This window comes from Actinocorallia sp. B10E7 (assembly GCF_039871655.1).
In the GTDB taxonomy this organism is placed as follows: Bacteria; Actinomycetota; Actinomycetes; order Streptosporangiales; family Streptosporangiaceae; genus Actinocorallia.
On sequence record NZ_JBDPLZ010000003.1, the window covers coordinates 167687 to 221943 of the forward strand.

Consider the following 54257-nt stretch of genomic DNA (forward strand, 5'->3'; position numbering starts at 1 on the left):
TCCATGCCGGTGATCCAGACCGGTGTTCCCGGCAGCTCCCGGACCCTGTCCCCGGCGACGAGGATGAGCGCGGCGGCTCCGTCCCCCGGAGCCGCGATGTCGTGGGCGCGCAGCGGGTCGCACCAGTAGTCGGCCTTCAGCAGGGCCGCTGCGGACGTCCCGGGCAGGGCGCGGGCGGCGGACGCGGCGAAGTCGGCCTCGGTGGCCTTCCCGGAGTCCAGCAGCGCCCGGGCCTGGAGCCCCGCGAGGGACACGGGGTCGGCGCCGAGCGGAGCCATCGTGTAGGGGTCGGTCTGCAGGGCGAAGACCTCACGGGTGCGGCCCGCCGACGCCCGTCCGGAGCCGACGACCAGCGCGGTGTCGACGTCCCCGCACTGCAGGCGCAGCCACGCCTCGAACAGGGCCCACGCCCCGTCCATCTCCAAGTGGCTCTCGTAGACCGGAGGCCAGGCTCCGACGCCTTCGAGGTTCATGACGAACGAGAACGGCGTGCCGCCCAGGTAGTCGCAGCTCCCCGCGATGGTGAACCCGATCTCCTCCCGCCGCAGGCCGGTGGTCTCCAGGAGTTCGTTGACGCAGGTCATCACCAGGGCGGCCTCGGGTCCCTCGAAGGATTCGTGGACCGGGGTCAGCGAGGTCGCGACCACGGCGACCGGCCGGAAGTTCGGGCTCAAAACGCGTGCTCCTCGAGTGCGCGGGTGTCTGCGTCGGGTTCTCCGGTGGGCTCCCAGCGTTCGATCACGCCCTCCCAGCCGCCCGTCGAGCGGTTGTCGAAAGCGCCGATGTCGCGTTCGGCCGCGGGCTTCCAGACGGCTTGAAGCCGCAGCCCGACCCGGAACTCCGAGAGGGGGATGGTGCGGATGTCCACGCCGGTGATGGGGGAGTCGCTGCCGTCGAGCAGGATCGACGCCCTGATGTAGGGCTCGGTCTCCTTCTGTCCGTGGTACCGCACCGGGGTGATCTCGGTGAACGAGCTGACGGTGCCGCGGTCGGCGACGGCGACGTCGTGCTCCTCGGTCATGAGGGTGCGTTCGAGGTGGTCGTAGCCGCGCCCCGGTACGTGGACCTTGCCGGTGACGGGGGAGCGCTGGCCGGTGATGACGCCTTCGAGCAGGCCGTTCAGGAAACGCACCCGGTGGGGATGGTAGGGCTCGACGTAGGTGAGGGAGATGGGCAGCTCGGTCAGGGTGACGGGGTCTCCTCCCTCGACGGGCGGGGCGGGCCGAACGCCGTCCTCCTCGGGCACGAACCAGAAGTCGGTGACGGTCCCGCTCCTCTGTTCACGGAAGCGCGCGGTCACCCGCATGCCGGTGGACATCCGCTCGGGGCTTCCGGCGTCCACGGCGTGAAGGAAGCCGCTCGTCGCTCCGTCCGGGACGACCAAGGCGAAGGCGAAGGGGTGCTGGAAGGGGTGTGCCTCGGTCGGTTCGCGCACCCACGTCCAGGAGGAGACGGCCCCGCCGGGGCCGACCTCCACCGGGTCGAGATCGGCGGGCATCCCGGTGTCGGGGTCGTATTCCAGGGGCGGGCAGAGGACCCGCTCGCCGATCCTGCCGCCGAGCAGGAGTCCGTCCCTGACGCCGGTGAGGAAGCCGCCCATGACGGGGCCCGTCGTCCGGGTGTAGGGGTACTCGAGCGTGGTGCGCATCGGCGGGAGGCCGGTGCCGGACTGGGGCATGACCTGCTCCTCGGGGAAGAGTGGTTCCCGAATAAAATATCATATACATTATTGCATTCCTGTTCGAGGTCGAGTTCGACCTTGAGCCGCAGATCTTTCGGCGCGTAGGGTTCGCGGAGATCGAAGATGCGATCGAGCCCGGTCCCCCCGGAGGAGACGAGATGTACGACTTGGCCATCGTCGGCGGCATGGTGATCGACGGGACCGGTGCCCCCGCCCGTCGCGCCGACATCGGGATCAAGGACGGCGTCATCGTCGCCGTGGCCGGGAGGCTCGCCGGACCGGCCGCCGAGACGGTCGAAGCCGAGGGGATGATCGTCACCCCCGGTTTCGTCGACATCCATTCCCACTACGACGGCCAGGTCACCTGGGACACCGCGCTCGACCCGTCCGCCTCGCACGGGGTGACCACGGTCGTGTCCGGCAACTGCGGGGTCGGGTTCGCGCCCGTGCGGCCCGGCGGCGAGGAGTGGCTGATCGAGCTGATGGAGGGCGTGGAGGACATCCCCGGCTCCGCGCTCGCCGAGGGCATCGAGTGGAAGTGGGAGAGCTTCCCCGAGTACCTCGACGCGATCGACGGGAGGTGCCTGGCCCTCGACTTCGCCGTCCAGATCGCGCACGGCCCGCTGCGCGCCTACGTCATGGGCGAGCGGGGCGCGCGCAACGAGGAGGCCGCCCCCGAGGACATCGAGGCGATGGCGGCGCTGGTGGAGGAGGCGGTCCGCGCGGGCGCGCTCGGCTTCTCCACCTCACGCACCCTCAGCCACCGCGCCATCGACGGCACGCCCGTGCCAGGCACCTTCGCCACCGAGGACGAGCTCTTCGCGCTCGGCCGCGCCGCCGCCGCCGGCGGCCGAGCCGTCTTCGAGCTGGCCCCGCTGGGCGCCACCGGCGAGGACATCATCGCCCCGCACCGCGAGATGGACTGGATGAAGCGCCTGTCCGCCGAGACCGGCCTCCCGGTGAGCTTCTCCCTGCTGCAGATCGACGCGGCGCCGGAGCTGTGGAAGGAGATGCTGGAGCAGTCCAAGGCGGCGTACGCCGAGGGCGCCCGCCTCTACCCGCAGGTCGCCGGCCGACCCTTCGGCATGATCGTCGGCTTCACCGGGCGGCACGCCTTCACGCTCCGCCCCACCTGGGAGGAACTGGCCGCCCGCCACAGCGGCGAGGAGCTGCTGGCGGAGCTGGCCCGTCCCGAGGTCCGGGCGAAGATCCTCGCCGAGACCGACCGCGACCCCCGCCCCGGCGACATGAACGACATGATCGCCCTGGGTCAGCAGTTCCTGACGGACCGCATCTACCCGCTGGGCTCCGTCCCCGACTACGAGCCGGCCCCCGACCGCTCGGTGGCCGCGCTGGCCGCCGCCGAGGGCGTCGACCCCATGGCGAAGCTCTACGACCTCATGCTCGAGGACGGCGGCCACGCCATGCTGATGGTCCCCATCTTCGGCTACAGCGACAACGACCACGAGGCGCTCCGCGAGATGCTCCTCCACCCCGCCGCCGTCATAGGCCTGGCGGACGGCGGAGCCCACGTCGCCATGGTCTGCGACGCCTCCATGCCCACCTACCTCCTCACCCACTGGGCCCGCGACCGGCGGCGCGGCGAGAGGCTCCCGCTGGAGTACCTCATCCGCAAGCAGACCCGCGACACCGCCCACCTCTACGGACTCACCGACCGCGGCGAGATCGCCGAGGGCAAGAAGGCGGACCTCAACGTCATCGACTTCGACAACCTGTTCCTGGACGTCCCGCGCATGGTCCACGACCTGCCCGCAGGAGGCGGCCGCCTCCTCCAGGACGCCCGAGGCTACGCCGCCACCGTCGTCAGCGGCGTCGTCACCCGCAGGAACGACAAGGACACCGGCGCCCGTCCAGGCCGCCTGGTGCGGGGAGCCCGCTGACCGGGCGAAGTCGACGCGTTCGCCACGCGCCCTGGTCCAGGCGGAGAATAGACCGGTTGAAGGGGGCGTTCACATGGCAGAATCGCGGGTTGCTTCCGGCCGGGTAAACGGCTCTGACCTGCACTTGGAGTTGGCCGCAGTGGGCAGCCACAGGGGCGCGCTCAAACAGGCGTTGCGGGAGGCGGTGCGCGATGGCCGCCTCGCGCCGGGCACCAGGCTGCCGCCGTACCGGGCGCTCGCCGTCGACCTGGGATTGGCCCGCAACACCGTGGCCGACGCGTACGCCGAGCTGGTCGCGGAGGGCTGGCTGACCGCTCGGCAGGGATCAGGCACCCGGGTCGCAGAACGGATCATGCCGACCAGGACCACCCGTATCCCCGAGAAGGCCCCGAGGCGTCCGGCCGACCCCGCGCACAACCTGGCGCAAGGGCAACCCGATGCCTCCTCGTTCCCGCGCACCGCCTGGCTCGCCAGCGCCCGGCGCGCGCTCACCGCGGCACCGAACGAGGCCTTCGGTCCGGGCGATCCGCAGGGCCGCGTCGAGCTGCGCGAAGCGCTCGCCGGATATCTCGCCCGGGTACGCGGGGTCAGGACCTCTCCCGACCAGATCGTCGTGTGCTCCGGGGTCGCCCATGCGCTGCGGCTGCTGTTCGGCGAGCACGTGCTGCGCGGCCCGCTCGCCGTCGAGGCCTACGGGCTGCCCTTCCACCGCGGGCTGCTGGAGGCGGCGGGCGTCCGCACCACGCCGCTCGGCATCGACCGGGACGGCACCCGCGTCGAGGACCTGGCGTCGGCGGCGCCGCGGCCGCGGGCGGTGCTGCTCACCCCGGCCCACCAGTTCCCGACCGGAGGCCCGCTGCTCCCCTCCCGCCGGACCGCGGCCGTCGACTGGGCCCGTGCCCACGGCGGCCTGGTCATCGAGGACGACTATGACGGCGAGTTCCGCTACGACCGCGAGCCGGTCGGCGCCGTCCAGGGCCTCGACCCGGAGCACGTGGTGTACCTCGGCTCGGTCAGCAAGAGCCTGTCGCCCGCCGTGCGCCTGGGTTGGATGGTGCTGCCAGAGCGACTGGTCGACCCGGTGCTCGCGGCGAAGGGCCTGCGCGAGGGCTGGACCGGCGTCCCGGACCAGCTGACCCTCGCCGACCTGATCGAGTCGGGCTCTTACGACAAGCACATCCGCCGGACGCGGCACCGCTACCGCGAGCGCCGCAACCGCCTCGTCGCCGGCCTGGCCGAGCAGGCCCCCCACCTCGAGGTGACGGGCATCGCCGCCGGCCTGCACGCCGTCCTGCGGTTGCCCCCCGGAACCGAAGCGGCGACCGTCGAGGCCGCGAACCGGGAGGGCATCGCCCTCGACGGCCTGGCCGCCTTCCGGCATCCCGCCGCCTCCACCCCGCACACCGACGGCCTGGTCATCGGCTACGCGGCACCGCCCGACCACGCCTACACCGCCGCCCTCGAGGCTTTGCTCCGCGTTCTCCCGCCGCCCTCGGAACCCTGAAACGCGATACCGCCCCCGGCGGAGGCGGTATCGTGTTCGGTTCGGGCTAGACGTGTACGGCGGTCCGCGTGCGGACCGGGACGGCGGGTTCCGGCCCGCGCAGCCGCAGCGCGACCAGCGCGGTGGCCGCGATCCCGGCCGCGGCCAGGTAGACCGCGATCCTCGGCCCGTCGTCGGTGGAGTTGGCGACGGCGACCAGGATCGCGAGCCCGATCGCCCCGCCCACCTGCTGGCTGGTCGAGGCGATCCCCGAGGCGATCCCCTGATCAGGCGCCGCGACCCCGATCGCGGCCGCGCCGAACATCAGCGTGTATCCGGCGCCCTGCCCGAGGCCCAGCACGACCAGGCCGGGCACGAGGGCGGCGTAGGGGATGTCCGTCGTCATGGTCATTCCCACGATCGCCGCGCCGGCGCCGCCCACGAGCAGCGACCCGATCATGATCGGGCGTATCCCGTACCGGGTGGCGAGGCGTCCGGCGGTCTGCGAGCCCACCGCGATCGCGACCATCGGCACCAGGAACGCCAGCCCTGTGGTCAGCGCGTCGTACCCCCGCACCTCCTGGAAGTAGACGGTGAGGAAGTACAGCAGCGTTCCGAATGTCGCCATGTAGAAGAAGGTGACGAGCGTGCCGGTGGCCAGGTTCCGGTTGCCGAACAGCCGCAGCGGCAGCAGCGGATCGGCGCTGCGGCGCTCCACCGCGACGAAGACGACGAGCAGGGCGGCGCCCGTCGCGGCGGTGATGAGGACGACCGGCGATCCCCAGCCGGATTCGGGGCCCTGGACGAGGGTGAACACAGCGGCGGTGATGCCGACGGTGGAGGTGACCGCGCCGGTCAGGTCGAACCGCCGGGCACCGGGGCGCGGCGTGTCCGGCGCGATCAGCCGGAAGGCCAGCAGCGCCGCGACACCTGCCAACGGCACGTTGACGAAGAAGACCGACTCCCATCCGAACGCCTCGGTCAGCACGCCGCCCAGGAGGGATCCGAGGATCATGCCGCTGCCGCCGGCGGTCCCCCAGACCGCGAACGCGCGGTTGCGCTCCCTGCCCTCGGCGAAGCAGCTGGACACCAGGGTGAGCGTCGCCGGGAAGAGGAACGCCCCGCCCATGCCCTGCACCGCGCGGGCCGCGACGAGCGTCCCCGGCTCGGCGGCGAGCCCGCCGAGCAGCGACGACCCGGCGTACAGGGCGAGCCCGACCGAGAACATCCGGCGGGGTCCGACCAGATCGCAGGCCCGCCCGCCGAGCAGCAGGAACCCGCCGAAGGCGACCGCGTAGGCGCTGACCACCCACTGCAGGTTCTGCGCGGAGAACCCGAGTCCCGCCCCGATGTCCGGGAGCGCGACGTAGACGATGTTGTAGTCGATCGAGATGATCAGTTGGGCGAAGGCGAGCAGTCCGAGGGTGAGACCAGGACGCCGGGAGAACGCCGCCGATGTGGCAGAGGACATGACGAGACCGCTTTCGTGAGGATCGGGGAGGGCGGTCAGCGCTCGGCGAGCGCCTGCTGCCAGACGTCGCTGGTGAAGTAGTGGTTGTCGTACTTCTCGGAGCTGTCACGGATGTCCTGCACGGTGGCCTCGCCCCGGTAGACCCGCTCGAGAAGCCGGTAGTAGTCGAAGCGCTCCATGCCGGGGGTGAAGACGACCAGCATGTCCGCCGCCCGGCCCGGCGCCGGCGCGAAGGCGTGCGGGACGTTCGGAGGAACCGTCAGGAAATCGCCCTCGCCGAGGGTCACGACCTCCTCTCCGACCAGGAACCGCATCGCACCGTCGAGGACGAAGAACATCTCGCTCGCCTTGGTGTGGAAGTGCGCGGGCGCCCCCGGAGACCCCTTCTCCAGCGTCGCCCGGTTGGCCGTGAGCGCGCCTCCGGTGGCACCGGCGTCCGCCAGCAGCGTGATCAGGCTGGTCGCCCCGTCCTGGACGAGCGAAGCCTGCTCCGCCCGCACCAGAACCGACCCCTGAACCTGCTGTGCCTTGTTGTCCATCTCGACTCCCAGTTGCCGTCACGACGGTTTCCCGCCGTGCTCCGTCCTGCCGACAACGAAGAATCTAGAGACTCGAATGACCTCACATATGGTTCATTTCCGTACCTCTTTGGTGGGTCAATCCGGTGCGCCGCCCTTTCGTCTCAGCCGAGTGCTCCGGAGGCGCGGAGCTCGGCGAGGTCCGCCGCGTCGAGGCCGAGGTCCGCCAGCACCGCCTCGGTGTCGGAGCCGAGGACCGGGGCGGTGCGGACGCCGCGGTCGGCGCCGCCGGTGTCGATGGGGGAGGCGGGGACGCGGAGCTTGCCGAGGCCGGGCTGGTCGACCTCATGGAGGAGCGGGTGGTCCTGCTGGAGAAGCTCACGGAAGGTGCGGTAGGGGGACCAGAGGACGGAGGTTCCGGCCAGGGCCTCGGTGGCCTCGGCGAGGGTGCGGGCGGCGAACCAGGGTTCGAAGAGGGCGGCGAGGGACTCGCGGTGGCGGTAGCGGTCGCCCTCGGTGGTGAAGTCGGCGCGGGTGAGGCGTTCCAGGTCGGCCACCTCGGTGGAGGTGCCGGTGAGGGCCACCAGGTCGGTGAAGTGGCGGTTGGTCAACGTGACCAGCATGAGGCGGCCGTCTTTGGTCTGGAAGTCGCGGGCGAAGCTGCCGTAGAGGTGGTTGCCGATCCGGGGGCGGTCGACGCCGTTCAGCTCGGCCTCGCCCAGGAAGCCGAGGTTGCCCGCGGTGGCGAGGGCCACGTCGGAGAGGGGGACGCGGATGCGGCTGCCCTCGCCCGTGCGGGATCGGTGGCGTTCGGCCGCGAGGATGGCGACGGCCGCGTACAGGCCGCAGGCGATGTCCCAGGCGGGGAGCACGTGGTTGATCGGCTCGGTGGCGTCCGCCGGGCCGGTGACGAGAGGGAAGCCCGTCTCGGCGTTCACGGTGTAGTCGACGGCGGGGCGGCCGTCGGCGTGGCCGGTGATCTGGACGTGGATGAGGCCGGGGATCTCGGCGGCCAGGTCGTCGTAGCGGGGGCGGGGGGCGTTGGTCAGGACGATGCCGGACCGGCGGGCGAGCCTGGCGATCAGCTCGCGGCCCTCGGGGGCGCGCTGGTCGATCGTCACGGAGCGTTTGCCCTTGTTCAGGCCCGCCCAGTAGATGGACGTGCCGTTCTCGTGCAGGGGCCAGCGGCCGGTGTCGGCGGCGCCGCCGGGCGGGTCGACGCGGATGACCTCGGCGCCGAGCTGGGCGAGGGTCATGCCGCCGAGGGGGGCGGCGACGAAGCTGGAGATCTCCAGCACACGCAGTCCGGTGAGCATCTTCGTTCCTCCTGAAGCCGGCCTTGATCCTGCCATGGGCCCGGGGAGAAGGGGAGCGCGACCGGTCCCGAACAGGGGCGCCCAGGGACGGGGACTCCTCTCTCGACAATGGCCGGAACGGCGGGAATTCGCGGAGATGCTTCCCCGTGGCACCAGGGGAAAGGTCCTTGAATCTTCGGCCGTGTGACCTTTACCACGCCGAGGGGTCGCCGTTTCGGTAAGTGGGGTTAATTACCCGTTAATTCTTTGATTATGTCGGACTCCGGCGATCTCTCGAAGGGGGAGGGTCCTGACCTGCTGGGATGAGGGCGATCGGAGGAGGGTCTCGTGAGGCCCGGCATTGTGATCTCCGCGACTATCGCGAATAAAAATAGCCAATATGGGCATAGTAGACGAAAATGTCTACCGGCTGAGGATCATGTTGGAGAAACTCGAATCCGTGGCGGTCGGGGTCGAAGAGGAATTCCACACCGTCGACCTCGCCACCCGGAAACTGGTGCCCAGGGCCGATCGTCTTCTGCAGAATCTGCCGGAGAACCGTTTCTCCGGCGAGCTCCAGCGCTCCGTCGTGGAGACCAACAGCAGACCGTTCGTCCGCCTGTCCGACCTGCTGGAGGACCTCGCGGCGCTGCGCCGCGCGGTGGTCTCCGAGGCCGAGTCCTTCGGGCTGGGCGTCGTGGCCGCCGGAACCGTCCCCATCGTGGACATCGACGCGTTGAAGGTCACCCCGGACCCCCGCTACGAGACCATGCTGGAGGAGTACCAGCTGCTCGCCCGCGAACAGCTGATCTGCGGCGCCCAGGTGCACGTGGAGGTGGAGGACCGCGACCTGGCGGTCCAGATCGGGCACCGGGTCTCCCCGTGGATGCCCGTCCTGCTGGCCCTGTCGGCCAGCTCCCCGTTCTGGCTCGGATCCGACTCCGGCTACGCCAGCTACCGCACACTGCTGTGGAACCGTTGGCCCACCACCGGGCCCGCGCCCGCGGTGGGCTCCGCCGCGGAGTACGACGCGCTCGTCGCGCAGCTGATCGGGACCGGCGTCATCACCGACCCCGGAATGATCTACTACGACGTCAGGGCCTCCGACCACGTGCCCACCGTGGAGCTGCGCATCCCCGACGCGTGCCCGCGGGTGGAGGACGTTACCCTGCTGGCCGGCCTGTTCCGCGCCCTGGTCGTCACCGAGCTGGACGCCATCGCCGCGGGCCGCCCGCCGGTGCCGACCGCCCGCCCCGAACTCGTGCGCACCCTCACCTGGAGGGCGGCGCGGGCCGGGCTGGAGGGAGAGCTCGTCGACCCGCTCGAAGGCCGGGCCAAGCCCGCCCGCCAGGTCGTCCGGGAGACGCTCGACGCCCTGCGCCCGGCGCTGGAGAGCACCGGGGACTGGGACCTGACCTGCGAGCTGGCCGAGAGCTCACTGCGGCGCGGCACCTCGGCCGCCCGGCAGCGCAGCGCCTTCGCCACGGGCGGGCTGGAGGCCGTCGTCGACCAGCTGGTCTCCGAGACCAGGGCCAACACCGACTGGTGGCCCGAGGCCCGCTGCTCCCAGATCGTCTCCATGACGGGGGACTACGACACCTCGGCCGACGAGGCGATCGTCTTCGACGGGACCGCGCGGGGCCCGTACGGGCTCGTCGTGACGGCGCTCGACCGGCTCGGCGCCGAGGGGCTCGCCGAGCGGAACCGCCAGAAGGAGGAGGTGCAGCAGGACCTCGGCATGTACTTCGAGGAAGGGCGGCTCTTCCCGGTCGACCTGATCCCGCGCATCGTCGCCAGTGAGGACTGGGAGTTCCTCCAGGCCGGTCTCAGCCAGCGGGCCAGGGCGCTGGAGAGGTTCCTGCACGACGCCTACGGGCCCGGTGGGATCGTCGAGGACGGGGTGATCCCCAAGGAGCTGGTCACGGGTGCTCCCGGATACCGGGAGGAGGGAAGGTTCGTGCCCCGGGACGCGATCCGGTGCGCCGTCTCCGGGACCGACCTGGTCCGGGACGGAGCGGGCCACTGGTTCGTGCTCGAGGACAACCTGCGGGTGCCGTCCGGCCTCGGTTACGCGATGGCCAACCGGTGGTTGTCGGCCCGGGTCGTCCCCGAACTCGTCCGGGCGGTGGCCACGCCCGCGCCGCGGCGGGCCATGTCCGTCCTGCGCGGCGCCCTCACCCAGGCCTCGCGGGAGCTGGCGCTGATCACGTCCGGTCCGTCCGATCCCGCCTACTACGAGCACGGGCTGCTGGCCAGGGAGCTGGACGTCCCGCTCGTGGAGCCCGGCGACCTGCGGATCAGCGACGGGGAGCTGTTCACCGGGGATCGGCGGATCAAGGTGCTCTACCGGCGGATCGACGAGGAGGACCTGTGGGAGGCGGTCCCCGCACTGCGGGACCTCGTGGCCTCCGGGGCGGTCCTGCTGGCCAACGCGCCCGGCAACGGGCTGGGCGACGACAAGTCGATCTACGCCTACGTCCCGCAGATGATCTCCTACTACCTGGGCGAGCATCCGGTCCTCGACAACGTGCCGACCTACCTGTGCCGCGAGCCGGCCGACCTGGAGCAGGTGCTGGACAGGCTGCCGGAACTGGTCGTGAAACCCGTCGACGGGTACGGCGGGCAGGGTGTCGTCATCGGCCCCGACGCCTCGCCGCAGGAGCTGGAGGCCGCCAGGGCCGAGATCCTCGCCGCGCCCGACCAGTGGATCGGCCAGGAGACCGTCGCGGTCTCCACCCACCCGACCTTCGCCGACGGGCGCCTGGAGCCCCGGGTGGTCGACCTCAGGGCGTTCGTCTGCCTGGGCGCCGAGCCCGACGTGGTGCCGATGGCCCTCACCCGGGTCGCCGCCCACGGCAGCCGGATCGTGAACTCCTCGCGCGGCGGCGGCTCCAAGGACACCTGGCTTCTCTAGGACATCCGGTTTCTTCAGGAAAGGACTTCTTCTTCATGTGTGGCTTCTGCGGCGAGTTCCGGTTCGACGGAGCTTCCGCCGACGTGACGGCCGTGGCCAGGATGAACACCACCCTGGAGTCCCGCGGGCCGGACGGTCAGGGCGTCTGGTCGTCGGGCGCCCTGGCCCTCGGCCACCGGCGGCTGCGGATCATCGACCTCTCGGACCGGGGGGCCCAGCCGATGACCGACCCGGAACTGGGGCTGACCGCCGTCTTCAACGGTTGCATCTACAACTACAAGGAGCTCCGGGAGGAGCTCCAAGCCGCCGGGTACCGGTTCTTCTCCACCTCCGACACCGAGGTGATCCTCAAGGGCTACCACCACTGGGGCCGCGACTGCGTGAGCCGCTTCAACGGCATGTTCGCCTTCGCCGTCCACGAGCGGGACTCCGGCGTTCTGGTCCTGGGGCGCGACCGGCTCGGCGTCAAGCCCCTGTACGTCAGCGCCGGGCCCGGCCGGCTCCGCTTCGCCTCGACGCTTCCGGCGCTGCTGGCAGGGGGAGGGGTGGACACCTCGCTGGACCTGGTGGCGCTGCACCACTACATGACCTTCCACTCGGTGGTCCCGGCACCCCGCACGATCCTCAAGGGGGTCTCGAAGCTGCCTCCGGCGACCGTGCGGACCGTCCGGCCCGACGGGAGCTCCGAGGACCACGTTTACTGGCGCCCGTCCTTCACCCGGGATGAGCCCAAGGACCCGGAGGAGTGGCCTCAGGCGATCCTGGAGAGCCTCCGGGCCGCCGTGGACATCCGGATGGTCGCGGACGTCCCGGTCGGCGTGCTGCTGTCCGGCGGACTGGACTCCAGCCTGATCGTCGGGCTGCTGGCCGAGGCGGGACAGCAGGGGCTGGAGACCTTCAGCATCGGCTTCCACTCGGCCGGGGGGGAGTCGGGCGACGAGTACGCCTACTCCGACCTGGTGGCCCGGCACTTCGGCACCAGGCACCACAAGATCCACATCGGGGACGACCGGCTGCTCCCCGCCCTGCACGGCGCGATCGGCGCGATGAGCGAGCCGATGGTCAGCCATGACTGCGTGGCCTTCCACCTGCTGTCCCAGGAGGTCTCCAGGCACGTCAAGGTCGTCCAGTCGGGCCAGGGCGCGGACGAGGTGCTCGGCGGCTACAGCTGGTACCCGCCGCTGGCGGGCGTCGCGCGCGAGAAGGCCGCCGCGGTCTACGCCGAGGAGTTCTTCGACCGCCCGCACGCCGAGCTGGCCGGGCAGCTGAGCCCCGCCTACCTGGACCGGGACCACAGCACGGAGTTCGTCGAGGCCCACTTCGCGCAGCCGGGCGCGGCCGAGGCCCTGGACGCGGCGCTGCGCCTGGACACCACGGTCATGCTGGTCGAAGACCCGGTGAAACGGGTCGACAACATGACCATGGCGTTCGGTCTGGAGGCCAGGACCCCCTTCCTGGACTACCGCCTGGTCGAACTGGCCGCCTCCTGCCCGCCCGAGCTCAAGATCGCCCAAGGAGGTAAAGGAGTGCTCAAGGACGCGGCGAGAGGGATCGTCCCGGACGCCGTGATCGACCGCACCAAGGGCTACTTCCCCGTCCCGGCGATCAGGCACCTCTCCGGGCCGTACCTGGACCTCGTCCAGGAGGCGCTGACCGCTCCGGAGGCCAAGGCCAGGGGGCTCTTCCGGCCCGAGTACACCGACCGGCTGCTGGCCGACCCGTCCGGAAACCGCACCACGCTGGGGGCCAGCGCCCTGTGGCAGCTCGCACTTTTGGAACTGTGGCTGCAGAAGCACGGGATTTAGCTTTTATGCTGCATACGGGCCTGCAGGTAAACAGACAGTAGGGGGGTCGTATGTGTCGTCACTTCGCCTGGCTCGGAGCTGACCGATCGGTCAAGGAGCTCGTCCTGGACCCGCCCTACGGTCTGCCCAAGCAGGCGGCCCGGCCGCGCTGGCAGCACATCGACCTGATCAACCAGGACGGTTTCGGCGTCGGCTGGTTCCCCGCCCCCGGTACGGCCACCACCTACCGCCGCGTCGGCCCGATCGAGGCCGACCCCGACTTCCCGACGCTGGCCTCCGCGGTCGTCTCCGACTGCATGATCGGAGCGGCCCGGGGGGCCAGCCCCGGCATGCCCATCGAGGAGAAGGCGACGGCGCCGTTCACCAACGGCACCGCGCTGATGTCGCTGAACGGGCACCTCAACGTGGGGCTCACCGCCTCCCTCCTGGAGCCCGGCCGCGTCCCCGAGTCCACCTGCGACGCCGCCCACCTGGCGGCCCTGCTGTGGCAGCGCCTGGACGCGGGCGCCCAGCTGACGGCCGCCGTGCCCGAGCTGGTGAGCGACATCGCCGCCCTCGACCAGAACGCCTGCCTGAACCTCCTGGCGACGGACGGCCTCACCCTGGTCGCCACGACCTGGGGTGAGACGCTCTGCTACCGCAGCGACGAGCAGGGCACCCTGCTGGCCAGTGAGCCGTTCGACGACGAGGACGACTGGATCAAGGTCCCCGACCGCCACCTCGTGATCGCCGACCCGCTCGGCGTCACCGTGATGCCCCTGCGGATCACCCTCCCGCACCAGGAGACCGGTTCCGAACAGCCCTCCTCGGTCCCCGACCCGATCTGACCTCCGCCGCGCACGGCCGGGAAGCAGACCCCGGCCGTGCCCTCTCCGGAAGATCCATGAGATCTTGAAGTGAACACGGAGAGGAGTCGACATGCCACTCAGAGGCGAGTACGAGCCGAGCCCGTACGACGCGGTCGCCGAGCAGGTGGAGCAGTACGAGCGGACGGGCGGTGAAGAGGGCGGCACCATGCAGGGCAAGCCCGTCATCATCCTGACCACCAAGGGCGCGAAGTCCGGCAAGATCAGAAAGACGCCGCTGATGCGGGTCACCGACGGCACCCGCTACGCCGTCGTCGCCTCCAAGGGCGGGGCGCCCAAGCACCCCGTCTGGTACCACAACATCGTCGCCGATCCGCACGTCACGCTGCAGGACGGTCCCGTCGTCCGCGACTGCGTCGCCCACCGCGCCGAGGGCGACGAACTCGACCGCTGGTGGGCCCTGGCCGTGGAGGCCTGGCCCGACTACGCGGAGTACCAGAAGAAGACCGACCGCGACATCCCGGTCTTCGTCCTGGAGCCGTCTCCCTGACCACCGCCTCGGCGAACGGCGCACGGAGGCCCCGGCGAACCGCCGGGGCCTCCGTGCGTTCGTAAGCCAGTGTTAGACGGGGCTTCAACCGGTGTCGTGATCTTCGTTCACCGGTCGCCGTAACTTCCGGTCAACCGATCAGGAGGTTACGTCATGGTCCATTTCAAAGGTGTGCTCGCCGCCGGACTCGCGCTCACCGCGCTGTCGGCGACCGCGGTGGGGCTGTCCGCGCCCGACGCGGCCGAAGCGGGACAGCGCACCGAGCCGCTGGTGATCGCACACCGCGGCGCGAGCGAGTACCGGCCCGAGCACACGATCAGCGCCTACCGGCTGGCGATCGAGACGGGCGCTGACTACATCGAGCCGGACCTCGTGCTCACCAAGGACGGCGTGCTGGTCGACCGGCACGAGAACGCGCTCAGCACCACCACCGACGTGGCCTCGCACCCGGAGTTCGCCGACCGGAAGCAGACCAAGACCATCGACGGCGCGAAGGCGACGGACTGGTTCACCGAGGACTTCACCTTCGCCGAGCTGCGGACGCTGCGCGCCAAGGAGCGCATCCCCGACCTGCGGCCCGACAACACCGCCTTCGACGGCCAGGACGTCATCCCGTCATTCGACGAGGTCGTGGAGCTCGCGCAGAAGCACGGCGTCGGCGTCTACCCCGAGATGAAGCACCCGACCTACTTCGAGTCGATCGGCCTGCCGTTCGACAAGCCGGTGCTCTCCGCGCTCGACAAGCACGGCTTGACCAAGCGGACCTCGAAGGTCTTCCTCCAGTCCTTCGAGCCGACGATCCTGCAGAAGCTGCGCCCGCGCACCAGGGTGAAGCTCGTGCAGCTCATCAGCGCGAGCGGCAAGCCCTACGACTGGACGGCGGCGGGCGACTCCCGCTCCTACGACACGATGGTCTCCCGTCCCGGCCTGAAGTGGCTCTCGACCTTCGTCGACGGCATCGGCCCCGAGACCCGCCGCATCATCCCCCTGGACGCCGCCGGGAAGACCACCGCCCCGACCACCCTGGTCAAGGACGCCCACCGCGCCGGCCTGGCCGTCCACCCCTGGACGTTCCGCCCCGAGAACACCTTCCTCCCGGCCGACTTCCGCCGCGGAAACCCGGCTTCCCCCGCCTACAAGCAGACCCAGGGCGACGCCGCCGGCTGGCTGAACCTCCTCCTGGACCAGGGCATCGACGGCATCTTCTCCGACGACCCGGCCCTGGCCACGGCCGTCCGCGAAGCCCGCGACTGACTCATCCACGACCGCCGTCCCCGCAGCGGAAGCGGGGACGGCGATCACATCACCGTCGGAAGCGCTCGAACAAGAACACGGCCAGGGGGATCCCGGCCAGCGCGGAGAGCACGGAGACGATGGGCGGGGCGGCAGTGTCGTCGGACAGAAGACGGAACCCGGTGGCGGCGAGCCAGCCGAGGGAGGCTCCCACGCAGCCGGCGAAGAAGAGGTCGAGCCTGGCCCAGCGGTCGGGCCGGGGGGCGCGGCGGCGCCAGTGCAGGACCGCGGGGGGCAGGAAGAGCGCCAGGGTGCCCAGCAGGGTGATCACGGGGGCGAAGAGGGGGCCGGGCAGGTCCACGTCGTATTCGAAGCTCTGGATGCCGGCGAGGACCATCAGCAGCGAGCCCAGCAGGCTGGTCTGGAACAGGAGCAGGTTCTCGCGGCGCTCGGCCAGCCTCCCGGCGACCACTCCCGAGCTGATCCGTCCGATCTCGGTGGCCTTGGTCATGGCGGAGGAGAGGAAGACCTGCTCGGCCTCCAGTTGCTCCAGGGTCCACTGAGCCAGCTCGGAGTCATGGCGCAGGGGGCCGCCGGAGTCGCCGGAGGCGAGCGGACCCAGCACCGCGACCATGTTGCGGCGGGCGGTCTTGACGGCGTGGGTCATGCCCCGGATGTCGGCCAGGCGGGCGATGACGCCGCCCTCGCGCATCTGGAGCCGTCCCAGGGTGCTCTCGGCGGCGAGAAGCCGGTCCACCGGGAGCTGCTCCTGGTCCAGCACGCGGGCCAGGTAGCGGCAGCCGGAGTCGATCTCGTGGATCGACTCCCGGACCCCCCGCAGGTTCTCGGTCAGGATGCGGTACTGGTAGCGGAGCTGGGCCGCGTGGCGGAGGTAACCGGTGAAGACGGGTAGGCCGGGCCGGGGGCCGGACCAGAGCCAGTGCAGCAGTTCCACTTCGGCGGCTTCGGGCGCTATCACCAGCACCCGGCGGGTGCCGGAGAGACCGGAGGCGGGAAGCTCCCACCCGAGGATGTCCTCTCTCGGGCGGAGCCAGGAGGAGCTCCACCCGTCGGCGCCCGGGGAGAGGCCCAGCTCGTCGGCGAGTTCCGCGCCGAGCGCGGTGGCGCCGGGCGCGGACGAAGCCCTGAGCCGGTCCCAGTCGTCGGCCGGTACCAGGCCGAGGAGGACGGTGGCGAGGCCGAACACGCCGGTGAGCGGGCCCGCTTCTGGTGGAGGGGATCCGGCGGGGGACTCCCAGCGTTCGGCGAGCGCCGTCCAGACCGTGGCAGGTCCGGACAGCCCCCGCAGGACGCTCACGCCGACCGTGTCGTCCAGCCGGTAGGCGAACGCCTGGTTCCAGCCGGGGTCGTCGGGCGCGCCGCGGGCGGCCAGGATCTTCATGCCCGGGTGAGGAAAGCCGGTCTCGGGAGGCGGCAGCTCCAGCGGCCAGGCGTCCTGGAGCCGGCGGTCGAAGCCGAGGTCCGCGACCCGCCGCCAGGTCCGCTCCAGCGCCTGCCGGACGGGGGAATCAGGGGTGAGCGCGTGCCCGGGGGCGGCCGAGAAGAAAGCGTGGTGCAGCAGCGCCGGTCTATGGAGCAACACTGTCGGCGGTTCCGCTCTGCTCCGAGTCTCCGATCGCGTGGATGATCCGGTTGAGCAACTCCCGGGTGGAGTCGGGAAGGGGATGGGAGCCGTCCCCCTCCATCTCGGGGTAGAGACGGGCGCCCGGATCCCGGTCCTGCGGAGGGGGCGTACTCCGACGCGCGGGGTCGAAACCGGTGAGGAAACGGGTCGCCGCCTCGGCCGCGCGCACGTCCTCGCCCCGTACGGCCTCGGCCAAGTGGGCGAGGCCCCGGTCCACCTCGGTCCAGTCGGGCAGCCGCCAGGTCGGCAGCGCCTGCAGCAGGGGGACCAGACCCATCGGCATGTCCACGGCTTCTCCTACAGGTAGAGGCTGATCGGCATGAACTCGACCATCGACGCGAAGTCCAGCGGTCGGCGCGCGATCTCGCGGTATTCGGTGTGCAGCGTCTCGACCACGTCGAACCCGGCTCCGCCCGCGTCGAGCGCGGTCCGGCTGGCCCGCAGCAGGACCCGCACGGTGTCGGCGATGGCCTGGTCCCGCACGCTCCACAGCGGGACGCCGACGGCTCCGGCTCCCGAGGCCGTCAGCGAGCGGAGGAATCCGACGACGTCGCCGCCGCCGGTCTGCTCGCCCTGCCCGGCCAGGCAGGCGCCGAGCACGGTCAGCCTGTTGCGCGGCAGCCGCAGCCGCAGCGCCAGGTCGTACTGGGTGAGGCGGTCGCCGCCGAACTCCAGCGAGGGGCCGATCTGGCCGCAGGAGCGGTCATAGGTGCCGTGCCCGGCGTAGACGAAGAACTCGGGTTTGACGGCGCTCACCGCGGCCAGCGCTCCCCAGTCCGGATCGAGCCGTCTCACTCCCGGCTCCAGCCCGTCCGGCACATCGCCCACGATCAGCGTTCGCTCGGCCGGCCAGCCGGTGCCGACCACCTCCCGGCCCGAGACGCCGTCGCGGGCGACGATGACCGCCGCGAGGTCGTCGTCGGGCTCTACGGGCTGCCGCTTCAGCAGATGACGGCCTCGGGTGACGAACGCGGTCGTGCTCACCGAATGCGACAGCGGCACCCTGGCGGCCAGCGGCGTCCCCATTCCCGCGTCTCCCGGCGGGACGGCGATGTGCAGCGGGACCGTGAAGATGTCGTCCGTCGGGATCATCACCAGATGCCCGGGAAGGCCGTCGGCCGTGATGCCGTCCCACACAGGAGCGACGAGCAACTCCCAGATCCGCTCACACTCCGGACGGGACGGGGCCCGCTCGACGGGCAGATCCTCGGCGAGCGCACGCAGTCCGTCCGCGCCGCAGAGGTCCGGAACGCAGTCGAGCCGGCCGCCCCGGATGACGAACGCGCCGATCCGGACGGCACCGGCTGGACCATGGGCGAAATACCGGACGATGCAGGTGTCAGGGTGGTTGACGGTGTACATGCGGACCCGGTGGGCGATTTCCGGGTCGTGGGGCGCGGTCTCCAGTGGCCTGCGCAGGAACTGGTCCTCGAACTCGCGCTGCCGCCGTTCCATGGCCCTGACGAATTCCGCGCCGCCCACGCTCTCCCGAAGCGCGGCGCGGCGGGTCCCGTCGCCCCCGACCCGTCCGGACGGGAGGGGCTCGGCCTCGGGCAGCGGGGGAGGCGGGGAGTCCAGGAAGGGCAGGGCGGAAGCCGACATCAGATCGAGCAGTTCGCGGGCGGAGGACTCCTCGGTCAGGCCCAGTGCCTCTTCCAGCCGCTCGAGCGGCCGGAGTCCGGGTTCCTCCTCCCCGGTGAGGAGCCGGGCGATCCGTTCCAGGTAGTTCGGTCGGACCGCCGAGGCGTAGGCCCGCTTGTAGGCGGGGAGGGCCACCACCCGGCGAATCGAGTCGGCCATGACCTGCCGCTGGACCGGGACCTCGGCCGCGAGCGCGGAGTACCGCTCGGACCAGCCCTCGGCCTCGGCCCGCGCCGGGTCGAGCGCGTCGACCAGAGAGGCGAACAACCGCACCGTGTAGGCGTGGATCTCGATGTCCATGCCCGCGCTTCTGCCACCGGCGGCGCCTCCGGCCAGCTCACGCAGCAGGCCGTGCAGTTCGGACGCGCCCTGGACGCCGCCCTTCAGCCGGGCGAGGTGCTGGCGTGCCATCTGACGTCCGCGACGCCACTCCCCGTCGAGGAGCTGCCGGTACAACCCGGGTGCCTGGGAGGGGTCGAGCTGCGCCTGATGGTTGAGCGACTGGCCGATCCGGTACCAGTCGCCCAGCGTTTCGGAGAGGCGCAACGACGCCAGCGAGGCGCGCCCGGACTCCTCGGCGCGCCCTTTCTCCTTCTCGCCGACCGCCACGTTGTGCCGCAGGTTGGACAGCCCGCGCAGGAACTCGCGTTCCCGGGTGGCGGCCTCGTCCGAGCCGACCCGCCGCAGGATCTCCTCCGGGTCGTGCAGCGCCTCGGCGTCGGCCAGCGCCCGCCGCCACTGGTCGAGCATCGTGTCGAGCCGCTCCTCGATCACCTCGGGCGCGGCGGTCTGGCGGCGTTCTTCCAGCTCCGCCCGGTAGAGGTTGCCCCGGAGGTCGGGCAGGCACCACCACAGCCCGCGGTCGGACGCGAGCCGCTCGGCCGTCTCGAAGTGGATCCTGGCCTGGGCGAAGTTGCCCAGCCGGTAGTGGATCCGGCCCGCGCCGTCCTGCCAGCGCGCCGCCGCATAGGGGGAGAACTCGTCGTCGTGCGGAACGGTGCCGTCCAGGCAGTCGGCCAGCAGCCGTTCGGCGTCACCGCGTGACAGCTCGATCAGGCGCAGTCCGTCGAGCAGCGCGTACTCGACGTCCGAACGCACGATGTCGCACCAGTGCGCGCCCACCCGCTCGGCCGCGGGGGCCTCGGCGGTGAACGCCCCCTGCATCCTGAGCAGGCCGATCGCGTACTCGTGGCGGAGCGGGACGTCGAAGTGGGCGTCGAAACGGGTGATCAGGTCGGCGGGGGTGTAACTCTGGGAGAAGTCCCGGATGTGATCGCTGTACAAACCACTTCCCCAAGGGTCAAGGGGTTTAGACGATCAGAAAGTACACGACCATGTGAGAATTCCGGGATGAACGAGAACATGTGGCGAGCGAGATATGAAGAAATTGTTGGCGAAATGCCCGAATTGTTCATTAATCCACCTCAAGCTCCCTATGAGATCCTGACGGACCCCGACGAGGTCGCCGGGGTGGAACGGGCGGTGGGACGCGCGCTCGCCGACCGGGGCCACCCCTCCGAGTGGGCGCGGACGGGAGTCGTCTACGAGGACCCCTATGGCATGATCCTCCGCGACGCCGTCCGGATGCCCGATGGCGGTCCCGGTACCTACATCCGTTTCGTCACCCCGGTCAACACCCCCGGGGTGGTGCTCCTCCCCGTCTGGCGGGGGCGGATCCTCCTCATCCGGCATTTCCGCCACAGCACCCGCCGCTGGCATCTGGAGATCCCCCGGGGCTCGGGCATGCCCGGCACCTCTCCGGAGGACAACGCCCGCCGGGAACTCCTCGAGGAGATCGGCGCCGAGGCCGCGGCGCTCACCCCGCTGGGCGTCGTCCATCCCGACACCGGGCTGACGGCCACCGCCGTCCACCTGTTCCACGCCGCCGTCGACGACTACGGCCCTCCGGAGGAGCACGAAGGCATCGACAGGATCATCCCGGCCACGCCGGCCGAGGTCGCGGACCTGATCAGGACCGGCGAGCTCACCGACGGATTCGCCCTGGCCGCCTACACCCGGGCGCTCCTGCACGGACTGGTCGGCCTGCCGGGCTGACGGGCGGGCCGCTCCCGGCATCGCCCCCGGTGAGGCACCATGAAGGGGTGGCGGGAATGCGGACTGCGGACGAGACGGGCCTGCTGGCGGACCTGATCGGGGACGGGGAGGTCGTGGTGCTCACCGGGGCCGGGATCTCCACCGAGTCGGGGATCCCCGACTACCGGGGGGAGAGCGGGCGGGCCCGTCCGTCGGAGCCGATGACCTACCAGACCTTCACGGGCAGCGCCGAGGCGCGGCGGCGGTACTGGGCGCGCAGCCACCTGGGATGGCGGCATGTCACCCGGGCCGCGCCCAACCACGGGCACCGGGCGGTCGCCGAGCTGGAACGGCGGGGGCTGGTCTCCGGAGTGATCACCCAGAACGTGGACGGGCTGCACCAGTCCGCCGGGTCGCGCCGGGTGATCGAACTGCACGGGGCGCTGGACCGGGTGATCTGCCTGTCCTGCGGGGAGCCGAGCTCCCGGGAGGCGCTGGACGGGCGGCTGCGCGAGGCCAACCCGGATTGGGACGCGGCGCCCGCGCTGGTCAACCCCGACGGGGACGTCTCCCTCACCGACGCCGAGACCGCGACCTTCCGCATCGTGGACTGCCTGACCTGCGGCGGGGTGCTCAAACCCGACGTGACCTTCTTCGGCGAGACCGTGCCGCGCGTCCGCGTCGAGGAGTGCTACCGGCTCACCGAGGCGGCCGGGACCCTGCTGGTGCTCGGCTCCTCCCTGACGGTCCACTCCGGCCGCCGCTTCGTCACCCGGGCCGCCGAGCTCGACATCCCCGTCGCGATCATCAACCAGGGCCCCACCCGGGCCGACGCCCAGGCGCTGTGCCGGCTGGACGCGCCGCTCGGCCTCACCCTCCGCGCCCTGCTGGAGCGCTGCGGGTGAGAACTACGGGGTAAGACCGGAGGTGCACCCGGAGGCCGGAGGAGCCGCCATGACCGACGTCTACCCGTTCGAGTTCGCCCCGCGCTACCGGAGGCTGCTGGGGCTGCTCGGCATCCGCCCCGACAACAGCCGGGTCGTGGTGGCGGACGGGGTCTTCTCGGCCCGCTTCGGCCGCTGGACCCTGACCACGCCCCTGTCCAACATCATGTCGGCCGTCCCCACCGGCCCCTACCGGGCGGTCAAGGCGATCGGGGTGCGGCTCTCCCTGCGGGACTCGGGGCTGACCTTCGGCAGCGCCCTGGACGGCGTGTGCGTGGCCTTCCGCGAGCCCGTCCGCGTCCTCGGCCCCCGCCCGCACGAGGCCCTCACCGTCACCGTCGCCGATCCCGAGGCCCTCGCCGCCCATCTCGGATCCCTCATCTCCCGGCCCTGACCCGGAGGTGACCGCCGCCACGGCGTTAGTGGGTTGTTTTCTCCTACTCACTGGAGCATGCTGTGCCCTAGTGGGTAGGAAAATCCAACTGAGGAGTGCGCGATGAGGGACGCTGTCATCGTCGAAGCGGTGCGGACGCCGGTGGGCAAGGGCAAGCCGGGGGGATCGCTGCACGAGGAGCACCCGGTCGACCTGCTGGCGCGGACGCTCGAGGAGCTGGTGGAGCGGGCCGGGATCGACCCCGTGCTGGTCGACGACGTCATCGGCGGATGCGTGACCCAGGCGGGGGACCAGGCGGCGAACATCACCCGGACGGCGGTGCTGGCGGCGGGATTCCCGCAGAGCGTGCCGGGCATGACCGTCGACCGGCAGTGCGGTTCGTCCCAGCAGGCGGCGCATCTCGCGGCACAGGGGGTGATGAGCGGGGCCTACGACGTCGCCATCGCCTGCGGGGTGGAGTCGATGTCCCGGGTGCCGATGGGGGCGGCGGTCCTGCCGGGCAGCGACCCGTTCGCGCCGCTCCGGCGCACCCGCTACCCGGACGGGCTCGTCGGGCAGGGCATCAGCGCCGAGCTCATCGCGGCCCGCTGGAAGATCTCGCGGGAGGAGCAGGACGCCTACGCGCTGGAGAGCCACCGGCGGGCGGCCGCCGCGTGGGAGCGCGGAGAGTTCGACCGGGAGGTCGCCTGGGCCGGGCGGCGGGACGAGACGGTCCGCCCCGGTACCTCGGCAGAGGCGCTGGCCGGGCTCAAGCCCGCCTACTACCACCCCTCCTACGAGGAGCGCTTCCCCGAGATCGGCTGGACGGTCACCGCGGGCAACGCCTCTCCCGTCAACGACGGGGCCGCGGCCCTGCTCGTCATGGGAGCCGACGTCGCCCAGCGGCTCGGCCTGAAGCCCCGTGCCCGCTTCCACTCCTTCGCGGTGGCCGGAGACGACCCGCTGCTGATGCTCACCGCGATCATGCCGGCCACCGAGAAGGTGCTCGCGCGGGCCGGGCTGCGACTGGAGGACATCGACCTGTTCGAGGTCAATGAGGCGTTCGCCTCAGTCGTTCTGGCCTGGCAGCGAGAACTCGGCGTCGACCACGATCGTCTGAACGTGCGCGGAGGCGCCATCGCCATCGGCCACCCCCTCGGCGGCAGCGGCGCCCGCATCATGACCACCCTCCTGCACGCGCTGGAGGACCAGGACGCCCGTTTCGGCCTGCAGACCATGTGCGAGGCCGGCGGTATGGCCAACGCGACGATCATCGAACGGCTGTGACAGAAATGATCTGATCCGCCCGGGCAGGGGGAGCGCGGCCGTGGACGGCGCACGGCCGCGCTTCACGGGAAGGTTCGGGTGTCCTGACGGAGGGGATGGTCCGCGGGGATCTCGACCAGGACGATCCGCACGCCGTCGGGGTCGGCGATCCACATCTCGAGCAGGCCCCAGAACTCGAGTTCCGGTTCGCGCAGGATGGTGACGCCGGCGGCCGCCAGCCGTGCGTGCTCGGCGTGGACGTCGCGGACCTGGAGCCAGAGCCGCAGGGAGTCTCCGGGCGGCTCGGGGGACTGGCCGGAGACCTCCAGGAAACCCGAGCCGAGGAAGAAGACGGTGCCGGGGGAGTCCTGAGGGCCGAACTGACGGTAGATCGCCAGGCCCAGCACGTCCCGGTAGAAGCTCCGGCTCCGTTCGAGGTCCGTCGGGCGCAGCATGACCCGGCTGCTCAGTACGTCCATGGATCAGATCCTCCACCCTCGGCGACCAGCGCGGGATGGCGGGGGTCGTCCACCTTCACCACGACGTCCGCCGTCCGCAGGGGCCGGGCCTCCCGCTGGTAACGGGCGTAGGCGGGCAGCGTCCAGGCCTCGTCCCCGCCGGTGCGCCGCGCCAGGGCGGCGGGGGAGAGGGCGAGGTGCACGGTCAGGTCGAAGGGCAGGCCGCGTCCGAGCAGCAGGGCCCCGTCCACCAGCACGACGCCTCCGGCCGGGACGTCCACGTACCGCGCCCGGGTGGCCCTGTCGCGGACCCGGTCCCACAGGGAGGGGAGCACCTTCCCGGTGCCCCCGGGTTCCAGCGGGCCGAGCACCTCGCGGAGCAGCCCGTTCACGTCCAGCCAGTCGTCGTAGAAGACATCAGGGTCGTCCCGCCCGAACTCGTAACGCAGCGAAGCCGGACGCAGAAAGTCCCACGCCGACACCCGGACGGCCTCCCGTCCCCGCTCCCGCAAGGGTCCGACCAGCGCGTCCGCCAGCCTCTCCGGCTCCGCCGCGGGAGCCCCGTCGACCGCCACCCGCAGCCGCCTCTCCCGAGGCGCCCTCTCCAGCCGGTCGCAGAGCTCCTCGACCAGATGCTCCGGTGAGATCGGCCGTGCTCGCATGTGTCGATTTTCTCACGGAGTACGCGGTCGCCTCATAAAGGACAGGCTCCGTGCTCAAGAGCGGCTCTAAACTTCAGCGATGGGACATGTCGAGGCCGCGCACGTGGAGTACTTCCTGCCGGACGGGCGGGTGCTGCTCAACGACGTCTCGTTCCGGGTGGGGGAGGGCGCGACGGTCGCCCTGGTGGGCGCCAACGGAGCGGGGAAGACGACGCTGCTGCGGCTGATCTCGGGGGAACTGAAGCCGCACGGCGGGAAGGTGAACGTCACCGGCGGGCTCGGCGTCATGCCGCAGTTCGTCGGATCCGTCAGGGACGAGCGGACGGTGCGCGACCTGCTGGCCTCCGTCGCGCCGCCGAGGATCAGGGAGGCCGCCCGGGCGCTGGACGAGGCCGAGACCGCGATGATGGAGCGGGACGACGAGTCCGCTCAGATGGACTACGCGCAGGCCCTCAGCGACTGGGCCGAGGTCGGCGGATACGAGGCCGAGACGTTGTGGGACATGTGCGCCATGGCGGCGATGGGGACGCCGTACGAGAAGGCGCAGTGGCGCGCGGTGCGGACGCTGTCCGGCGGTGAGCAGAAACGCCTGGTGCTGGAGGCGCTGCTCCGCGGCCCCGACGAGATCCTGCTGCTCGACGAGCCGGACAACTACCTGGACGTTCCCGGCAAGCAATGGCTCGAGCAGCGGCTGAAGGAGACCCGCAAGACCGTCCTGTTCATCTCGCACGACCGGGAACTGCTCGTCCGGACCGCGGAGAAGATCGTGAGCGTCGAGCCGGGCCCCGCGGGCAGCGACGTGTGGGTGCACGGCGGCGGGTTCGGCACCTACCACGAGGCGCGGGCGCAGAGGTTCGAGCGGTTCGAGGAGCTGCGGCGGCGGTGGGACGAGCAGCACGCCAAGCTGAAGAAGCTCGTGGTCGACATGCGGCAGTACGCCAAGCGCAGCGACGAGATGGCGTCGCGGTACCACGCGGCACAGACCAGGCTGCGCCGGTTCGAGGAGGCCGGGCCTCCGCCGGAGCCCCCGCGCAAGCAGGAGATCACCATGCGGCTGCGTGGAGGCCGGACCGGGGTGCGGGCGGTGACCTGCGCCGGGCTGGGGTTGTCGGGCCTGATGAAGCCGTTCGACCTGGAGGTCTTCTACGGGGAGCGGGTCGCGGTCCTGGGCTCCAACGGCTCGGGGAAGTCGCATTTCCTGCGGCTCCTGGCGGGTGAGGACGTCGCGCACACCGGCGCGTGGAAACTCGGCGCCCGCGTCGTCCCAGGGCACTTCGCGCAGACGCACGCCCGCACGGAACTGCTGGGACGCACTCTCGTGGAGATCTTGTGGGCGGACCACGCGAAGAGCCAGGGCGCCGCGATGAGCGCGCTGCGCCGCTACGAGCTGGACAAGCAGGGCGACCAGCGTTTCGAGACCCTCTCCGGCGGCCAGCAGGCACGCTTCCAGATCCTGCTGCTGGAGATGGGCGGAGCCACCGCGCTCATGCTGGACGAGCCGACCGACAACCTGGACCTGGAGTCGGCCGAGGCACTGCAGGAGGGCCTCGAAACCTACGACGGGACGGTCCTGGCGGTGACGCACGACCGCTGGTTCGCCCGCTCCTTCGACCGCTACCTCGTCTTCGGCTCCGATGGTGTCGTCCGAGAGACGTCCGAGCCGGTCTGGGACGAGCGCCGGGTGGTCCGGGACCGCTGAGCGGGTCCTTCCACGCGCAAGGGGCCTGCCCGTCTTCGACGGCAGGCCCCTTGCGCCGGAGCTTCTTCAGGAGGCCGCCTTGCGGAGGTGGGCGGCGACGGCGGAGACCCAGAGCATGCCGGTGAGGGTGCCGACGGCGAGGGTGAGGGAGCCTGCCTGGCCGCCGCTCATGGCCCAGCCGTCGCCGAGGATGAAGACGACGCCGACGATCCGGGAGGCGATGGCGCGGCCGCGGTCGCCGGTGCGGGAGAAGTGGTGGCCGAGGACGAAGCACGCGGCGATGAGGGCGGTGAAGGACACCGAACCGGCGACCATGTGCAGGACGGCGTGCCAGCTCATCTCCGCCGGGATTCCGGCCGGGGTACCGACGGGGAAGCCGTCCCCGGGGTCCATGGAGAACACGCCCGCGGCCATCATGCCGAGGCCGTTGACGGCGACCAGGCGGGGCGTCCAGGTGCCGCCGGGGGCACCGCGCATGGCGCGTCGCAGGCCGATCGCGCCGGCGACGGTCAGGGCGCCGCCGACCAGGAAGTTGGCGACCTGGAGCCAGCCGAGCAAGCCGGTGCTCAGCATGCTCAGCGGGTGGCGCGTCAGGTCGAAGCCGTCACGGGTGAACGCCTGTGCCAGCGAGACCGCGGCCCACAGGGGAGCGGCGACGGCGGCGAGGGTGAGCAGCGTCCGGGTGGACGAGGACGCGGCGGCGGTGGTGGGGGCGGCGTGCTGGAGGGTCGTCATGGCCCGTCTCCTTCGCGGATTTTCGGTGTCTTCACCAACGCGTCGCCTTGGAGATGTGACAGGGAATGCATTCCCTGTCACATCGGCTCGTTCGACGGACGGGCATAAGCGGAGACGATCTCCCCGAGCGAAGGAGCGGACATGCGTTACCTGATGACCACCAAGGGCGGGGCCGAGCCGGACGAGAAGCTGTACGCCGAGATGGGCGCGTTCATCGAGGAGATGACCAAGGCCGGCGTCCTGCTGGCGACCGGCGGCCTGGAGCCGCGCGGCCTCGTCATCACCTCCGAGGCCGGCGACATCACGGTGACGGACGGGCCGTTCCTGGAGGCCAAGGACGTGGTCGGCGGCTTCGCGCTGGTCGAGGTCCGCTCCAAGGAGGAGGCGATCGAGGTGGCCCGCCGCTTCCGGAAGATCGTCGGTGACGGCGAGAGCCAGATCTGGCAGGTCTTCGGCTGAGCCGCCGAGCCCGGCCGCGGAGCACCGTCCCCGCTTGCGTCCACGCGGGGGCGGTGCTCTGATCGTGCCCGTGACGGCCAGGGACACCCACCGCACGATCGACGCGGTCTGGAAACTCGAATCGGCGAGGATCGTCGCCGCGCTCACCCGGATGGTCCGCGAGGTGGGCCTGGCCGAGGAGCTCGCCCAGGACGCGCTGGTCGCCGCCCTGGAGCAGTGGCCCGAGCAGGGCGTCCCCGACAACCCCGGCGCCTGGATCATGACGGCGGCCAAACGCCGCGCCATCGACCACCTGCGCCGCACCGAGCGCCTGGAGCGCAGACAGGAGCAGCTCGCCCACGAACTGAGCCAGGACCGGGACGGCGACGCCGGGACGGGCGACGACGTCCTGCGCCTGATGTTCGTCTCCTGCCACCCCGTCCTCCCCGCCGAGGAGCGGGTCGCGCTGACCCTCCGCCTCCTGGCCGGCCTCACGGCGGAGGAGATCGCCCGCGCGTTCCTCGTCTCCGAGCAGGCGGTCGTCCAGCGCGTCGCCCGGGCCAAGCAGACCCTCGCCGACGCCCGGATCCCCTTCGAGCTGCCGCCCGGCGCCGAACTGGCGGACCGCCTGTCGTCCGTCCTCGAGGTGGTCTACCTGGTCTTCAACGAGGGCTACTCGGCGACCTCGGGCGAGGACCTGATCCGCCCCACCCTCTGCCTGGAGGCCCTGCGCCTGGGCCGGCTGCTGGCCGAACTGGCGCCGGCCGAGCCGGAGGTCCACGGCCTGGTCGCCCTCATGGAGATCCAGGCGTCCCGCTCGGCGGCCCGCACCGGCCCGTCCGGAGAGCCCCTCCAGCTCCACGAGCAGAACCGCGGCCGCTGGGACCCGCTGCTCATCCGCCGGGGCATGGCGTCCCTTCTGCGCGCCCGGGAGAGCTCCGCCCCGCCGGGCCCGTACGTGCTCCAGGCCGCCATCGCGGCGACCCACGCCCGCGCCCGCACGGTCGAGGAGACCGACTGGGCCCAGATCGCAGCGCTCTACGACGCCCTGATCCGGGTGGCGCCCACCCCCGTCGTCCAGCTCAACCGGGCCGTCGCCATCGGCATGACCCGCGGTCCCCAGGCCGCCCTGGACGTCGTCGACGTCTTGAAGAGCGACCCGGCCCTGAGGAACTACCATCTGCTCCCCAGTGTCCGGGCCGATCTCCTGGCCAAGCTCGGCCGGCACGCCGAGGCCCGCACCGAGTTCGAACGCGCGGCCTCCCTGGCCCGCAACGCCGCAGAACGCGCCTTCCTCCTCCGGCGCGCCGCGGACCTCCCCGCGCTCGAAGACGAGGGCGTCACCCTCGCCGAGGCCGTCAGAGACTTCCTCGCCCGCGATGAACTGACCCCCGCCACCCGCCGCTCCTACACCCAGACCCTCCACCGCCTGTGCCTGACCCTCGGCGACGGCACCCCTCTGACCTCGCTCACTCCCGAGCGGGTGGCCCAGGCCTTCGCCATCTCCTGGCCCGCCACGGCCCCCAAGACCTGGAACCGCCACCGCTCGGCCGTCCGCTCCTTCTCCGCCTGGTCCTCCGCACCGCCCCGCGCCTGGCTGACAGCCGACCTTTCGACGTCCCTCGACCGCCGTCCGGAGCCCCGCCTCGTCACGGCTTCGCTCCACCCGTCCGAGGTGGAGCTCCTCCTGGCCCGCTCCGACGCCTCCCTACGGGAACGCGCCCTGTGGCGCCTGCTGTACGAGTCGTCCGCCACGGTCACCGAAGCCCTCTCGCTCGACGTCGAAGATCTGGGCCTTCGACACCGGCCCGGTCACCTTCCGCCGCGCTGGGACCACGCCACCACGGAACTGCTCTCCCGCCTCACCGCGGGCCGGAGCCGGGGCCCGGTGTTCCTCTCCGACCGCAGGCCCGCCCCTTCCCGTACTCCTTCCGCGGCCGATCTGTGCCCGGAGACCGGACGCCGCCGTCTCTCCTATGAACGCGCCGAGTACCTCTTCAAACAGGCCACGAAGTCCCTGGACCCCTCGGGCCGGGGCTACACGCTCCACCAGCTCCGTCACGCCCGCCCCCGCTGACCACGACTGAAGGAACGGCCGAGCCGATGGACGAACTCGAGCACACCTACACCGGACGGCCTTACGTCGTGACGAACACCGCCGAGGAGGCCTCACAGGTCGTGCTGCGGCTCCGAGCCGGACGGGTGCCGGTGTGCGGGGGCCCGGAATGAGCGAGCTCGCCGCACGCCTCAGGGAAACGCCCCCCAAGGCGGGACGGACCCGCGTCGCGGCCATAGACGGACGGTCCGGGTCGGGCAAATCCACGCTGGCGGCCTCGCTCGCCCGCGAGTTGGGCGCGCCGGTCGTCAGCATGGAGGACCTCTACGGAGGCTGGGACGGACTCGAAGACGGGGTGGACCGGCTCGTCTCCGACGTGCTGGTTCCCCTGTCCGAGGGACGACGGGCATTCGTCCCGCGCTACGACTGGATCGCAGGGGCATGGGGAGCCCCGGTTCCACTCGACCCGCCCGCTGAACTCGTCGTGGAAGGCGTCGGGGCGGGCTGCGCACGCGCGGCACGGTACGTCAGCCTTCTCGTCTGGCTGGAGTTGCCGGAAGAGATCCGCAAACACCGTGCTCTGGAGCGCGACGGAGACACCTACGATCCGCACTGGGACCGTTGGGCGGCGCAGGAGACGGCGATGCTGGCGCGCGAGCACACCCCCGAACGCGCTGATGTGGTTATGGTCTTTTGAAAGCCGGACGCCGGCTGAACCGTCACAGCGGGTCCTGCTCGGCGAGGAGCTGCTCCATGCCGAGGAGGCCGGCGTCCAGGGCGAGCTGGGACAGCCAGCCCTGGATCTGGCGGCGGCGGTCGGCGGGATCGGCGAGGTCCAGGGCGGGATCGGCCAGGAGGTGGCCGCCCCGGGAGACGCCGGCGTCCGGGATCTGCTTCAGGCCGGTGGCGTCGAGGACCTCCAGGATCGGGCGTTCGGTCACCAGGTGAAGGACGCGGGGCTGGGGGACGGCGACGGGGTCGACCCGGGCCAGGTCCGAGATCGGGGCCACGACCTCCGGGTTCGTGAACGTCGTCGCCAGCGCCTCCATGAGTTCGGCCAGCATCGGCAGGGCGATCCGCCAGCGCGGGGCCGGCCCGTCCGCCCGGCCGGGAGCGGCCTGCCGTCCACCGGTCGCCTGGATCCAGCTGCTGAGCCGGACGGTCACGTCGAGCGTGAACTGGAGGTTCGTCCCCGCACTCCCGTAGGCGCCGGGTACCTCCAGGCTCGCTCTGGCCTCGATCGGCTTGGGATCTCCGGGCATCCAGCCGTCGGGATAGCCCTGCCACTCCAGGTTGACGGTGTGGGCGCGGTTGATGCCCCTGCGGTGGAACGGGGTGACGCTCGCCGTCTCCGCCCGCTGGAGGCACAGGTCCCTGAGCGCCTTGTCGAGCGGGGAGCCGTTCAGCGCGTCGGTCAGCGTGGACACGGTGCGTTCCGACAGAGGCTGCCATTTCGCCTCGTCGGCGACGGCGACGTTCAGCCCCGACCGGATGATGAAGTCGATATCGGAACCGTTCGCGCCGCGGGTGACGGCCGGGGCCATGACGTTCCACTGCCGGCTCTCCTCGGAGGCCGCCCGCTCGGTGAACAATCCCTTGAGCCGCTGCCAGTCGGCGGACTGGGTGGTGTTCTGGTACCGGATCGGCGCCCTCCCGTCGACGAGCAGCGGCCGGGGCGCCCGCCCGGGAACGACGCGCATGACCAGGACGTACAGCCCCGACCCGTCGTCCAGCGGCACCGGGAGGATCTCGGGGATCCACGGCGGCTCGAGCTTGGCGTGGCAGTGCTCGGCGATCGACTCGATCGTCTTCTCCTCCACCCCGCTCACCGCCCGTGCGTCGGTGACCCCCACCAGGACCAGCCCTCCGTAGGTGTTGGCCAGCGCCGCGACCGCTTTGGCGAGGGTCTGGCTGAAGCCCTCCTTGTACTCGACGGTCGGCGCCTCCGGCCCCACCTGGTCGACGAGCGCGCGGACCCGCTCGATCGTCACGTCCGAAGGGGAGCAGTACAGCAGCGATTGGGGCGATGTCACGCCTCATATCTTCCTCCGCGCGCCGCGGAGGTCCAGCCACGCCCATTTCGTCAAGGCAGCTTGACGTCAGGGCATCTTGACGTGAGACTGGGGTCATGGCTACTCCAGACGAACTCGAGAACCGGTTCACGCTGCTGACCGCCGTCGCCCGCTACGACGAACTGCGCACCCGAGACTCCCTGGCCTCGATGACCGAGGACGGCGACGCCTTCGGCGCGGCCCCCCTCTCCCGGGAGGAGGCCCTGGAACTCCTCGCCCTGGGCGAGGTGATCGCCCGCAAGGCGGGTTACGGGCGCCAGCTCACGGTGCGTTCCGCGCGCAGGGCGGGCGCCTCCTGGTCGCAGATCGGCGCCTCCCTCGGAACCAGCAAGCAGGCCGCCTGGGAAGCGCACAACAGATGGATCGACGACCAGGCCGACCAGCGGGGCGTCGGTCACCACGGCTGGGACGAGAACGAGGCCGCGTCCGCCCGCTCTCTCGCCGGCGACCCCGGAAAGGACTGAAGTCCTCATGGCGGAGTGAGGAGGCGAGGCAGTATGGAGGAGATCGGAGGTGGGGTATGGGAGGACACGACGGCCTGCTCTACCGCTTCAAGCGCTGGATGTATCCGGGAGACCGGCCCAATCCGCTCGCGCGTCTCCTGAACCGGATCTCCGCGCTCCAGTTCGCCGCGGGTTTCCTCGCACCCCGCAACTGGGTGACGCTCGAGGTGAGAGGTCGTCGTACCGGTCGTCTCATCTCCTTCCCGGTGGTGGTCGCGGACTACGGCGGCGAACGGTACCTGGTGGCGATGCTCGGCGACCGGGCGAACTGGGTGCACAACGTCAGGGCGGCCGAGGGCCACGCCGTCCTCCGTCACGGCCGCCGCGAGCCCGTCCGCCTGGAGGAGGTCGAACCCGCGGCCCGTCCTGCGATCATCCGCCGCTATCTGGCCCTCGCCCCCGGAGCCCGCCCCCACATCCCGGTGGACCGCCGAGCGCCTCTGGAGGACTTCGCCCGCATCGCCGACCGGTTCCCCGTCTTCCACGTCCTTCCGAGATGACGAGCCGACGGTGGGTCACTTGGCGATGTGGCGGATGACGAGGGCGGCGAGTTCTTCGACCATGCGGTCGTGGGGGATGGGCGGGCGGTCCAGGACGTAGCGGATCGACAGCTGGCCGACGGTCTCGGTGAGGATCCAGAGGGTGGTGTCGATGTCGAGGTCCGGGCGGAAGTGCTCGCGGTTGACGAGCAGGTAGATGCGGACGATGTCGGTCAGGCGGTGCTGCAGCGCGTTCAGTTTGTCGAAGGGGCCCAGGCGGGGAACCTGTTCGACGATGATGCGCAGGAGGTCGGCGTTCTCCTCCAGGAGCTTGATCTGGGCGGCCAGGAGGATGCGGCCGCCGTTCTGCCAGGGCTCGGACATGGCGGTCTCGATCTTCGCGCCGAGCCGTTCGGCGAGGTGGTCGGCGAAGCGGTCGAGGACCGCGACCACGATGGCGTCCTTGTTGGGGAAGTACTGGTAGAGCGAGCCGTTGCTGATCCCGGCGGTCGCGGCGATCCGGTTGGTGGACGCGCCGTCGTAGCCGCGTTCGGACAGAACGCGAGTAGCGGCGTCCAGGATGCGCTCGACCATGCGTTTGGAGCGCTCCTGCTGGGGGATCCGGCGGGGTGGATGACCAGGTGAAGGGGGCATGCGGCACCGCCTTGGATGTTTCCCGAACGCGACTTGTAAGCGACTACTTATTCGCGTTTAGCTTAAGGGAGGAATCCCGGCCCGTCACCGCAGGAGACGAACGTTGAGCCTGACCGAAGAGAGCGGTCTCCCCGAGACCACCACGAGGACGTCCGCCGTCGAGCCCGTCCCGTTCGGACCCGGCTCGTACCTGTGGGAACACATGGGCCTCTACACATCCGCGTTCGCCGGCAACTGCGCCTTCATCCTGCAGGCGATGCACCCGACGGTCTCCGTCGTCAGCGACCAGTACTCGGCGTTCCGCACCGACCCGGTGGGCCGCGCCGTCCGCAGCTTCGCCTCCGTGCAGACCTGGGTGTACGGAGGCGAGGCCGCGATCGAGGAGGGCAAGCGACTGCGGGAGATGCACAAGCCGCTCGTCTCCTTCGACGAGGAGGGCCGCCGCCACCACGCGCTGTCCGCCGACGCCTGGGCCTGGGTGCACGTCACCGGCCTCTACGGCACGCTGATGGCGGCCCGCTACTTCGCCCCCGCGCCGCCGACCCGCGCCGAGGAACAGCGGATCTTCGACGAGTTCATGAACCTCGGACGCATCCTGCGCGTCCCGGAACGGATGCTGCCCGAGACCCTCGAGGACTTCTGGACCTCCTTCGACAAGACCGTGGACGACACCCTGGAGGCCACCAAGGTGGCGCTCGAGGTGGTGGACATGATGGACAAGACCCCGGTCGCCGGCCCGGCGGCGCTGCGTCCGGCGCTCGCCCGGATCGGCATGGCGACCGGACGGGTCGGCAGGTTCGTCACCGCCGGGACGCTCCCGCCGGCCGCGAGGGAGAAGCTCGGCCTGACCTGGACCGCCGCCGACGAGCGCAGGCTGCGCGCCCTCGGCCAGGCCGTCGCGCGCACCTCGCCCCTCCTTCCGGAACGCGTGCGCTACATGCCGATCGCCTACCGGGCCCGCGTGGCCGCGCGGGCGCGGCAGAGCCTGGACCACGCCCTGGCCACCCGCCCTCTGTGAGATCAGCGGCCCTTCAGACACCCCGAGGAGAACGAACGATGACCCTGATCGAACACGGCGATCCCGAATCCGTCGTCCCGCCGACCTCCGCCGACCCGGTGAAGCCCGCGGCACGGCAGGAGCCCGAACCGTTCGGCCCCGGCTCCCTGATGTGGGACTCGTTCGGCATGTACACCTCGATGCTCGCCGGCAACAGCGCCTTCATCCTGCAGGTGATGCACCCGTCGATCGGCACCGTAGTCGACCAGCTCTCCAGCTTCCGCACCGACCCCGTCGGGCGCGCCGTCCGCAGCTTCACATCGGTGCAGACCTGGATCTACGGCGGCCGGACCGCGATCGAGGAGGGCAAGCGGCTGCGCGAGATGCACAAGCCGCTCAGCGCCGTGGACGAGAACGGCGTGCGCCACCACGCCCTGTCCGCCGAGCCGTGGGCGTGGGTGCACCTGACCGGCTTCTACGCCGCCTCCGCCGCGGCCCGCTACTTCTCCCTGGAGCCGTGGGAGGAGCACGAACAGCAGACCTTCGACGAGTTCATGCGGCTGGGGCGCATCCTCCAGGTCCCCGAGCGCATGCTCCCGCCCACCATCGCCGACTACTGGACCTACTTCAACGACATGGTGGAGAACACCCTCATCCCGCACAGGACGGCCTACCACGTCCTGGACGGCATGGAAGAGGTCCCCCCGACCGTCCCCGCCGCCCTGCACCCCGTCCTGAAGCCGCTCAGCCTGTCGGTCGGCCGCCTGGGCCGCCTCATCATCACCGGCACGCTCCCCCCGGTCGCGAGGGAGAAACTCGGCCTGACCTGGACCGCCGCCGACGAACGCAAACTGCGTGTCATCGGCCGGACCATCGCCCGCACCACCCCCTTCCTCCCCGAACGCGTCCGCTACATGCCCATCGCCTACAAGGCCAGGGTGGCCGCCCGAGCCCAGCAGAACCTGGAACACGCCCTGGAGACCCGCCCCCTGTGAGAGCCGCCTCCGGGTCGGAGGCCCGGAGGCCCTTCTCGTCAAGGCGGCGTGATGTCGGGCCGCCTTGACGAGAAGCCAAACCCCCGGACCGGGCCGCCGGTTGTCAGGAGAGGAGGCGGCGGGCGGAGCGGACCACCGCCTCGTCTATGAGCCGACCCGACGCGTCGAGGCAGACGCCGGTGCCGGAGGTGAGGGCCTCGTCGTAGCGGGCGACGATGTCGCGGGCCTTGGCGAGCTCCTCTTCCGACGGGGTGAAGACCTCGTGGACGACCGGGATCTGGGCCGGGTGGATGCACGCCCGGCCCCAGAAGCCCAGGCGGCGGAGGGCTTCGGTGGATTCGCGCAGGGCGTCCAGGTCGCGGAAGTCGGTGCTCACCGGGGCGATCGGCGGGCTGATCTTCGCGGCGGCGCTGGCCGCCACCACCTGGGAGCGGGCCCACAGGAGTTCGCGGCCGTCGGGGGAGGGGGTGACGCCCAGGTCGGCGGCCAGGTCCGCTTCGCCCAGCTGGAGGCGGGTGACGCGGGGGGAGCGGGCCAGTTCGCGGGCGCGGAAGAGGGCCTCGCCGGATTCCAGCAGCGGGATGAGCCGCAGCGGCTCCGGGATGGATCTCTCCTTCTCCAGCGACGTCAGCAGGGCGTCGAGCCCGGCCAGGTCGGCGGGGTCTTCGGCCTTGGCGACGCAGACGCCGGTCAGGCCGGGGGCGGCCACGGCGCGCAGGTCCTCGTGGCCCTGCGCGCCGGGGTTGATCCGCACCCACAGGCGGGGGCCCGCGATCTCGGGCGGGAGGCCGCCGAGCCAGGAGGAGACGGTGGCGCGGGCCGCCTCCTTGCCCGCCTGGGGCACGGCGTCCTCGAGGTCGACGATCAGCTCGTCCGCGCCCTTGGCGAGGGCCTTGGCGAGCTTGCCGGCCGCGTCGCCGGGGACGTAGAGGGCGGAGCGGGCACTCATCCGATGACGCCCTTGCCGCTGGTCAGCGCCTTGGCGATGACGGTGCGCATGATGTCGTTGGTGCCCTCGCCGATGCTCATCAGGGGCGCGTCGCGGAAGAGGCGTTCGACGACGAACTCCTTGGAGTAGCCGTAACCGCCGTGGACCTGCATGGACGTCAGGGCGCACTCCATGGCGGCCTCGGAGGCGAAGGTCTTGGCCATGCCCGCCTCCATGTCGACGCGGTGTCCGGCGTCGGCCTGGGAGGCGGCCCAGTACACGAGCAGGCGCGAGGCCTGGACCTTGATGGCCATCTCGGCGAGCTTGAGCTGGACGGCCTGGAAGTCGTGGATGGGCTTGCCGAACGCCTCGCGCTGGGCGGCGTAGCCGAGGGCCTCGTCGTAGGCGGCCTGGGCGATGCCGAGGGAGCGCGCGGCGACGTTGATGCGGCCGACCTCCAGCCCGCCGAGGACCTGCTGCATGCCGCGCCCCTCGACGCCGCCGAGGAGGTTCTCCTTCGGGACCCGCACATCGTCGAGGACGATCTCGCACGACTCGGTGCCCTTGTACCCGAGCTTCGGCAGGTCGCGGGAGACGGTGAAGCCGGGGGTGTCGGCGTCGATCAGCAGCACCGACATGCCCTTGTGCGCGGGCGTGGCCGTCGGGTCGGTCTTGACCAGGACGGGCAGCGGGTCGGCGTGGCGGGCGTTGGTGATCCACGTCTTGCTGCCGTTGACGATGTAGTAGTCGGAGTGCTCGCCCCCGAGCCGCGCGGTGGTGGAGATGCCCTGAAGGTCGGTGCCGGCGCCCGGCTCGGTGAGGCCGATCCCGGTGCGGCGCCGCCCGGCCGCCAGGTCGGGCAGCAGCCGGGCCTTCTGCTCCTCGGTGCCGTGCTTGTTGATCATCCAGCAGGCCAGGGAGTGGCTGCCGAGGATGCCGGCGATGCCCATCCAGCCCTTGGAGATCTCCTCGAAGACGAGAGCGAACGACACCATGTCGACGCCGAGGCCCCCGTACTCCTCGGGGACGGTCAGCCCGAACAGGCCCATCTCCTTCATCCCGTCGACGATCTCGGTGGGGTAGCGGCCGGAGGCCTCCCACTCCTGCGCGACGGGGCGGATCTCCTTGTTGACGAAGTCCCGCAGCGTGTCGCGGAACAGCTTCTGTTCTTCGGTGAGGGAGAAGTCCATGTCAGTCCTGGTTCGAAGGGGCGAACACCGGCAGGTGGCGGCCGTCGGGCAGCGGGCGCCACGCGACCCGGACGGGCGTGTCGCACCGCCAGGAGCCGGGGTCGGCGTCCACGAGGTTGGTCAGCAGCAGGGGGCCTTCGGCGAGGCGGACGCGGGCCACCACGTAGGGGGTCTCCAGCCCGGGGCGGGGGGCGCGGTGCACGAGGGTGAAGGAGTCGACGGTGCCGAGGCCCGAGACGTCCGTGAAGTCCAGGTCGGTGCCGCCGCAGCCGGTGCACAGCGCGCGCGGGTAGTGCTGGAGGCGCCCGCACTCCCGGCATTCCTGGACGATCAGCCGCCGTTCGCGGGTGGCCTCCCACCAGGGGGCGGTCACCTCGTCGACGGGGATCTCCGGTTCGCTCATCGGTCGACCCCCAGGAGGACTGTCGCGTGGGTGGAGAAGATGCCGCCCGTGCCGTGGGCCAGGGCGGTCTCGGCGCCGGGCACCTGCCGTTCGCCGCATTCGCCGCGCAACTGGCGGACGGCCTCGACGAGCAGCAGCAGCCCGAACATGCCCGGGTGGTTGTAGGACAGCCCGCCGCCGGAGGTGTTCAACGGCAGGTCTCCGCCGGGACGGGTCCGTCCACTGGACACCAGGTCGCCCGCTTCACCGGGCTTGCAGAAGCCGAGCCCCTCGAGGGTGAGTAGCACCGTGATGGTGAAGGAGTCGTACAGCTGCAGAACGTCCACGTCGGACGGCCTGAGCCCCGCCATCCGGAAAGCCGCCTCACCGGAGGCGAACGAGCCGGGACGCAGCAGGTCGTCGACGCCCGTCATCGAGGCGTTGGTCGTCGACTCCCCGTAACCCAGCACCGTGACGGGAGTGTTCGGCAGGTCCCGGGCCCGCTCCAGCGACGTCAGCACGATCGCGCCGCCGCCGTCCGTGACGAGGCAGCAGTCCGCCACCGTCAGGGGAGAGGAGATCGGTTTGGCGGCCAGCACCTCCTCGACGGTCAGCGGCCCGGCCTCGTAACGGAACGCCTTCGGGTTGAGCAGCGCCCACTCCCGGGCGGCCACCGCCACCTCGGCCAGCCATTCCCGTCCGCCGCCGTAGGAGTGGAGGTACCGCTGCGCGGCCATGGCGTAGTACGACAGCGGGAACAGCGGCGCGTACGGGTCCTCGAACTGCGCCTGCGGGATGTGAGACTCCTGCAGCCCGCCAAGGGAACGGGACTTCGCCGACCGCTGGTCGGAGCCGTAGGAGATGACGACCGTCGAGCACTGCCCGGCCTCGATGGCCTGCGCGGCGCGCGCCACGTACATCTCGAACGCCGACCCTCCGGCGAACGTGGAGTCCGTCCAGGACGGTTCCAACCCCAGGTACTCCGCCAGTTGCGTGGCCGAGAAGCGGGACACCCCGGCGGTGGCCAGCCCGTCGACGTCGGACAACGACAGCCCGGCGTCGGCCAGCGCCCGGGTGATGCCCTGCGCCTGCAGGGTGAGGATGGACTTGCCGGTCACCCCGAGATCGGATTCGGCGGCGCCGACGATCGCGACGGTCATGACGGGAACACCGCCGTCGGGACGACTTCGATGAGGAACTCCGGACGCAGCAGCGCCGAGCACACCACGGACGTCAGCGCCGGGGTGTCTCCGAAGTACTTGCGGCGGATCTCCGTCACCTCGTCGTACCGGGAGACGGCGTCGGGCGTGATGTACTCCACCAGCCGCGTGACGCAGCCGTACGGCAGCGTCTCACCCAGCCCGGCCTCACGCAGCACCGCCGCGATCGAGGCGTAGGTGTACTCCGCCTGCGCCAGGAGGTCGTCATCGAAGATGGCCTTCTGGGTGGCGGGCTCCAGCGAGCCGAACCCCGACATGAACATGGTGCGGTCGGTGGCCAGGCCCGGCTTGTACGTCAGTGTCTCGTACCGCTTCCAGCCCGGGTTGACCGCGCGGAACGGCACCGTGGAGGCGATCGCGTCCAGCGAGACCATCGCTCCCGGCACGACGGCCTGGTCGATGACGATCCCCGCCGCGCCCGGGTGCACCGGGCGTCCGTCCGGGCCCGTGCCGCCGAGCAGTTCCTTGCGGGGACGCCCGCAACGCGGATACTGCGAGCGGGTCGCGCGGGCGGTGTAGTCGGTGGTCTGCACCAGCGCGTCCAGCCCCACACCGGCGGCTTTCAGCAGCTCGCCGGCCTTCTCCAGGCAGTAGCGGTACTGCTCGCGGAAGTCGTCGGCGAACACGATCGACGTGCCGTCGTGCGGGTGGATGCTCGGCAGGTAGACGATGTCGTCGGCCACCCGGATCGTGCCCCGGTGGAAACCGGAGTCCGGGTGGGCCTGCACCAGCCGCCCGCCGCCGGGGAAGGCCGTCAGCTCGACCGACAGCTCCGCGTCCTCCTGCGGCAGCCCTTCGACGCCGACGGTCGCGACCGGCGCCCGGTGCCCGTCCAGCGCCTTGCCCCGGGCGTTCTCGACCCGCTCATAGGAGTCCAGCGCCGCCTTGGCGGCGTACTCCACCACGTGCACCACGTCGGACGGGCCGAGCCCGGCCCCGGCCAGCGCGTCGAGGGCCCCGGCGTAGGCGTCCTCGACGGTGCCGGCCACGGCCGACAGGCGTGTCGTTTCAGAGCTCATCGTGGTCAGACCCCTTGAACGTGGAGATCCCGCCTCTGGCGGAAAGGGACAGGGCGCCGAGGAGAGCCGCCGTCGAAGGCGCGTCGGCCAGGCCGAGGGCGGCCGCGACGATCTCTTCGCCGCCGGGGCCGAGGTTGCCCAGGGCCTTGGCGGAGACCAGCCGGTCGAGGTCAGGGTCGTCCGGTCCGCCGCCGCTGCGCGGTACCTCGGCGGAGACCGTCGTGCCCGAGGCCGTCCGGACGCGGATCCGGCCGGGCTGGTCGGCGGCGACCCCGCCGAAGTCCACGACCTCGGTCCGGACCCGCGCGGCGAGGGCCAGCACCTCGGGCCGGTCGATCCGGTCGTAGGTCGCGACGGTGACCTGCCCGTCGAGCAGCATCGCCGCGACGCTCCACGGCAGGCTGAACTTGGCGTCGTAGGCCGAACGAGGCGTCTCCTTGCCGGGCGCGCACACGATCGACGCGGCGTCCGGGTGGGCCTCGACGACCACTTCGTCGATGCCGCGGACGTCCTCGACGGCGCCCAGCTCGGCGCGCGCCTTGTGGGCGGCGTCGAGCTGGGCGTGCATCAACTGGCAGGCCGGATACGGCTTGACGGTGATGCGGGTGGCCTCCCAGCGTTCGCCGAGGGAGTCGAGGATCGCCGGACGGTCGGCGTCGCGGCGTGCCAGCGCCCGGTAGAGGCCGTATTCGCCTTCGAAGACGGTCGAGGGGCCGGTGGCTCCCGCAGCGGCGAGCGCGGCGGCGGTGAGGCCGTCCGAGGCGGCGAAACCGGGGTGGAGCTGTTTGGTGGAGCTGCCGGTGTTGAGGAACTCCAGCAGCCCGGACGCGCGGCTGCCCGCGATGCCCAGGGCGTTGACGGTCTCGTCCACCGTCAGGCCGCGCAGCCGGGCGGCGGTGAGCGCGGCGGCGAAGACCCCGCAGGCGGCCGTGGCGTGCAGCCCGACGGCGTGGAAGCCGTGCGGCGCGGCGGCCCCGAGCCGGCAGATCGTCTCGAGTCCGATCGCGAGCGCGGTGAGCGCCTCGGCGCCCGAGACCTCCCCGCCTTCGGCCAGCACCACCGGCACGACGGGCGCGGAGGCGTGCACGAGCCCGCCCGCGTGGGTGTCGTCGAAGTCCAGCGCGTGGATCAGCACCCCGTTGGCGAGCGCCGCAGCCGAACGGGAGACCCGCCCTGGATGCCCGATGACGAGCGCGTCGCCCGGCCCCATCGCCGAGGCGGTGCGGACCGCGGCGTCGGCGGCGCCCGCCCTGGCCCCCGCGACCGCGTTGCCGAGCGCGTCGAGCAGATGCCGGGCCGCCGCCCGCCGGACCTCCGGGGGAACCCGTTCGGCCCGGACGCCCAGCGCCCAGGCGGCCAGTTCTTCCGCGATGGTCGTCATGCCCCGGCTCCGAAGGCCCCTTCGCCGGTCAGCGCGGCGATGTGCTCGGGGGAGTAGCCGAGGACCTCGCGCAGGATCTCGCCGGAGTGCTCGCCGCGCTGGGGGGCGCGCCGGTACTCGGGCTGGCCGGAGCCGACACGGACGGGAGAGGCCAGGTTCTTGAGCGTGCCGTAGCGCGGGTGCTCGGTCTCGACGATCAGGTCGCGGGCAAAGGCGTGCTCGTCCCGCAGCGCCTGGGCGACGTCGTTGATCGGGCCGCACGGGATGGCCGCGGCGGTCATCGGCTCGAGCCATTCCTCGACCGTGCGGGTCGCGATGATCCGCTCCAGCTCCGGCAGCAGCGTGCCGGCGTTCCTCTGGCGGTCGGCGAAGGTGGCGTAGCGGGGGTCGGCGCCCAGGTCGGGGCGCTCGAGCACCTCGACGAGCCGCTGCCAGAACTTCTCCTTGGCGCAGCCGACGACGATCCAGCCGTCCCTGGCCTCGAACGCCTGGAACGGCACCAGCGAGGGGTGGGCGGAGTGGCGGGTGCGGACCGGGGTGAAACCGGCGTTCATGTGCCAGGTGCCCGGGTAGGTGAGCATCGAGAGCGCGGTGTCGTAGAGGGAGACGTCGCAGTCCATGCCGACCCCGTCGCGGCGGGCCGCGTGCAGGCCGGTGAGCAGCGCCAGCACCGCGACGTAGCCGCCGCAGTAGTCGACCAGGGACAGTCCCGACTTGGTGGGCGGTCCGTCGGGCTCGCCGGTGAGGTCCATCCAGCCGGTCAGGCCCTGCAGGATGTAGTCGTAGGCGGGCTGGCCGGCGCGGGGGCCGGTCATGCCGAAGCCGCTGAGCGAGCAGCAGACGATCTTCGGGTTGACATGCTTGAGGTCGTCGTAGGTGATCCTCAGCTTGGCCGGGACGTCGCCGCGCAGGTTGGAGTAGACGGCGTCCGCGTTGCGCACCAGGTCCTCGAAGACCGCGCGCCCGGACGGCGTGGACATGTCCAGCGAGATCGACTTCTTGTTGCGGTTGAAGGTCTCGTAGAACAGCGAGTCCTCGTCCTCGGCGTACGGCGGAACATAACGCCCGACGTCCCCGCCGGTCCGCGGATCCTCGATCTTGATGATCTCGGCGCCCTGGTCGGCCAGGTGCAGCGAGCCGAACGGGCCCGCGCCGTACTGCTCCAGCGAGATGATCCGGACGTCCTCCAGCGGCTTCAAGACAGCTCCTTGATCAGTTCGATGACGCGGGCCTGCGCGGCTCTGATCTCGGCGGGCTCGAGGTCGTGGGTGGGCGGCGTCAGCTTGATGGAGTCGGCGGCGCCCGCGTAGGCCCAGACGCGTTCGGCGACCTGGTCGAGCGCCCCGGTGAGGGTGAGGGCCTCGGTCATGCGGTCGGAGACGGCGCCGGCCAGCCGGTCGGCCCCGCTCCCGGAGCGGAAGGCCTCGATGACCTTCTCCTGGTCCTCGGCGAGGTCGTGGAAGGCGAAGAAATCGGCGTAGGTGCGGACGGACGCGTAGAAGCCGGCGGTCCCGGCGGCGCGGCGGCGGGCGGTGGCCGGGTCGGGGTCGACCGAGCAGCAGGCCGAGACGACGACGTCCAGCTCGGAGCGGTCGCGCCCGCTCGCGGCCAGGCCCTCCAGCAGCGGCGGCAGCGAGCGTTCGGCGAGCCAGGCGGGGGAGCACAGCTCGTGCGAGATCCAGCCCTGGCCGATCTGTCCGGCCAGCTTCGTCATGGCCGGGCCCATGCCCGCGACGTAGACCGGGATCTCTCTGCGGACCTGCGGGAACGGCCTCTGGTAGCCGCGGACGCGCATCGGCTCGTGTTCGCCCTCCAGCGTCATCGGCGTCCCGTCGGCGGCGTGCGCGACGAAGTGCCGCACCGCCGCGACGGTCTCGCGCAGGTGCGCCACGGGCCTGCCCCAGCGGGCGTTGTGCCAGTCCTCGTTGAGCCGCTTGACGCCGGTGCCCAGGCCGAGGACGAACCGCCCGCCGGCGAGTTCGTCGAGGTCCAGGGCCTCCAGCGCGGTGACCATCGGGCTGCGGGTGAAAGCGAGCGCGATGGCGGTGCCGACCCGGGCGCTGGAGGTGCCCTGGGCCAGCGCGGCGGCGGTGACCGTGGCGCTGCGGTGCAGTTCGGGCACCCATAGGGTGGTGGCGCCCGCCTCCTCGGCGGCCCGGCCCGCCGCCACGAGCTCCTCCAGGGTCTCGCCCCAGGGACCGAAGGTGATCTTCAGTCCGGTCACGCCCGTTCCTCGGGCAGCTCCAGCTTCCCGGTCCTGGCCACGGGGAAGTAGTTCTTGTCGTGGGTGGCGCCGCGCTTGTAGATCATGACCGAGCGGATCCAGGAGACGACCTCCTCGCCGTCCTGGTTGAGGCCGCGGGTCTTCATGGTGATGATCCCCGCGTAGGGCCGCGACTTGGACTCGCGGGTCTCCAGCACGATCGACTCGCCGTAGAGGGTGTCGCCGACGAAGACGGGGTGGGTCAGCTTGATGTCGGTCCAGCCGAGGTTGAGCAGCGCGTTCTGGCTCATGTCGACGACCGAGAGGCCGAGGACCAGGGCGACGGTGAAGCCGGAGTTGACGATCACCTTGCCGTAGGGGGCGCGCGAGGCGAAGTCGGCGTTGAAGTGGTTCTGGTTGGTGTTCAGGGTGAGCAGCGTGAACCAGGTGTTGTCGGCCTCGGTGATCGTCCGTCCGAAGGGGTGCTGGTAGACGTCGCCGACGGCGTAGTCCTCGAAGTAACGCCCGATTCCGGCCTCGTGCACAGTCAACGTTCGATCCTCTTGCGGTGGCTGACAAAAAGGTCTGACTTTTTACTGGCCTTCACTTTAAAGGTCTGATGTATGACGGTCAAGGAGTGCTCCGCCGCAGGTCGCGGCCGCCCCTGCGAACCCTGGAGTTTCATCATGCGAAACGCTGTTCCGGATTCTAGCGGGGGCTCGGTCCGAGGTCGAGAAGCGCCCGCCGGACGCCCGCGCGGAGGCGTCCGGCGGCGGCGTCAGCGGGCGCCGGGACCGTCCGCGGTGCCCAGGAGCACCTTCGCGCGGGCCGGGGCCGCGGCCACACGCGCGGCCTCGCCGTCAGGGCCGACGACCACCACGCGCTGCTCCAGCACCAGGTAGTCCTCGCCCACTTCGGTGACGACGCCCTCGCAGCGCACCGTCTCCTCGGCGAAGACCAGCGCCTTGAAGGTGAAGTCGAGCCGGTGCACGAAGCACTGCGGGCCCAGCCAGTCCTGGATCTGCTCGACCAGCAGCGCCCCGAACACCTGGCCGTCGACGACGGGGCCGGGCACCTTGGCGGCCTTGACGAACTCGGGGTCGTAGTGCAGCCGGTACCAGTCCCAGGTCGCGCCCGCGTAGGCGACCATGTCCGCCAGCCCGATCTTCCGCTCCAGCGGCGGGACGACCTCGCCCGCCTCGTGGTCCGCCCGCGTCGTCACTTTCCGGCCTCCAGTGCCACGAAGATGATCGTCTCCTCGTTCTCGGCGAGGAGGCCGCCGTTCTGGTCGGTGTACGTCGCCCGCGAGGCGATGATCAGCATCTCCGACCCGGACCGGGTGGTCTTGCCGGTGACGTCCGTGATCTCCCAGGTGGCGGTGACGACGTCGTCCGGCCGGAGCCGGCGGTGGAAGGTGTAGGAGTTGCCGCCGCGCACCTTGCGGGTGCCGGGGATCTCGATGCCCCACTCGTGGCCGGCGTAGCCGTCGGGCGGGATCGGCAGGTCGGCGTACTGGTTGGTCTCGCAGATCAGCGTCGGCGGAGCGGTGACACCGGGCAGGCCCTGGGCGCGGGCGTACTCGGGGTCGGAGTACAGAGGGTTGTGGTCGCCGATCGCGATGCCGAAGTAGCGGCCCGCCGCCGCGCCGAACTCCTCGGGCGCGGTGTAGACCTTCTTCCGGCCGACGAGCGCACGGATCTCATCGGTGAGCAATGTCATGGAGGCATCCTCTGGGCAGTCTAAAGTCAGACGTATTGAGTCTAGGGTATGCCCGGGGACGGGAGAAGAAGAGGCCGCCGAGGGGAGTCGTCCCCGCGGCGGCCGTCGTCACAAGAAGGGCGTCCATCTGCCCGTTCAGTCCTCGCTGTAGGCGCCCCGGATGTTGTTCAGGTGCCTGCGCATCGCCTCGCTGGCGCCCTCGGCGTCCCCGGCTGCGATCAGCTCGATGATCTGCTCGTGCTCCTCGTCGACCATGGTCCAGAACTCCGGCTGGGCGGCGGGCCGCAGGAAGCGGGTGCTCAGCACGTGGAACACCGGTTCGGTCATCATCGTCAGCAGCCCGTTGCCGGTCGCCTGCATGATGACGTCGTGGAAGTGCTGGTGCTCCCGGAACTTCATGCTGCGCCCGCGAGTGCGCTTCTCCCTCTCCATGGCGTCGCGCAGAGCGTCCAGGTGGTGCTGCTCGCGGCGCCGCGCGGCCAGCGCGGTGGCCGGCACCTCCAGCAGCTCGCGCGCCTCCAGGATGGCCGAGAGCGGCAGCGCCGCGGACCCCGACATCAGCCCGATGCCCACCTCGAGGTAGTCGCTGATCTGGTCGGGGTCGACCTGGGAGACGAAGGTGCCGCCGGTGGTGCCGCGCGAGGTGCGGACCAGTCCCTGCGACGCCAGGACGCGCAGCGCCTCGCGGACGGTGCTGCGGCTGACGCCGAAGTTCCCCCCGATCTCGCTCTCCGGGGGCAGCCGGTCGCCCGGCGCCAGCGACCCGTCGAGGATCAGCTCCCGCAGCTGGTCGGCGACCTGCTGGTAGGCCGGCCGCAGCCGGGTGACCGGAAGGGAGGCGGGTGCCGTGGACTCCGGGAGACCGGCGCTGTTGCGACGAGCACTGGGCACTCTGTCCCGCCCCCTTGATCAGCAAAATGTCAGACAGTGAGATCGCGCTACCGTGCGGCCATCGCGGCCACGGGCCCATCTTCCCATGAAGCCGCCTATCCCGTGCGTCGATCGTCGGTCCAGGAGGTGTCATGGCGGCCACCCGGGGAAGCGACGGGAGACGGGGCAGCCGGGGAGGATACATCAGATCTTGACGGAAAGAACGCTCGAGAGTCTTCCCGCGCCCGCTCGATAGACTGCTGATCTCTGTATCGGACCTCGTACACCGCGGGAGTTGCTCATGGACCTGTTCCGGCTGGACGGCAAGACCGCGCTGGTCACCGGAGGGACCCGGGGGATCGGGTTGATGATCGCCCGGGGCCTGCTGGAGGCCGGAGCCGCCAAGGTGATCATCAGCTCCCGCAAGGCCGACGCGGTGGACCAGGCCGTGGCCGAGCTGTCCAAGGCGGGCCCGGGCGAGGTCGTCGGGGTGCCCGCCGACCTGTCCACCGAGGCGGAGTGCCTGCGGCTGGCCGAGACCGTCGACGGGCCGCTGCACATCCTGGTGAACAACGCCGGCGCCACCTGGGGCGCGCCGCTGGAGGAGTTCCCCTCCTCGGCCTGGGACAAGGTGCTCGACCTCAACCTGAAGTCGCCCTTCTACCTGACCAAGGCGCTGCTGCCGCGTCTGCGCGAGGCCGCCACCCCCGACGACCCGGCGCGGATCATCAACATCGGTTCGGTCGACGGCATCATGACGCCGGGCCAGCGCTACTCCTACACCTCCAGCAAGGCGGCTGTCCACCAGCTCACCCGGGTGCTGGCCAAGGAACTCGGCCCGCAGGCCATCACGGTCAACGCGATCGCGCCCGGCCCGTTCGAGTCCAAGATGATGGCCGCGACGCTCGACGCGTTCGGCGACGCCGTCGCCGCGGCGGTGCCGCTCAAGCGCATCGGCCGCCCGGACGACATGGCGGGCACCGCGGTGTTCCTCTCCAGCCGCGCCGGCGCGTATGTGAACGGTGCCGTCATTCCCGTGGACGGCGGCCTGGCCGTTGTCTAAGGTCTGATGGGCTCCGGGTCCGCATCGGAGTCCGGAGCGAGTACAGAGGTGGCGTCATATGGCGGCGGAGACCGTCCAAGAGGCTTGGGCGGATCTGCCGCCGACGGCGCAGAAACTGCTGACGGCGGCACTGGAGGCCTTCGGGGAGCAGGGGTACCACGGCACTTCGACCCGGCAGGTGGCATTGCGTGCGGGGATGAGCCCCGCCGCCCTGTACATGCACTTCTCGTCGAAGGAAGCGCTGCTGTACGAGATAGCGCGCACCGGGCATGAGGTGAACTACGAGCGGGTCCGCCGGGTGTGCGAGGAGAATCCGGGTCCGGTGGAACGGGTGCGGGCCATCGTCGAGGCGATGGTCTCCTTCCACGCCGAGCACCACACCCTGGCCCGGGTCGTCCAGTACGAGCACGCCTCGCTGACCTCGGCCCACCAGCGCGAGCTGATCGGGATCCGGCGGCAGACCGAGGCCCTCCTGCACGAGGCGATCGCCGGGGGCGTCGAGACCGGCGTGTTCGACGCCGCGGCGGCGCCCATGGCGACCACGGCCATCATGTCCCTGGCCATCGACGTGGCCCGCTGGTACCCCAGCCAGCGCAGCCGCAGGCCGGCCCAGATCACCGCGGCCTACGCCGACCTGGCGCTGCGCATGCTGGGGTCCCGCAGGCCTTAGAAGAGCACCACCTGGCGGACGGCCTCGCCGGTGTGCAGCCGGTCGAAGCCCGCGTTGATCTCCTCCAGGGCGAGGGTGCCCGACAGGAGGCGGTCGACCGGCAGGGTGCCCTCGCGGTACATCTCGATGAAGCGGGGGACGTCGCGGCGGGGGACGCAGGAGCCCAGGTAGCTGCCCCGCAGGGTCTTCTCCTCGGCGACGAGGCTGAGCGCGGGCAGCGCCAGCTCCCTGCCGGGGGCGGGCAGGCCCACGGTCACCGCGGTGCCGCCGGGGGCCGCCGCGTCGTAGGCCTGGCGCAGCACCGGCACCACGCCCGCGGTCTCGATGACCTTGTCCGCGCCGCCGCCGGTGATCTCCTTGATCTCGGCGACGGCGTCCGGCCCGCCCAGCACGGTGTGGGTGGCGCCGAGTTCCCGGGCGAGCTCCAGCTTGGCGGGGACGACGTCGATCGCGACGATCGTCGGGGCGCCCAGCGCCTTGGCCGCGAGCAGCGCCGACAGGCCGACGCCGCCGAGGCCGAAGACCGCGACGCCGTCGTCGGGAGTGACCTTCGCGCTGTGCAGGGCGGCGCCCGCTCCGGTCAGCACCGCGCAGCCGAACAGCGCCGCGATCTCGAACGGCAGGTCGGGGTCGACCTTGACGGCCGACTGCTGGGAGACCACCGCGTAGTCGGAGAACGCCGAGACGCCCAGGTGGTGGTTGATCCGGCCGCCGTCGATGCGCCGCCCGCCGCCCAGCAGGGTGCCGGCGCCGTTGGCCGCCGCGCCGGGGACGCACAGCGCGGGCCGTCCGGCCAGGCACCGGGGGCATTGGCCGCAGGCGGGCACGAAGGCCAGGACGACGCGGTCGCCCACGGCGAACTCCGCGCCCTCCCCGACCGCGACGACCTCGCCGGCGGCCTCGTGGCCCAGCGCCATCGGCAGCGGGCGCACCCGCGAGCCGTTGATGACCGACAGGTCGGAGTGGCACAGTCCGGCGGCGCCGATCCTGACCAGAAGTTCGCCCGGCCCCGGCGGGTCGAGCGTCACCTCGGTGATCTCCAGCGGCCGGGAGTCGGCGTAGGGGGTGTCGCGGCCGGGTTCGGTCAGGACGGACACGCGGGTCGTGGTCATGACGACACCACCAGCTTCTCCATGGCCGTGCGCATCGGGCCGGTGATCGGGACGGGCCGGCGGGTCTCCCGGTCCACGAAGACGTGGGTGAAGTCGCCGTGCGCGATGAGGGTCTCGCCGTCGGCGCGGTGGAGGCCGAGCTCGTACCTGACGCTGGAGGTGCCGAGTTTGCCGATGCGCATGCCCACCTTGATGACTTCGGGGAAGTGGGACTCGGCCTTATACTCGCAGCGAGAGGCCACGCACATGCCGATGGCGTCACCATGACGCGGGTCGAAGCCGGCCTCTCGGATGAGCCAGGTGTTGACCACGGTGTCCATCATCTCGTAGTGGATGACGTTGTTCATGTGGCCATAGCAGTCGTTGTCGTTCCAGCGGGTGGGAACGCTCTCCCAGTACAGGTAGCTCACGAGAAACTATCCTACTGGTCAGTAACATCCGGCGGTGTGACGGGGCTCCCATCAAAAGTGTCGAAAGTGGCGAACTCCGGCACTCTGGCCCGGCGCAGCCTCGTCGGCCTGCGCACCGGGTGGCCGAGGAACACCACCGAGGCCAGCGCCACGCCGTCCGGGACCCGCAGCAGCTCGCGCACCCCCTCCTCCCGGCGGATGTGGATCGTCGTCATCACCCCGCCCAGGCCCTCCTCGCGCGCCGCGAGCAGCACGTTCCACACGAACGGGTAGACCGACGCGCCGCCCGCGAAGGTGTAGCGGTCGTAGTCGCGGTCGACGGCGGCCAGCTCGTTCAGGTCGGCCAGCACGGCGAGCATCACCGGCACCTTGTCCAGATTGAGGGCGAACTCGGCGCGGTGGTCACCGGCGGGCTCCTTCGCCAGCGCCGCGGCCTCGGCCTCCCGGTCGGCCAGCGGCGACCATGGACGCAGCCCCGCCTCGCCCAGCGCCCGGTAGTCCCGCCACCCCGGCAGGTACAGGTCGCGCATGCCCCTGCGGATCTCGGGGTCCTTGACGACGACGACCCGCCACCCCTGCTTGTTGCCGCCGCTGGGCGCGAACCGGGCGCTGTCCAGGATGCGGTAGACGGTGGCGTCGGAGACGGGTTCGTCAGTGAATTCCCTGATGGCGGCGGTGCCGCGCAGAGCCTCGAGCAGTTCCATGACCCGAATATTTCATGACCGGTCCGGACCCCTGACCTCGTGGCGGCCTCCCGGCTGATATCCATGCGGCCATGAGGCCATCCCGGAGTGCTCTGTTCCCGCTTTCGCTGCTCCTTGCGACGGCCTGCGCGAGTCCGGACGTCCTGCCGAACGTGCCCCGAACCCCCGCCCCCGAAGGACTCTCCGCGTCGAGGGTGTCTTCGGTGCCGGGCGCACGCCTGAGAACCGTCCGGCCGGGAAAACCGTTCACCCTCGCGCCGGGCTGGACCGTGCGGCTGCGTGGCGGCCCGTCCCTCACCTTCGTGGCCGTCGAGAGCGACAGCAGATGCCCGGTGGACGTCCAGTGCGTCTGGCCGGGAGACGCGGTCGTGACCGTGTCCACCGGACGGAGCACCTTCAGGCTGCACACGATGCGCAGGACCTCCGTCCACCTGACCGCCCGTCTCTCCCTGTCCCTGCTGGCCCTGAGCCCCGACCGGCGCGACGACCTCCCGATCCGCCAGGACCGCTATCGCGCGAGGCTCCGGGTGGACCGAGAATGACCCGGGTCGGGGTGTCGGGGCAGAGCATTCCGGCAGCCTGCTCCCCTACAGCGGTTCTCAGTGGCCGCGGGCGATCCATTCCTCCAGATGGGGAGCCTCTTCCCCGATCGTGGTCGAGGGGCCGTGGCCGGTGCGCACCTTGGTCTCGCCCGGCAGGGTCAGCAGCCGGCTCCGGATCGACTCGATGATGGTGGGGAAGTCGGAGAACGACCGCCCGGTGGCCCCGGGGCCGCCCTGGAAGAGGGTGTCCCCGCTGAAGAGCGTGCTCAGCTCCGGCGCGTACAGGCAGACGCCGCCGGGCGAGTGGCCGGGGGTGTGCAGGACGGCCAGTTCGATCCCGCCGACTTCCAGGTCCATCCCGTCGGACAGCGTCATGTTCGGCAGCCGGTCGGGGTGCGTCATCTCCCACAGCGGCAGGTCGTCCGGATGCAGCATGACCGGAGCGTCGAGCATGGCGGACAGCGCGGGCGCGGCGTCGATGTGGTCGTTGTGGCCGTGGGTGCACACGATCGCCTTGAGACGCCGGCCGCGCAGGGCCTCGGCGATGGCCATGGCGTCGTGGGCGGCGTCGATGACGATCGCCTCGTCCTCGTCGCCGACGATCCAGACGTTGTTGTCGACGTGCCAGGTGCCGCCGTCCAGCGAGAAGGTCCCGGAGGTGATGAGCTTCTCGATCACAGGACCACCACCGATCGCAGGACGTCGCCGCGGTGCATGCGTTCGAAGGCCGCCTCGATCTCGTCCAGGGAGATGGTCTCGGTGACGAAGGCGTCCAGCGCCAGCCGGCCCTGGAGGTACAGGTCGATGAGCATGGGGAAGTCCCGGGAGGGCAGGCAGTCGCCGTACCAGGAGGACTTCAGCGCCCCGCCCCGGCCGAAGAAGTCCAGCAGGGGCATCTCCAGCCTCATCTCCGGGGTCGGCACCCCGACCAGCACCACGGTCCCGGCCAGGTCACGGGCGTAGAAGGCCTGCTCGTAGGTCTCGGGGCGGCCGACGGCCTCGATGACGACGTCCGCGCCGTTGCCCTCGGTGAGCTCCCGGATCGCCTCGACCGGGTCGGTCTTCGTGGACTCGACGGTGTGGGTGGCGCCCAGTTCCAGGGCCTTGTCGAGCTTGCGCGGGTCGATGTCCACCGCGATGATCTTCCTGGCCCCGGCCAGCCGGGAACCCATGACGGCGGCCATGCCGACCCCGCCGCAGCCGATCACCGCGACGGAGTCCCCGCGGCCCACCTGCCCGGTGTTGATCGCGGCGCCGATGCCCGCCATGACGCCGCAGCCCAGCAGACCGGCCACCTCCGGCTTGGCGGCCGGGTCGACCTTGGTGCACTGCCCGGCCGCCACCAGCGTCTTGTCGGCGAACGCGCCGATACCCAGAGCGGGGGAGAGTTCCGTGCCGTCTTCCAGGGTCATCTTCTGCTTCGCGTTGTGGGTGTTGAAGCAGTACCAGGGACGGCCGCGCAGGCAGGCCCGGCACTGCCCGCACACCGCCCGCCAGTTGAGGATGACGAAGTCCCCGGCTGCGACCTCGGTGACGCCCTCGCCCACGGACTCCACGACCCCGGCGGCCTCATGACCCAGCAGGAACGGGAAGTCATCGGTGATACCGCCCTGCTTGTAGTGCAGATCGGTGTGACACACCCCGCACGCCTGGACCTGCACCACCGCCTCGCCCGGCCCCGGATCCGGCACGATCACCGTCTCCACCCGCACAGGCTCACCCCTACCCGGCGCGACGACCCCGCGTACCTGTTGTGGCATGTGCTCTCGCCTCCTTCTCCCTCCCCTCTTCCCCGCGATCCGTCCGGCCTACCGTTCCTCGACACCGTCCAAGAGTGATCCTGTGATCGGTGCGCCTGCCCCGAACGGTCCCGGACAGGTCTGGTCCCCTGCTTTCACGCACCCGGCGGGAGCACGGATCGCGTCCGTCGCCCGGAAGGCCTTTCTCACCGGTCCGGGCCGGTGCCGACGATGTCATCGCCGAAGGCGGCGGCGAGCGCCTTCGCGATCACCTCGGGCAGCTCGGTCCGTCCGTCGTCCTCGGCCCAGCGCACCAGTGCCGTGTGCAGGGCGGCCAGGCAGGCGCTGGCCGCCGCTCGGGCGCGGAATGCGTCCTCGGGGTCGGTGGCGTCGTCCCCGAGGGCGTCGACGATCGCCTGCTGAAGGGCGTAGTGGTTGTCCAGGTGCTTGGCCCGCAAGGCCGGCGTCGAGATCATGAGCCGGAGGCGGGCGAGCAGGAACCGCCGGTTCGCCGTCAGGTCGTCTGCGTGGCCACCGCCGGTCAGCGCCGCGGCCGAGTCGATGAGCGCGATGCCGATGCGGCGGACCAGGGGATGCACGGCGGACGACGCGGCGATCCGCTCGGCGACGAGCCTGCCGTTCTGGTCGAAGAGCACGAGGTCTTCCTTGGTGGGGAAGTGCCGGTAGACGGTCATGGGGGAGACGCCCGCGGCTTCGGCGACGTCGGTGACGGTCGTGGCGTCGTATCCGCGCTCGGTGAACAGCCGTAGCGCGTGCGCTTGGATCATGCGCTGCGTTTCGGCTCGCCGTTGTGCTCGCAGCGTCGAGTTCTGGTCGGGCATGTGATAGACACTACCTTGGTGGTAGTCACTACCAAGTTGGTAGTAGCTAACGGATTGGAGTGACGGGCATGAGTGATCTGACCGGCAGGACGGCTCTGGTGACCGGAGCCTCGCGCGGCATCGGGCAGGCGATCGCGACCCGGCTGGCGGAGAAGGGGGCAATGGTCATCGTGCACTTCGGCACGGACGAGGCCGGGGCGGCGGCGACGGTCGACCAGATCGCACGTAACGGCGGAACCGCGCTCGCCGTCAGGGCGGAGCTGGGCGTGGACGACGACGTCGAGACGCTCTTCGCGGGAGTCGAGGCCGGCCTGGCCGGGCGGCCGCTCGACATCCTCGTCAACAACGCGGCGGCCGCGCCCGCCGGCCCGCTCGGAGTCACCACGCGGACGGAGTTCGACCACCTCTTCGCGGTGAACGTGCGAGCGCCGTACTTCATCATCCAGCGGGCGTCGCCGCTGCTCCGCGACGGCGGCCGCATCATCACGATCTCGTCCGTGGCGACCCGGATGGCCAACCCGGCCCAGACGTCCTTCGCCATGACCAAGGGCGCGGTCGAGACGATGAGCATGACCTTGGCCAACGAGCTCGGAGTCCGAGGGATCACGGTGAACGCGGTTGCTCCCGGCGCCACCCGGACGGCGACCAACGGATCGGCCTTCGAAGCGCCGGGCCTGGCCGAACTCATCGCTGGAACGACGGCACTCGATCGCCTGGGCGGGCCCGACGACATCGCCGACGTAGTCGCCTTCCTCGCCTCCGACACCGCGCGCTGGATCACCGGCCAGGTCATCGACGCGAGTGGAGGCCTGTTCCTCGGACCACGCGCCTGAACGCCTCTATGCTGGCCCCGTGGAACTGGAGGAGATCATCGCGATGCGGGTGCGGGAGTACCGCAACGCCAAGAAGATCTCCCTGGCCGAGCTGGCGCGCAGGACCGGGATGTCCAAGGCGA

At 71.2% G+C, this 54257-nt stretch carries 56 protein-coding genes (2 of these 56 running past the window's edge); 25 read left to right on the top strand and 31 right to left on the bottom strand.

The window, feature by feature from the left end:
* Positions 1-674: the 5' portion of a lipid-transfer protein gene (locus ABGB12_RS10565; protein WP_347676460.1), read on the bottom strand. The gene continues 358 nt to the left of window position 1, outside the view; 674 of the gene's 1032 nt are visible here — the first part of the coding sequence; the start codon lies at positions 672-674; its stop codon lies beyond the left edge, outside the window.
* Positions 671-1678, bottom strand: a complete 1008-nt coding sequence (locus tag ABGB12_RS10570) for an OB-fold domain-containing protein (protein ID WP_347676462.1) — start codon at positions 1676-1678, stop codon at positions 671-673. Before ABGB12_RS10570 ends, ABGB12_RS10565 begins: the two co-directional genes overlap by 4 nt.
* Positions 1679-1839: 161 nt before the next feature.
* On the opposite strand from ABGB12_RS10570, the gene ABGB12_RS10575 reads away from it, so the two are divergent.
* Positions 1840-3582, top strand: a complete 1743-nt coding sequence (locus tag ABGB12_RS10575) for an amidohydrolase family protein (protein ID WP_347676464.1) — start codon at positions 1840-1842, stop codon at positions 3580-3582.
* A 139-nt stretch (positions 3583-3721) separates the two neighbouring features.
* A complete protein-coding gene (locus ABGB12_RS10580; RefSeq protein WP_347676466.1) occupies positions 3722-5086 on the top strand; it encodes a PLP-dependent aminotransferase family protein in 1365 nt (454 codons plus the stop codon).
* Positions 5087-5132: 46 nt separating this feature from the next.
* On the opposite strand, the gene ABGB12_RS10585 is transcribed toward ABGB12_RS10580, so the two are convergent.
* The 3 genes from ABGB12_RS10585 to ABGB12_RS10595 all read right to left on the bottom strand — a co-directional run bounded on the left by ABGB12_RS10585 (position 5133) and on the right by ABGB12_RS10595 (position 8370).
* On the bottom strand, positions 5133-6536 hold the full coding sequence (locus ABGB12_RS10585) for an MFS transporter (protein ID WP_347676468.1): 1404 nt from the start codon (positions 6534-6536) through the stop codon (positions 5133-5135).
* Between the two features lie 35 nt (positions 6537-6571).
* Positions 6572-7075, bottom strand: coding sequence for a cupin domain-containing protein (locus ABGB12_RS10590; RefSeq protein WP_347676470.1), 504 nt, complete (start codon positions 7073-7075; stop codon positions 6572-6574).
* A 143-nt stretch (positions 7076-7218) separates the two neighbouring features.
* A complete protein-coding gene (locus tag ABGB12_RS10595; RefSeq protein WP_347676472.1) occupies positions 7219-8370 on the bottom strand; it encodes a CoA transferase in 1152 nt (383 codons plus the stop codon).
* Between the two features lie 379 nt (positions 8371-8749).
* Between ABGB12_RS10595 and ABGB12_RS10600 the strand changes: the two genes are divergently transcribed.
* The 5 genes from ABGB12_RS10600 (at position 8750) to ABGB12_RS10620 (ending at position 15678) form a co-directional block, all read left to right on the top strand.
* On the top strand, positions 8750-11263 hold the full coding sequence (locus tag ABGB12_RS10600) for a carboxylate--amine ligase/circularly permuted type 2 ATP-grasp protein (protein ID WP_347676474.1): 2514 nt from the start codon (positions 8750-8752) through the stop codon (positions 11261-11263).
* Positions 11264-11298: 35 nt separating this feature from the next.
* Positions 11299-13068 (top strand): N-acetylglutaminylglutamine amidotransferase, encoded by a 1770-nt coding sequence (locus ABGB12_RS10605; RefSeq protein WP_347676476.1) that lies wholly within the window; start codon positions 11299-11301, stop codon positions 13066-13068.
* A gap of 50 nt (positions 13069-13118) precedes the next feature.
* Positions 13119-13895: a class II glutamine amidotransferase gene (locus tag ABGB12_RS10610; RefSeq protein WP_347676478.1), complete on the top strand. Its 777-nt coding sequence runs from the start codon at positions 13119-13121 to the stop codon at positions 13893-13895.
* A gap of 91 nt (positions 13896-13986) precedes the next feature.
* Positions 13987-14424: a nitroreductase family deazaflavin-dependent oxidoreductase gene (locus ABGB12_RS10615; RefSeq protein ID WP_347676480.1), complete on the top strand. Its 438-nt coding sequence runs from the start codon at positions 13987-13989 to the stop codon at positions 14422-14424.
* Positions 14425-14577: 153 nt separating this feature from the next.
* The gene (locus tag ABGB12_RS10620) at positions 14578-15678 is read left to right on the top strand and encodes a glycerophosphodiester phosphodiesterase (RefSeq protein WP_347676481.1); all 1101 of its coding nucleotides are present in this window, start codon (positions 14578-14580) and stop codon (positions 15676-15678) included.
* A gap of 49 nt (positions 15679-15727) precedes the next feature.
* Here ABGB12_RS10620 and ABGB12_RS10625 read toward each other — a convergent pair whose 3' ends face one another.
* From ABGB12_RS10625 to ABGB12_RS10635, 3 genes are read right to left on the bottom strand one after another with little or no spacing between them, the layout of a single operon-like run.
* Positions 15728-17260 (bottom strand): CATRA conflict system CASPASE/TPR repeat-associated protein, encoded by a 1533-nt coding sequence (locus tag ABGB12_RS10625; RefSeq protein ID WP_347676483.1) that lies wholly within the window; start codon positions 17258-17260, stop codon positions 15728-15730.
* A complete protein-coding gene (locus ABGB12_RS10630; protein ID WP_347677699.1) occupies positions 17247-17585 on the bottom strand; it encodes a CATRA system-associated protein in 339 nt (112 codons plus the stop codon). The genes ABGB12_RS10625 and ABGB12_RS10630 overlap by 14 nt, the downstream gene beginning before the upstream one ends.
* 14 nt (positions 17586-17599) lie before the next feature.
* Entirely contained in the window at positions 17600-20227 is a 2628-nt protein-coding gene (locus tag ABGB12_RS10635; RefSeq protein ID WP_347676485.1) for a CHAT domain-containing protein, read from the bottom strand.
* A gap of 114 nt (positions 20228-20341) precedes the next feature.
* Between ABGB12_RS10635 and ABGB12_RS10640 the strand changes: the two genes are divergently transcribed.
* From ABGB12_RS10640 to ABGB12_RS10655, 4 genes are all read left to right on the top strand, one after another.
* On the top strand, positions 20342-20998 hold the full coding sequence (locus ABGB12_RS10640) for an NUDIX hydrolase (protein ID WP_347676487.1): 657 nt from the start codon (positions 20342-20344) through the stop codon (positions 20996-20998).
* A 56-nt stretch (positions 20999-21054) separates the two neighbouring features.
* Positions 21055-21882: an NAD-dependent protein deacetylase gene (locus tag ABGB12_RS10645; protein ID WP_347676489.1), complete on the top strand. Its 828-nt coding sequence runs from the start codon at positions 21055-21057 to the stop codon at positions 21880-21882.
* A gap of 49 nt (positions 21883-21931) precedes the next feature.
* Positions 21932-22315, top strand: a complete 384-nt coding sequence (locus ABGB12_RS10650; protein WP_347676491.1) for a hypothetical protein — start codon at positions 21932-21934, stop codon at positions 22313-22315.
* Positions 22316-22417: 102 nt separating this feature from the next.
* Positions 22418-23581 carry a thiolase family protein gene (locus ABGB12_RS10655; protein WP_347676493.1) on the top strand — a complete coding sequence of 388 codons (1164 nt, stop codon included), beginning with the start codon at positions 22418-22420 and terminating at the stop codon, positions 23579-23581.
* 62 nt (positions 23582-23643) lie between these two features.
* On the opposite strand, the gene ABGB12_RS10660 is transcribed toward ABGB12_RS10655, so the two are convergent.
* On the bottom strand, positions 23644-24039 hold the full coding sequence (locus ABGB12_RS10660; protein WP_347676495.1) for a VOC family protein: 396 nt from the start codon (positions 24037-24039) through the stop codon (positions 23644-23646).
* Positions 24027-24680, bottom strand: coding sequence for a uridine kinase (locus tag ABGB12_RS10665; RefSeq protein ID WP_347676497.1), 654 nt, complete (start codon positions 24678-24680; stop codon positions 24027-24029). Before ABGB12_RS10665 ends, ABGB12_RS10660 begins: the two co-directional genes overlap by 13 nt.
* Before the next feature lie 79 nt (positions 24681-24759).
* Between ABGB12_RS10665 and ABGB12_RS10670 the strand changes: the two genes are divergently transcribed.
* Complete coding sequence (locus tag ABGB12_RS10670; protein WP_347676499.1) at positions 24760-26379, top strand: ATP-binding cassette domain-containing protein; 1620 nt, start codon at positions 24760-24762, stop codon at positions 26377-26379.
* A gap of 66 nt (positions 26380-26445) precedes the next feature.
* On the opposite strand, the gene ABGB12_RS10675 is transcribed toward ABGB12_RS10670, so the two are convergent.
* Positions 26446-27114: a DUF998 domain-containing protein gene (locus ABGB12_RS10675; protein WP_347676501.1), complete on the bottom strand. Its 669-nt coding sequence runs from the start codon at positions 27112-27114 to the stop codon at positions 26446-26448.
* Positions 27115-27255: 141 nt separating this feature from the next.
* Between ABGB12_RS10675 and ABGB12_RS10680 the strand changes: the two genes are divergently transcribed.
* Genes ABGB12_RS10680 through ABGB12_RS10695 form a run of 4 tightly spaced genes read left to right on the top strand, consistent with a single transcriptional unit; the run spans position 27256 to position 30305 of the window.
* Positions 27256-27573: a YciI family protein gene (locus tag ABGB12_RS10680; protein ID WP_347676503.1), complete on the top strand. Its 318-nt coding sequence runs from the start codon at positions 27256-27258 to the stop codon at positions 27571-27573.
* A 34-nt stretch (positions 27574-27607) separates the two neighbouring features.
* Positions 27608-29629 carry a sigma-70 family RNA polymerase sigma factor gene (locus ABGB12_RS10685; protein WP_347676505.1) on the top strand — a complete coding sequence of 674 codons (2022 nt, stop codon included), beginning with the start codon at positions 27608-27610 and terminating at the stop codon, positions 29627-29629.
* 26 nt (positions 29630-29655) lie between these two features.
* A complete protein-coding gene (locus ABGB12_RS10690; protein WP_347676507.1) occupies positions 29656-29781 on the top strand; it encodes a hypothetical protein in 126 nt (41 codons plus the stop codon).
* Entirely contained in the window at positions 29778-30305 is a 528-nt protein-coding gene (locus tag ABGB12_RS10695) for a hypothetical protein (RefSeq protein ID WP_347676509.1), read from the top strand. The genes ABGB12_RS10690 and ABGB12_RS10695 overlap by 4 nt, the downstream gene beginning before the upstream one ends.
* Positions 30306-30327: 22 nt before the next feature.
* Here the strand turns inward: ABGB12_RS10695 and ABGB12_RS10700 are convergent, their stop codons facing one another.
* Entirely contained in the window at positions 30328-31641 is a 1314-nt protein-coding gene (locus tag ABGB12_RS10700; protein WP_347676511.1) for an ATP-binding protein, read from the bottom strand.
* 95 nt (positions 31642-31736) lie between these two features.
* Here ABGB12_RS10700 and ABGB12_RS10705 point away from each other — a divergent pair, with 95 nt between their 5' ends.
* Positions 31737-32144: a hypothetical protein gene (locus ABGB12_RS10705; RefSeq protein WP_347676513.1), complete on the top strand. Its 408-nt coding sequence runs from the start codon at positions 31737-31739 to the stop codon at positions 32142-32144.
* 56 nt (positions 32145-32200) lie between these two features.
* Positions 32201-32683 carry a nitroreductase/quinone reductase family protein gene (locus ABGB12_RS10710; protein ID WP_347676515.1) on the top strand — a complete coding sequence of 161 codons (483 nt, stop codon included), beginning with the start codon at positions 32201-32203 and terminating at the stop codon, positions 32681-32683.
* Between the two features lie 15 nt (positions 32684-32698).
* Here ABGB12_RS10710 and ABGB12_RS10715 read toward each other — a convergent pair whose 3' ends face one another.
* Positions 32699-33256, bottom strand: a complete 558-nt coding sequence (locus tag ABGB12_RS10715) for a TetR/AcrR family transcriptional regulator (RefSeq protein ID WP_347676517.1) — start codon at positions 33254-33256, stop codon at positions 32699-32701.
* A 163-nt stretch (positions 33257-33419) separates the two neighbouring features.
* Here ABGB12_RS10715 and ABGB12_RS10720 point away from each other — a divergent pair, with 163 nt between their 5' ends.
* Positions 33420-34334: an oxygenase MpaB family protein gene (locus ABGB12_RS10720; protein WP_347676519.1), complete on the top strand. Its 915-nt coding sequence runs from the start codon at positions 33420-33422 to the stop codon at positions 34332-34334.
* A 38-nt stretch (positions 34335-34372) separates the two neighbouring features.
* Positions 34373-35308 carry an oxygenase MpaB family protein gene (locus tag ABGB12_RS10725; protein ID WP_347676520.1) on the top strand — a complete coding sequence of 312 codons (936 nt, stop codon included), beginning with the start codon at positions 34373-34375 and terminating at the stop codon, positions 35306-35308.
* 103 nt (positions 35309-35411) lie between these two features.
* Here the strand turns inward: ABGB12_RS10725 and ABGB12_RS10730 are convergent, their stop codons facing one another.
* The 12 genes from ABGB12_RS10730 to ABGB12_RS10785 all read right to left on the bottom strand — a co-directional run bounded on the left by ABGB12_RS10730 (position 35412) and on the right by ABGB12_RS10785 (position 46241).
* Positions 35412-36257, bottom strand: a complete 846-nt coding sequence (locus ABGB12_RS10730) for a CoA ester lyase (protein WP_347676522.1) — start codon at positions 36255-36257, stop codon at positions 35412-35414.
* Positions 36254-37426 (bottom strand): acyl-CoA dehydrogenase family protein, encoded by a 1173-nt coding sequence (locus ABGB12_RS10735; RefSeq protein WP_347676524.1) that lies wholly within the window; start codon positions 37424-37426, stop codon positions 36254-36256. Before ABGB12_RS10735 ends, ABGB12_RS10730 begins: the two co-directional genes overlap by 4 nt.
* A 1-nt stretch (position 37427) precedes the next feature.
* Positions 37428-37829 (bottom strand): Zn-ribbon domain-containing OB-fold protein, encoded by a 402-nt coding sequence (locus ABGB12_RS10740; RefSeq protein WP_347676526.1) that lies wholly within the window; start codon positions 37827-37829, stop codon positions 37428-37430.
* Complete coding sequence (locus ABGB12_RS10745) at positions 37826-38968, bottom strand: acetyl-CoA acetyltransferase (RefSeq protein WP_347676528.1); 1143 nt, start codon at positions 38966-38968, stop codon at positions 37826-37828. Before ABGB12_RS10745 ends, ABGB12_RS10740 begins: the two co-directional genes overlap by 4 nt.
* A complete protein-coding gene (locus tag ABGB12_RS10750; RefSeq protein ID WP_347676530.1) occupies positions 38965-40047 on the bottom strand; it encodes a RidA family protein in 1083 nt (360 codons plus the stop codon). The genes ABGB12_RS10745 and ABGB12_RS10750 overlap by 4 nt, the downstream gene beginning before the upstream one ends.
* Positions 40037-41428 carry an MmgE/PrpD family protein gene (locus tag ABGB12_RS10755; RefSeq protein WP_347676532.1) on the bottom strand — a complete coding sequence of 464 codons (1392 nt, stop codon included), beginning with the start codon at positions 41426-41428 and terminating at the stop codon, positions 40037-40039. The genes ABGB12_RS10750 and ABGB12_RS10755 overlap by 11 nt, the downstream gene beginning before the upstream one ends.
* Positions 41425-42627, bottom strand: a complete 1203-nt coding sequence (locus ABGB12_RS10760) for a CoA transferase (protein ID WP_347676534.1) — start codon at positions 42625-42627, stop codon at positions 41425-41427. The genes ABGB12_RS10755 and ABGB12_RS10760 overlap by 4 nt, the downstream gene beginning before the upstream one ends.
* Positions 42624-43652, bottom strand: a complete 1029-nt coding sequence (locus tag ABGB12_RS10765) for an LLM class flavin-dependent oxidoreductase (RefSeq protein WP_347676536.1) — start codon at positions 43650-43652, stop codon at positions 42624-42626. The genes ABGB12_RS10760 and ABGB12_RS10765 overlap by 4 nt, the downstream gene beginning before the upstream one ends.
* Positions 43649-44176: a MaoC family dehydratase gene (locus ABGB12_RS10770; protein WP_347677701.1), complete on the bottom strand. Its 528-nt coding sequence runs from the start codon at positions 44174-44176 to the stop codon at positions 43649-43651. The genes ABGB12_RS10765 and ABGB12_RS10770 overlap by 4 nt, the downstream gene beginning before the upstream one ends.
* A gap of 233 nt (positions 44177-44409) precedes the next feature.
* Entirely contained in the window at positions 44410-44853 is a 444-nt protein-coding gene (locus tag ABGB12_RS10775; protein ID WP_347676538.1) for a MaoC/PaaZ C-terminal domain-containing protein, read from the bottom strand.
* Positions 44850-45350 (bottom strand): MaoC family dehydratase N-terminal domain-containing protein, encoded by a 501-nt coding sequence (locus ABGB12_RS10780; protein ID WP_347676540.1) that lies wholly within the window; start codon positions 45348-45350, stop codon positions 44850-44852. Before ABGB12_RS10780 ends, ABGB12_RS10775 begins: the two co-directional genes overlap by 4 nt.
* Before the next feature lie 135 nt (positions 45351-45485).
* Positions 45486-46241: a FadR/GntR family transcriptional regulator gene (locus ABGB12_RS10785; protein ID WP_347676542.1), complete on the bottom strand. Its 756-nt coding sequence runs from the start codon at positions 46239-46241 to the stop codon at positions 45486-45488.
* Between the two features lie 280 nt (positions 46242-46521).
* Here ABGB12_RS10785 and ABGB12_RS10790 point away from each other — a divergent pair, with 280 nt between their 5' ends.
* Both ABGB12_RS10790 and ABGB12_RS10795 read left to right on the top strand, forming a co-directional pair.
* Entirely contained in the window at positions 46522-47283 is a 762-nt protein-coding gene (locus ABGB12_RS10790) for an SDR family oxidoreductase (protein WP_347676544.1), read from the top strand.
* A 58-nt stretch (positions 47284-47341) separates the two neighbouring features.
* On the top strand, positions 47342-47953 hold the full coding sequence (locus ABGB12_RS10795) for a TetR/AcrR family transcriptional regulator (RefSeq protein WP_347676546.1): 612 nt from the start codon (positions 47342-47344) through the stop codon (positions 47951-47953).
* Here ABGB12_RS10795 and ABGB12_RS10800 read toward each other — a convergent pair.
* Genes ABGB12_RS10800 through ABGB12_RS10810 form a run of 3 tightly spaced genes read right to left on the bottom strand, consistent with a single transcriptional unit; the run spans position 47950 to position 50179 of the window.
* Positions 47950-49065: a zinc-binding dehydrogenase gene (locus ABGB12_RS10800; RefSeq protein ID WP_347676548.1), complete on the bottom strand. Its 1116-nt coding sequence runs from the start codon at positions 49063-49065 to the stop codon at positions 47950-47952. The genes ABGB12_RS10795 and ABGB12_RS10800 overlap by 4 nt on opposite strands.
* Positions 49062-49475: a thioesterase family protein gene (locus ABGB12_RS10805; RefSeq protein WP_347676550.1), complete on the bottom strand. Its 414-nt coding sequence runs from the start codon at positions 49473-49475 to the stop codon at positions 49062-49064. Before ABGB12_RS10805 ends, ABGB12_RS10800 begins: the two co-directional genes overlap by 4 nt.
* 11 nt (positions 49476-49486) lie before the next feature.
* Positions 49487-50179 (bottom strand): nitroreductase family protein, encoded by a 693-nt coding sequence (locus ABGB12_RS10810; protein ID WP_347676552.1) that lies wholly within the window; start codon positions 50177-50179, stop codon positions 49487-49489.
* A gap of 203 nt (positions 50180-50382) precedes the next feature.
* Between ABGB12_RS10810 and ABGB12_RS10815 the strand changes: the two genes are divergently transcribed.
* Positions 50383-50721, top strand: a complete 339-nt coding sequence (locus ABGB12_RS10815; protein ID WP_347676554.1) for a hypothetical protein — start codon at positions 50383-50385, stop codon at positions 50719-50721.
* A 57-nt stretch (positions 50722-50778) separates the two neighbouring features.
* On the opposite strand, the gene ABGB12_RS10820 is transcribed toward ABGB12_RS10815, so the two are convergent.
* The 3 genes from ABGB12_RS10820 to ABGB12_RS10830 all read right to left on the bottom strand — a co-directional run bounded on the left by ABGB12_RS10820 (position 50779) and on the right by ABGB12_RS10830 (position 53302).
* On the bottom strand, positions 50779-51396 hold the full coding sequence (locus ABGB12_RS10820; protein WP_347677703.1) for an MBL fold metallo-hydrolase: 618 nt from the start codon (positions 51394-51396) through the stop codon (positions 50779-50781).
* The gene (locus tag ABGB12_RS10825; protein ID WP_347676556.1) at positions 51396-52481 is read right to left on the bottom strand and encodes an S-(hydroxymethyl)mycothiol dehydrogenase; all 1086 of its coding nucleotides are present in this window, start codon (positions 52479-52481) and stop codon (positions 51396-51398) included. The genes ABGB12_RS10820 and ABGB12_RS10825 overlap by 1 nt, the downstream gene beginning before the upstream one ends.
* Before the next feature lie 185 nt (positions 52482-52666).
* Complete coding sequence (locus ABGB12_RS10830) at positions 52667-53302, bottom strand: helix-turn-helix domain-containing protein (RefSeq protein WP_347676558.1); 636 nt, start codon at positions 53300-53302, stop codon at positions 52667-52669.
* 68 nt (positions 53303-53370) lie between these two features.
* Between ABGB12_RS10830 and ABGB12_RS10835 the strand changes: the two genes are divergently transcribed.
* Both ABGB12_RS10835 and ABGB12_RS10840 read left to right on the top strand, forming a co-directional pair.
* Positions 53371-54135, top strand: a complete 765-nt coding sequence (locus tag ABGB12_RS10835) for an SDR family oxidoreductase (RefSeq protein WP_347676559.1) — start codon at positions 53371-53373, stop codon at positions 54133-54135.
* 19 nt (positions 54136-54154) lie between these two features.
* Positions 54155-54257, top strand: partial view of an XRE family transcriptional regulator gene (locus ABGB12_RS10840; protein ID WP_347676561.1) — the 5' end (the start) only. The gene runs 467 nt beyond the window's last position; 103 of the gene's 570 nt are visible here — the first part of the coding sequence; the start codon lies at positions 54155-54157; the stop codon falls past the right edge of the window.

What these genes read in the sequence shown, in the direction of transcription:
- ABGB12_RS10725 (WP_347676520.1), top strand. Translation starts at nt 34,373, where the DNA reads ATGACCCTGATCGAACACGGCGATCCCGAATCCGTCGTCCCGCCGACC.
- ABGB12_RS10780 (WP_347676540.1), bottom strand. Translation starts at nt 45,350, where the DNA reads ATGACATTGCTCACCGATGAGATCCGTGCGCTCGTCGGCCGGAAGAAG.
- ABGB12_RS10680 (WP_347676503.1), top strand. Translation starts at nt 27,256, where the DNA reads ATGCGTTACCTGATGACCACCAAGGGCGGGGCCGAGCCGGACGAGAAG.
- ABGB12_RS10800 (WP_347676548.1), bottom strand. Translation starts at nt 49,065, where the DNA reads ATGACCACGACCCGCGTGTCCGTCCTGACCGAACCCGGCCGCGACACC.
- ABGB12_RS10825 (WP_347676556.1), bottom strand. Translation starts at nt 52,481, where the DNA reads ATGCCACAACAGGTACGCGGGGTCGTCGCGCCGGGTAGGGGTGAGCCT.
- ABGB12_RS10660 (WP_347676495.1), bottom strand. Translation starts at nt 24,039, where the DNA reads ATGGACGTACTGAGCAGCCGGGTCATGCTGCGCCCGACGGACCTCGAA.
- ABGB12_RS10615 (WP_347676480.1), top strand. Translation starts at nt 13,987, where the DNA reads ATGCCACTCAGAGGCGAGTACGAGCCGAGCCCGTACGACGCGGTCGCC.
- ABGB12_RS10710 (WP_347676515.1), top strand. Translation starts at nt 32,201, where the DNA reads ATGGGAGGACACGACGGCCTGCTCTACCGCTTCAAGCGCTGGATGTAT.
- ABGB12_RS10600 (WP_347676474.1), top strand. Translation starts at nt 8,750, where the DNA reads ATGGGCATAGTAGACGAAAATGTCTACCGGCTGAGGATCATGTTGGAG.
- ABGB12_RS10835 (WP_347676559.1), top strand. Translation starts at nt 53,371, where the DNA reads ATGAGTGATCTGACCGGCAGGACGGCTCTGGTGACCGGAGCCTCGCGC.
- ABGB12_RS10830 (WP_347676558.1), bottom strand. Translation starts at nt 53,302, where the DNA reads ATGCCCGACCAGAACTCGACGCTGCGAGCACAACGGCGAGCCGAAACG.
- ABGB12_RS10595 (WP_347676472.1), bottom strand. Translation starts at nt 8,370, where the DNA reads ATGCTCACCGGACTGCGTGTGCTGGAGATCTCCAGCTTCGTCGCCGCC.
- ABGB12_RS10590 (WP_347676470.1), bottom strand. Translation starts at nt 7,075, where the DNA reads ATGGACAACAAGGCACAGCAGGTTCAGGGGTCGGTTCTGGTGCGGGCG.
- ABGB12_RS10645 (WP_347676489.1), top strand. Translation starts at nt 21,055, where the DNA reads ATGCGGACTGCGGACGAGACGGGCCTGCTGGCGGACCTGATCGGGGAC.
- ABGB12_RS10735 (WP_347676524.1), bottom strand. Translation starts at nt 37,426, where the DNA reads ATGGACTTCTCCCTCACCGAAGAACAGAAGCTGTTCCGCGACACGCTG.
- ABGB12_RS10655 (WP_347676493.1), top strand. Translation starts at nt 22,418, where the DNA reads ATGAGGGACGCTGTCATCGTCGAAGCGGTGCGGACGCCGGTGGGCAAG.
- ABGB12_RS10585 (WP_347676468.1), bottom strand. Translation starts at nt 6,536, where the DNA reads ATGTCCTCTGCCACATCGGCGGCGTTCTCCCGGCGTCCTGGTCTCACC.
- ABGB12_RS10745 (WP_347676528.1), bottom strand. Translation starts at nt 38,968, where the DNA reads ATGACCGTCGCGATCGTCGGCGCCGCCGAATCCGATCTCGGGGTGACC.
- ABGB12_RS10650 (WP_347676491.1), top strand. Translation starts at nt 21,932, where the DNA reads ATGACCGACGTCTACCCGTTCGAGTTCGCCCCGCGCTACCGGAGGCTG.
- ABGB12_RS10690 (WP_347676507.1), top strand. Translation starts at nt 29,656, where the DNA reads ATGGACGAACTCGAGCACACCTACACCGGACGGCCTTACGTCGTGACG.
- ABGB12_RS10675 (WP_347676501.1), bottom strand. Translation starts at nt 27,114, where the DNA reads ATGACGACCCTCCAGCACGCCGCCCCCACCACCGCCGCCGCGTCCTCG.
- ABGB12_RS10670 (WP_347676499.1), top strand. Translation starts at nt 24,760, where the DNA reads ATGGGACATGTCGAGGCCGCGCACGTGGAGTACTTCCTGCCGGACGGG.
- ABGB12_RS10620 (WP_347676481.1), top strand. Translation starts at nt 14,578, where the DNA reads ATGGTCCATTTCAAAGGTGTGCTCGCCGCCGGACTCGCGCTCACCGCG.
- ABGB12_RS10640 (WP_347676487.1), top strand. Translation starts at nt 20,342, where the DNA reads ATGCCCGAATTGTTCATTAATCCACCTCAAGCTCCCTATGAGATCCTG.
- ABGB12_RS10630 (WP_347677699.1), bottom strand. Translation starts at nt 17,585, where the DNA reads ATGCCGATGGGTCTGGTCCCCCTGCTGCAGGCGCTGCCGACCTGGCGG.
- ABGB12_RS10795 (WP_347676546.1), top strand. Translation starts at nt 47,342, where the DNA reads ATGGCGGCGGAGACCGTCCAAGAGGCTTGGGCGGATCTGCCGCCGACG.
- ABGB12_RS10665 (WP_347676497.1), bottom strand. Translation starts at nt 24,680, where the DNA reads ATGCGAGCACGGCCGATCTCACCGGAGCATCTGGTCGAGGAGCTCTGC.
- ABGB12_RS10575 (WP_347676464.1), top strand. Translation starts at nt 1,840, where the DNA reads ATGTACGACTTGGCCATCGTCGGCGGCATGGTGATCGACGGGACCGGT.
- ABGB12_RS10750 (WP_347676530.1), bottom strand. Translation starts at nt 40,047, where the DNA reads ATGAGCTCTGAAACGACACGCCTGTCGGCCGTGGCCGGCACCGTCGAG.
- ABGB12_RS10740 (WP_347676526.1), bottom strand. Translation starts at nt 37,829, where the DNA reads ATGAGCGAACCGGAGATCCCCGTCGACGAGGTGACCGCCCCCTGGTGG.
- ABGB12_RS10790 (WP_347676544.1), top strand. Translation starts at nt 46,522, where the DNA reads ATGGACCTGTTCCGGCTGGACGGCAAGACCGCGCTGGTCACCGGAGGG.
- ABGB12_RS10610 (WP_347676478.1), top strand. Translation starts at nt 13,119, where the DNA reads ATGTGTCGTCACTTCGCCTGGCTCGGAGCTGACCGATCGGTCAAGGAG.
- ABGB12_RS10695 (WP_347676509.1), top strand. Translation starts at nt 29,778, where the DNA reads ATGAGCGAGCTCGCCGCACGCCTCAGGGAAACGCCCCCCAAGGCGGGA.
- ABGB12_RS10605 (WP_347676476.1), top strand. Translation starts at nt 11,299, where the DNA reads ATGTGTGGCTTCTGCGGCGAGTTCCGGTTCGACGGAGCTTCCGCCGAC.
- ABGB12_RS10730 (WP_347676522.1), bottom strand. Translation starts at nt 36,257, where the DNA reads ATGAGTGCCCGCTCCGCCCTCTACGTCCCCGGCGACGCGGCCGGCAAG.
- ABGB12_RS10570 (WP_347676462.1), bottom strand. Translation starts at nt 1,678, where the DNA reads ATGCCCCAGTCCGGCACCGGCCTCCCGCCGATGCGCACCACGCTCGAG.
- ABGB12_RS10810 (WP_347676552.1), bottom strand. Translation starts at nt 50,179, where the DNA reads ATGGAACTGCTCGAGGCTCTGCGCGGCACCGCCGCCATCAGGGAATTC.
- ABGB12_RS10715 (WP_347676517.1), bottom strand. Translation starts at nt 33,256, where the DNA reads ATGGTCGAGCGCATCCTGGACGCCGCTACTCGCGTTCTGTCCGAACGC.
- ABGB12_RS10755 (WP_347676532.1), bottom strand. Translation starts at nt 41,428, where the DNA reads ATGACGACCATCGCGGAAGAACTGGCCGCCTGGGCGCTGGGCGTCCGG.
- ABGB12_RS10705 (WP_347676513.1), top strand. Translation starts at nt 31,737, where the DNA reads ATGGCTACTCCAGACGAACTCGAGAACCGGTTCACGCTGCTGACCGCC.